We start from the raw sequence: 54,858 nt of genomic DNA on the forward strand, positions 1-54,858 counted from the left end.
CGCCTCACCGACGGCCTGCGGCGGGAAGCCGTCCGCGGTGGGCGGCATTCCGACGGCGGCCTGCGGCGGCCACGGCGCGGCCTCTGTGGGGCTCGGCGTCCCGACGGCGGCCTGCGGCGGCGTCGGCTGTTCAAACGGCGGGGGTACGACGGAGGCGCCGACCGCCGGTGGGACCGGCTGGACCGAAACGGGCTCCACCGGAACCGACAGTGGCGGCGCCGGCAGGACGGAGGCCGGTTCAGCGGGTCCGGGCCAGGCGGGCTGGGCCGACAGCGGAGAGACCGGCGAGACCGGCTGCACCGGGACCGGCTGGGTGGCCGGCGGCACCGGGGCGCTCTCCGCCGGACGGTGCGGCGGGTGCGCCCACGGGGAGTCGGCCACGGCCGGGACGACCGGATCCGGACCGGGCCACGGCGCCGCCTCGGCCGGCGGCCGCTGGCTGGGCAGATGCACCCCGGGTGGCAGGGACGTGTCCCCGGAGGGCCGGTAGACGCCCGGCTCGACCTGCGTCATCCCGACCGGTGGCGTCCGATCGGTCAGTGGCACGGCACGGCCGTGCACCGGCGTCTCGGGCTCGTCGGCCCAGAACGGCTCCACGTCCCGGGCCGGCGGAGCGGACTCGGCCCCCGGGGCGTGGACACGGTCGGCGTTCTCGTCCGCCACGGATGAGACCTCCGGTATCACGATCGGCTGAAGTGCCCGTCCAGAGTTGCACGGACCTCGGATCCTTGTCTCCTGCGGTAGCGGGCGGCAGCGGCCCGGCCCGCATGAAATCGTATGCGGGCATGCCGGGCGGCCGGTGTTACGCTCGCTGCGATGCCACCGTCCCCGCGTTCCGTGGTCACGATGCGGGACATCGCGGCCGCCTCCGGGGTTTCGCAGAGCACCGTGTCACGGGTGCTCAACAACGCGCCCACCCGGGTGCCGATCGCCCCGGAGACCCGGGAGCGGGTGATCCGGGCGGCACGGGAGCTGGGTTACCGGCCCAATCCGCTGGCCCGGGGGCTGCGCGGCGCGTCGACCAACCTGATCGGCGCGGTCGTCCGGGACTTCAGTGACGTCTTCTACGCCGGGGTCATCGAGGCGCTGGTCGTCGAGTCGATGGCGCACGGTTACCACGTGGTGCTGGGCCACGTCCACGGGCGGCTGGACGCCGGAACCCCGCTCACCACCGTGCTGGAGACCCGGCACACGGACGCGATCATCCTGCTCGGTGACATGCAGGCGTACCCGGAGTTCCTCGACGACCTGCGCGGATCGTCGGTGCCGGTGGTGGGGCTGTGGCAGGGCGTGAGCCCGCTCGAGTTCCCGGCCGTCAACCCGGACGACCGGGCGGGTGTGCGGGCGGGGCTGGAGCATCTCGCGTCGCTGGGGCACCGGCGGATCGGGTTCCTCAGCGCGGAGTTGCCCAACGAGTACCGCATCCGCGAGGAGGCGTACGCCGATTTCATGCGGGAGCGGTTCGGCGGTGTCCCCTCCGGCTATCTGCGGCGCTGTCCCGGCACCCTGGACGGCGGCGAGTCTGCGCTGACCGACCTGATGAGCCTGCCGGAGCCGCCGACCGCGGTGGCCGCCTCCACCGACCTGGTGGGAGTGGGCGCGCTGCATGCCGCGCACGGTCTCGGCATCCCGGTGCCCGGCCGGCTGTCGGTGGTCGGTTTCGACGACATCCTCATCGCGTCGCACACCGTGCCCGCGCTCACCACGCTGCGGATGCCGATCGCGGAGATCGTCGGCTTCGGCGTGGCCCGGGCGGTGTCGCTGGCCCGGGATCCGTCGGGTGGCCGCGAGCCGGACGTGACCGTCTTCCAGTTGCCGCTGGTCGTGCGGGACTCCACCGCGCCGCCGGAGCGGCCCTGATCATCGGGGGATCCAGACCCGCATGGCGCCCGGTTCGCGGTTGGCCCACGCGAAATAGGGGATGGCTCCGGCTGTCGCCGGCGCACCGGACCGGCGGCGGAGCACCGGGACGGTGACGCCGATCATCGCCTCGGCGACGTCGGGCCGCGGCTGCACGTCCGGCTCCCGGCTCGGATCCCAGATCAACTCCTCGATCTCGGTACGCCCGGGCGCGTCCGCGGTCTCGATGCAGTAGACGAGCGGGCCCCGTTCCACCGCCACGCACCCGCGTACCGCGTCGATCCGCGGGTCCGGCTCGGTGATCCGGGCCGGCAGGTCGAGGCTCAGTTCGACGACGTCACCGGGCTGCCACCGCCGGTGCCGCTTGACCATCCCGGCGCCGACCGCGAGGGTGCCGTCCGGCCCGGTCAGGGTCGCCGTCCGGCACCATCGGGGCACCCGCAGGGACAGGGTCCACGGCTCCGCCGGCGTCTCCAGCAGGGACAGGACGATGCGGCCGTCCCAGGGGTAGCCGGTGTCGATCCGCAGCCGGGCCGGGCCGGACGGCAGTTCGGTTCGCACCTCGGCCGCGGCGTACTGGTGCACCTGGATGCCGCTGTCGTCACCGGTCGCCAGGTACTGCTGCCACGTGCTGAGCAGGCGCATCAGGTTGGGCGGGCAGCAGGCGCACGGATACCAGGGCAGCCGTGGCCCGGCTCCGTCGAGCACGCGGTGGGTACGGCGTTGCAGCGGGTTGGTGTAGAAGAACCGGGTTCCGGTGAGCGAGATGCCGGGCAGGACACCGTTGTACATGGTCCGCTCGATCGCGTCGGCGTACCCGGCCTCGCCGGTGGCCAGCAGCAGGCGCCAGGCGAGCATGACGCTGGCGATGGCCGCGCAGGTCTCGGCGTACGCCCGGTCCGGTGGCAGCTCGTAAGGATCGCCGAAGGCCTCGTCGCGGTGCCGGCTGCCGAGTCCCCCGGTGAGGTACGTGCGGGTCCGGATCATGTCGTCCCATCGCCGCCGGACCGCGCCGAGCAGCCGGTCGTCGCCGAGTTCGACGGCCACGTCGACGGCGCCGCAGTCCAGGTAGAGCTGCCGGACGGCATGGCCGGCGACGGTGGCCGCGTCGCGTACCGGCTCATGGTCCTGCCAGTAACCGGCGCCGAACCGCGCGCCGGGCAGCGTGCCGTGACCACGCAGTTCGAGCATCCGGGCGGCCGTCGTCAGACGGCGCCGGTCCCCGGTCACCCGCGCGAGCTCCACCAGCGCCATCTCGATGTTGGGATGGCCGTCGACGAGCGGTCCGGGCAGGTGGTCGGCGGCCCGGATCGCGACGTCGAGCAGCCGGTCGTCGCCGAGCGCGCGATGCCAGGCCACCGCGGCCTGGATCAGGTGCCCGAGGCAGTAGAGCTCGTGGCCCCAGGACAGGTCACGGTACGGCTCGCCGTCGCCGGCCTGGACGTAGCTGTTCAGATAGCCGTCGGCCCGCTGTGTGGCGGTGACCAGGGCGATCACCTCGTCGGCGGACGCGGCCAGGCCCGGGTCGGGTCCGCGGGCGAGCTCCCACCCGACCGCTTCGAGCCACTTGTACACATCGGAGTCGAGGAACGGTAGGGTGGTCCCGGTCGAGTCGGCGGCGGCACGGTACCCGTCCGCGAGCCGCAGATTGTCCAGCGTCCCGGCGCGGCGGAGCTGGTCGAGACCGTGCGGGATGGTGTGTTCCCGGTTGATCCGGACCCGGTCGGCCCAGAAGCCGGTGCGCAGATCGACCTGCTCGGCGCCGAACGGACGGAGCCGGGACCAGGCGGTCCGGGACGGCTGCACCACTGACACGCTCATTTCACGGCTCCGCTCATCAGACCGGCCATGTAGTACCGCTGGAGCAACAGGTAGACGAGCACGCAGGGGATGATCGAGATGGTGACGCCGGCCTGGAGCATGCCCCAGTCGGTGCCGCCGAGACTGGTCTCGGTCCGGGCCGTCGCCAGGATCACGGGCAGGGTGAACTTCGCGCTCGAACTCATCATCACCAGCGCGCCGAGGAACTCGTTCCAGGACGTGATGAAGGCGAACAGGGTGACGGTGACGACGGCCGGCACCGTCGGCGGGAGGAAGACCCGCAGCAGGATCTGCAGCGAGCCGGCCCCGTCCATGACGGCGGCCTCCTCGATCTCCCGCGGCACCGCGGCGAACGTGTTGCGCAGGATGTAGAGGCTGAACGGCAACTGGATGCTGGTGTGCAGGACGGCCAGCCCGACCAGCGAGTTGGTCAGGCCGACCCGGGCGAACATCAGGAACATCGGGGTCAGCAGAGCCTGGTACGGAATGATCAGCGCGAGCAGGAGCACCACGAAGATCACCTCGCGGCCGGGCACCGGGAAGCGTGACAGCCCGTAACCGGCGGGCACCGTCAGCAGCAGCGTGAAGACGATCGTCAGGAGCGCCGTGCCGAAGCTGTTGCCCAGATAGGTGAGCAGACCCTCCTGGTAGTCCCAGAGCCGCCGGTAACTGTCCAGGCTCACCCCGTGCGGCAGGTAGGTCGGTGGGGTGGCGGCCGCCTCGGCGGTCGGCTTGATCGAGGCCAGCATCGAGTAGACCAGCGGCAGCAGCATGACCGTGCTGATCGCGGCGCAGGCGGCCGTCACCAGGTATCCGGTGCGCGCGGTCACGACTCGCTCCGGCGGGTGAGCACGAGCTGCACGATGGTGAACGCCAGGATGGTCACCGCGAGGATCAGCGACAGGGCGGCGCCGTAACCCAGCCTCAGGTACGGGAACGAGTTGAGATAGACGAAGAACACCGAGGTCGCCGTCTCGTTCTGCGGTTGGCCGGCGGTCATGATGTAGAACTGGTCGAACGCCAGCAGCGAGCCGATCACGCTGAGCAGGGTGACCAGCAGGACCGTACGCATGGTGAGCGGCAGGACCACGCGGGTGAGCCGCTGCCGGTAACCGGCGCCGTCCACCAGGCTCGACTCGGTGATCTCGGTGGGGATGGCCTGGATCGCGCCGACGAACAGGATCATCCCGAAGCCGATCACCTTCCAGACCACCGACGTGCTGATCGCGAAGTTCGACGTGCCGGCGTCCACCCCGAGCCAGAGCACCGGCCGGTCGATGACACCGAGGTCGAGCAGGATCCGGTTGATCACCCCGAAATTCGTGCTGAACAGCCAGTACCAGAGCAGGCTGGAAACCCCTAGACCGATGACGACAGGGACGAATATCACGGTACGGGTGACAGCGCGCACCCGCGACGGTGGCGCGGTCAGCAGGGCCAGCAGGTAGCCGCCCACGATGAGGACCGGGGTGATCAGGACCGTGTACTCCAGAGTGAACCGGAACGACGTCCAGAACTGCTCGTCGCCGAACGCCCGCCGGAAGTTGTCCAGGCCGATGAAGTGCGGCTCGGCGATCAGCGACCACTCGTGCAGTGACATCCAGATCATCCGGCCCAGCGGGTAGACCGTGAACACCAGCACGAACACCAGTGCCGGGGCCACGTACGCCAGGCCGGTCCATCTGTTCCGCCGCGTACCCTGCATGGTTTTCCCCTCCGTCAGGACTTCGCGGCGATCTCCTTCATTTCCTTCTTGGCGTCGGCGATGACCGTGTCGAGGTCGTCGTCGGAGTAGTAGGCGCGCTGGAGCATCTTGAGCCAGGGGCCCTGCGGCGAGTTGATCTGCTCGAAGAAGGTCAGCGTGTACGGCGTACGGCCGACGGTCAGCGCCTTCGCCACGTCCTGGACCAGCGGTTCGGCCTGGAAGTACTTGTTGTCGACCATGTCGCTGCGCGTGGTCAGGTTCAGCGCCTTCGCGTACACCTCGACCTGGACGTCGTCGGAGAGTAGGAACTTCATGAAGTTGACCGCGTCGTTGACCCGCTTGCTGCCCTTGGGCACCACGACGAGGTCGCCGCCGATGAACGAGGCGCTGGAGTTCGGCGCCACGCCGGGCAGCAGGGAGATGCCGAAGTCCATCCCGGGGTTCTGCTGGCGGGCGAGCGTGATGTTGAAGTTGCCGGTGCCCATCATGCCGACCTTGCCGGAGCCGAACTGGAGGTGGAACGTCTCGCCGTTCTCGGTCCGGTCGCCGTCGTGGACGTTGCCGGCCCTGACCATGTCCCGCTCGAACTGGAGCACCTGCTTCACGCCGTCGCCGACGAGCGGCTCGTCACCCGGGCCGGCCGCCTCGATCTTGGCGCCCGAGGCCCACATCAGCGGCCCGACCGTGAAGATGTTGCAGCCCGCGCAGTTGCCCGGCAGGTAGTAGCCCTTCACGTCCCCGCCCAGCGCGGTGATCCTGTCGGCGTAGGACCGCAGCTCGGACAGGCTGGCCGGTGGCTCGGCCGGGTCGAGGCCCGCTCGCTTGAAGAGGTCCTTGTTGTAGAAGAGCGCCGACACGTCGGCGTAGAGCGGGACGCCGTAGAGCCGCTGGTCGTACGTCGCGACCGTCATGTGCCCGCTGCTGGCGGTCGCCAGCTCGGGCCAGGCGCGGATCCGGTCGGTGAGGTCGACGAGCTGGCCGGCCTTCTCGAACTGGGGCGCGTAGATCAGATCCATCCCCATCAGGTCGGGAACCTGCCCGGAGGCGATGCCCTGGGCGATCTTGCCGACCATCTCGGTGTGCGGAATGTAGGTCAGTGCGATCTTGCAGTCGGGATTCTTCGTGTTCCACGCCGCGACCAGCATGTCCACCATGTCCTTGTTGCCACCCGAGCGCTCCCACATGGTGAGTTCGCCCTTACCGGCGCAGCTGGTCGTGGCGGCCACGTTCTGCCCGGCCGTGGATTCGGTCGGCTCAGTCCCCTGGGAGCAGCCGGTGACCCCGATCATGGCCGCGACGGTCAGGAGGGACAACCGCTGACGGGTCCTCATCCCACGTGCCTCCTGTCGAGTCAGCCCCGACCCGAGTGCCGGGTTGCCGGGACCGTACCGCGCACCGCATACGTTTGCGTACATACGTTTGCTCGGTCCGTCACGACTCGTGGAACCCGACATAGGCGAGAAACCGGAGAAACAGCGCGACCCCGGTTCCGCATCGGAACCGGGGTCGCCCAGAAGGATCGTGCTAGCTCGTGAACACCGCCCAGGCGCCCGCCTCGGTCCACCACGAACGCTTGCGGCTGGTGGAACCCGCCACCCCGTCGTCGAGGAACTGCAGGTCGCCCTCGCGGGGCAGCACGGACACCGCACGGCCGCGCGCCCGGCGCACCTCCACCCGGACCCTCGTGCCCTTGAAACGCTGTTTGACCACGACCGGGACCGCCACCGCGACCTCGACCCGCCCGTCGGTGGGGTCGCCCTCGGCGAGCAGCCGCAGGCCGTCGAACTCGGCGTAACCGGCCGCGTTGCCGACCACACAGGCCAGCACCGGCTCCTCACCGTCGGTGAGCAGCGCGTCGTCGACCTCGACCCGGCCACGCCACGGCACCGCCCGGCCCTCGTCGTCGGAACCGCCGAGCAGAGCGCCGTCCAGCGTCACCGAACCGCCGTCGTTGCGCAGCAGGTCGAGGCGGCGGACCGGCCCGTTCATCACGGCCGCGGCCACCTCGGCCGGGGTCCGGGGAAGGCCGAGCTGAGCGGCCAGATCGCTGGAGTTGCCCGGGTCGAGCGGCAGGATCGCGAGCGGCGGGAGATCCGGCACGGTGCGGCCGGCCGCCAGATCGGAGGGGCGCCTGCTGGGCGGCGGAGCGTACCGCCGGACCAGCCGGCGCACGACGGCGCGCAACTGGCCGTCGGTGGCGCTCGCCACCACCAGCCGCAGCTTGGTGTCCGGGTCCGGCCAGGCGAGACCGTCCGGCCGGGCGGGCCCGTCGAAACGGGCCAGCACCGCGTCGATCTCCTGATCCGAACCGGCCAGCACGGTCTCCACCCGGGCGCCGGCCTCACGAAGCGCGTCCGCGCAGGCCAGCACGGGGGTACGCGGAGTCGCGCAGGCGGACGCACAGCCGCCGCACCCGGAACCGCAGCCGTCGCCCGACCCCTCGGCCAGGCTGAGGAGCACCACGTCGTACACGGTCAGTTACCGCCGAGCACCGAGTGCCGCTCGATGACCGCCTCACGGCCGGGACCGACGCCGACGATCGAGATCCGCGCGCCGATCCGCTGCTCGACGAACTCGACGAAGTCCTGCGCCTCCTGGGGCAGGTCCTCGAACTTGCGGCAACCGGTGATGTCCTGCTTCCAGCCGGGCAGCGTCTCGAAGATCGGCTTCGCGTGGTGGAAGTCGGTCTGGTTGACCGGCATCTCGTCGTGCCGGACGCCGTTCACCTCGTACGCCACGCAGACCGGGATCTCGTCGAGCCCGTCGTAGTTGTCCAGCTTGGTCATCGCGAAGTCGGTGACCCCGTTGATGCGCTGCGCGTAGCGGCCGATCACCAGGTCCAGCCAGCCGATGCGGCGCGGGCGGCCGGTGGTGGTGCCGTACTCGTGACCGACCTCACGCAGGTAGTCGCCCCACTTGTCGTGCAGCTCGGTCGGGAACGGGCCCTCACCGACGCGGGAGGTGAACGCCTTGAGCACGGCAACCACCCGGTCGATCCGGGTCGGCGGGATGCCCGAGCCGGTGCAGGCGCCGCCGGACGTCGCGTTCGAGCTGGTCACGAACGGGTAGGTGCCGTGGTCCACGTCGAGCAGGGTGGCCTGGCCGGCCTCGCAGAGCACGACCTTGCCGCCGTCGATGGCCTGGGACAGCTCCAGGGCGGTGTCGGCCACATAGGGCCGCAGCCGGTCGACGTAGGAGAGCAGCTCCCGGACCACGTCGTCGACCTTCGCCCCGGTCCGGTTGTAGATCTTCGACAGCACCTGGTTCTTGAAGCCCAGCGCGGCCGTGACCTTCTGCCGCAGGATCGACTCGTCGAAGAGGTCCTGCACCCGGATGCCGATCCGGTTCATCTTGTCGGCGTAGGTGGGGCCGATGCCACGGCCCGTCGTGCCGATCCGGCGCGAGCCGAGGAACCGCTCGGTGACCTTGTCGAGAGTCCGGTTGTACGACGCGATGACATGCGCGTTCGCGCTGATCCGGAGCCGGGAGGTGTCGATGCCGCGGGCCTCCAGGCCGTCGATCTCCTGGAACAGCACGTTGAGATCGACGACGACACCGTTGCCGATCACCGGTACGACGTTCGGGGAGAGGATCCCGCTCGGAAGGAGGTGGAGCGCGTACTTCTCGCCGTCGATGACGACGGTGTGGCCCGCGTTGTTGCCACCGTTGAACTTGACCACGTAGTCCAGCCGGTCGCCCAGCAGGTCCGTGGCTTTGCCCTTGCCCTCGTCGCCCCACTGGGCGCCGACCAACACGATCACCGGCACTTTGAGTGTTGCCTTTCCCCAAGGTCGTACCTGGAGGAGCCCGGGTACTGCCGAAGTTTACTGGACGGTGACGCAGGTAGGATGGGCCGTCGTGCGCGTACTTCTGATCGGCTCCGGTGGGCGCGAGCACGCGCTTGCCGTCGGGCTCTCCGCCGACCCGTCCGTCGACTTCCTGGCCGCCGCGCCGGGCAACCCGGGCATCGCCCAGGTCGCCGAGCTGCATGAGGTCAAGGTCACTGATCCCGCCGCGGTCGCGGCGCTCGCCGTCGAGCTGAGCGCCGACCTGGTCGTGGTCGGCCCGGAGGCCCCGCTGGTGGCCGGTGTGGCCGACGCGGTGCGGGCCAAGGGCATCGCCTGCTTCGGTCCGTCGGCCGCGGCCGCGCGGCTCGAGGGCTCGAAGACGTTCGCCAAGGAGGTCATGACCGCGGCCGGGGTGCCGACCGCGCGTTCCTTCGCCTGCTCGGACATGGAGGCGGTCCGCGCCGCCCTCACCGAGCTGGGCGCTCCCTACGTGGTGAAGAACGACGGCCTGGCCGCGGGCAAGGGCGTCGTGGTGACCGACGATCTCGACGAGGCCCTGATCCACGCCGAGGCGTGCGGCACGGTCGTCATCGAGGAGTACCTGTCCGGTCCGGAGGTCTCGCTCTTCGTGGTCACCGACGGCACGGCGGCCGCCCCGCTGATGCCGGCGCAGGACTTCAAGCGGCTGGCCGACGGCGACGAGGGCCCGAACACCGGCGGCATGGGGGCGTACGCGCCGCTGGACTGGGCGCCGGCCGACCTCACCGAGCGGGTGCTGCGGGAGACCGTCGAGCCGACCCTGGCCGAGATGCGCAAGCGTGGCACCCCGTTCGCCGGCCTGCTCTACGTCGGACTCGCGCTCACCCCGGACGGCCCGAAGGTGATCGAGTTCAACGCCCGGTTCGGCGACCCGGAGACCCAGGTGGTGCTGGAGCTGCTGGGCACCCCGCTCGCCGGGCTGCTCAACGCCGCCGCCACCGGCACCCTGGCCGAACACGGCCCGCTGCGCTGGAAGGACGGCTCGGCGATCACGATCGTCGTGGCGAGTCACAACTACCCCGGCGTCCCGCGGACCGGCGACGTCATCGAGGGGGCCGAGCGCCCGGGCGTCATCCACGCCGGCACCGCCCGCAACGCCGACGGCGCGCTGGTCTCGGCCGGCGGCCGGGTGCTGAGCGTCACCGCGGCCGGCGCCGACCTGCCCGCCGCCCGCGCGGCCGCCTACGCCCTGGTCGAGGGCGTCCGGCTGGACGGCGCGCAGTACCGCACGGACATCGCCCTGCGCGCTGTCGAGGGCCGGATCACGCTGTGACGAGCGTTGTCCGGCCGGCGTCCCGCAGCAGGGCCACGGACAGCCACAGCACGCCCAGGCTGCCGGCGATCAGCCCGGAGAGGTAGAGCCACTCGGGTGCCGCGGCTCGCAGGGCCGCGGCGCTCAGCCCGAGCACGTACAGGGCGATGGCGGCCCGGGGCAGCACCCCGGCACGCCAGGAAGCGGCGCCGAAGAGCAGCACCCCGGCCAGGAAGGTCAGCGCCACCACCAGGAAGTACGGCCGTCCCGGCCCGGTGAGCACGGCCTCCCGGGTCGCGGCGTCCTGGTATTGCAGGACCGCGTGGGTGAGGAACTCGACCGCGAACAGCCCGCTCAGGCCGAGGTGGTTCAGCACGAAACCGGCCAGACCCAGCCGGCCCGACTCTCGCCGCTGGCACAGGTAGAGCGCGGTGAGGGTGAGCAGCAGCAGCGCGGAGGCCGGCGGGGCCAGGGCGTGGGTGAACCCGTTCTCCGGCAGCAGCCCGGCACGGCGGGCGACGGCGATCAGGGTGAGGACGCCGCCGGCCAGGCCGGTCAGGGCGGCGAGACGGTACAGATCCCGTTCGGACATTGTCGGACTCCTTCGGTATCGGACGTCGATACCGTGCCCGGCCGGCCCGGAGCGGGGACAGTGCCGCGCGGCCAGGAGCGGCGGGCGGTCGCCGGCCGGACGGCACATGACGAATGGCCAAACCTGAGCGCCGGGCATGGGCGTGGATGCTCCGGCCACCTAGCGTGACGGTATGGCTCTCGACGCACCGCCGCTGCGCTGGATGGCCTCGCTGCTCTACGGGGCGGTGATGCTGACCGGGCTCTACTACGTCGTCACCGGTCTGGCGCCGGACTGGTCCGGCGCCGAGCTGGCGGTCTTCGTGGGGGGCCTGGTCGCACTGCTGGCCGTCGAGCAGGTCGACTGGCGGCGGCCCCGGTCCCGGCGCTGGGCGGTGGCCCTGCTGGTGGTCCGGATCGTGCTGCTGGAGACCGTCAACTCCGCCGATCAGGCCGGCTTCTCCCGGGCCCTCTTCGTCCTGGTGCCGTTCTTCGCGTACCTCTGGCTGGGCCGTGCCGCCGGGATCGGCCTGGCGGTGTTCTACCTGTCCGCCGCGCTGGCCCGGGCCGGTACCGTGACCGGCGGCTGGACCGATCCCGAGGTGGTCTCCGATCTGTTCATGCTCTTCATCGGCCTGGTCCTGACGGTGGCCACCGCGGCCGTCGCGGCCGAGCAGCGGCGGAGCCGGTTGCGGGCCGAGCGGCTGGTGACCGAGCTGACCGCGACGCAGCAGCGGGTGGCCGAGCTGAGCGCGGCGAGCGAGCGCAACCGGCTGGCCCGGGACATCCACGACAGCGTCGGCCACCATCTGACCGCGATCAGCGTCCAGTTGGCGAAGGCGGAGGCGTTCCGGGACCGCGACCCGGAGGTGGCTGACCGGGCGGTCGCGGACGCCCACCGGGCCGCGGGCCGGGCGCTCCGGGAGGTACGGGAGTCGGTCGGCGCCCTCCGAACCGAGCCGTTCTCTCTGGCCACCGCTCTGTTCGCGCTGGTCGAAGGGCTGCACGACGCGGATTTCCGGGTGGTGCTCGACGTCGGCGACGCGGACCTCGACCAGGGGCGGGCCGGGTCGGAGGCGCTCTACCGGGTCGCCCAGGAGGCGCTCACCAACGCCCGTCGGCACGCCGGGGCCGACCTGGTCCGGGTGGCGGTCCGGCGCGGTGACGACGGCGCGGTCCTGGAGGTGGAGGACAACGGCCAGGGTTTCACCCCGGACACCGCGGTCGGTGGTGGGCTCAGCGGGATGCGCGAGCGCCTGGCCGTTCTCGGCGGCAGCGTACGGGTGGAGTCGAGGCCCGGACACGGCACCCGGATCGTGGCGAGTGTCCCGGCGGGGACCCGGTGACCGCCGACGCCCCGGTGCGGGTTCTCATCGCCGACGACCAGGCGCTGATCCGGGAGGGCATCGCCTCACTGCTGGGCATCGAGCCGGGTATCGAGGTGGTCGGCACCGCGGCGGACGGCCGTGCCGCGGTGGAACTCGCCCTGGCCACGGTTCCGGACGTGGTGCTCATGGACGTACGCATGCCGGTTCTTGATGGTCTTCGCGCCGCCGAACTGCTTCGGGAGCGCCTGCCGGCCTGCCGAGTGCTGATGCTGACGACCTTCGACGACGAGGAGTACGTGATCCGGGCGCTGCGGGCCGGGACGGGCGGCTACCTGCTCAAGGATCTGCCGCCGCGGGATCTCGCCCGGGCCGTGCGGCTGGCGCGGTCCGGCGTCGACCAGCACGACAGCGCGGTGGTGCGGCGCCTGGTGGCGGCCCTGGACCGCGGGGAGCCGATAGCGACCCCCCGCGCCGACCTGACCGACCGGGAGCACGCGGTGCTGCGGCTGATCGCCGGGGGCGCGACGAACCGGGAGATCGCCGTGCGGCTCTTCGTGAGCGAGGGGACGGTCAAGAACCACGTCTCGCACATCCTCGCGAGGCTGGGCCTGCGGGACCGGACGCAGGCCGCGATCTACGCCCGGGACCACGGCCTGCTGTGAGGGTCAGCCCTTCGGGATGTCGAAGAGCTTCGGGATGCTGGTGGCCAGGCTCAGGTCGCCCTTCGCCTTGATCTTGCCGGTCATGAACAGCATCATCGGGTTCCCGGCGCCGGTGATCGTCTTCAGGAACGTCAGCGCGTCCATGGTCATGGCCAGCCTGGGCTGGCGGACCGGCTCGCTGGTGACGGTGCAGGTCTTGTTCTCGATCACCGTCTCGTAGGTGTCCTGGCCGTTCGGCCCGCCCGTGATGATCCAGTGCATGACGGCGGCGGTGTCCCCGGACCGCTCCGCGCGGAAGAGCGTGGGCATCCGGTTGAACACCTCGTCCAGGATCTTGGTGCGGGTGTCGGACGCCATCACCTCGGCGATCTTCGAGTCCGGGGTGGACTTGACCAGCTGAGTGAACTCCTTCGGGCCGATCGCGGCGAGCGACTCGGGGCTGAAATCCGTCATCAGTAGTCCTTTCGGGTGATCGGCCAGGCTACCCACCGGTAGCCCTAGCGAGGATGCCGGTAGCCCGTGCAGTGTGCCACTCTCAAACAACTGTTGGACAGTTGCCCCTCCGAATACATAGACTCCCCAACATGTCTTTGGGAGATGCCGAGTCCGGCGGCACGGCCGCGCTCCGAGCGCTGGCCCATCCGGTCCGCCTACAGATCATGTCCCTGCTCACCGGGGCCGCGCTGACCGCCGCCGAAATCGCCAGGGAGCTCGGGATCACCCACGCCAACGCCAGCTACCACCTGCGCAACCTCCAGTCCGGCGGCCTGATCGCGGTGGCCGGCGAGGAGAAGATCCGCGGTGGGGTGGCGAAGCGGTACCGCTACGACGCCGGGCGCTTCGGAAAGCCGGGCCCGGAGGATCGCCGGGCGCTCTACCCGGCCGCCGCCAACGAGTTGATCCGCCGGTCGGCCCAGGGCGACTGGTCCGGTGCCGGCGTGCTCGGCGACGGCGAGTTCTGGGTCGATCCGGAGAAGTGGAAGGAGATCCGGGACCGGATCGCCGGCGCCCTGCTGGAGCTGCACGAGGTGGCTCAGCCGCCGCGTACCCCCGGCACGGTCCGCACCAGCACGACCGTGGCGATGTTCGAGATGCGGGTTCCGGAGTGAGCGCGCTGGCCCCCTTGCGGCACCGTAACTTCCGGCTCCTGCTGGCCGGGCGGACCGTCAACGCACTCGGTAACTCGATCGCGCCGATCGCCCTCTCCTTCGCCGTCCTCGACCTGACCGGCTCGGTCCGCGACCTCGGTCTCGTCGTGGGGGTCCGGACCCTGACCAATGTGTTGTTCCTGCTGTTCGGCGGGGTACTGGCGGACCGGCTGCCACGCGGCCTGGTGCTGGTCGGTGCCGGGCTCGCCGCAGCCGTCACCCAGGGTGTGGTGGCCGCCCTGGTGCTCACCGGCTCCGCGACCATCCCGCTGCTCGTCGGTGTTTCGGCGGTCAACGGCGTGGTGTCCGCCCTGGCTCTGCCGGCCACCGCGGCGGTGGTGCCGCAGACCGTTCCGGAGGACGTCCGGCAGCAGGCCAACGCGCTGAACCGGATGTGCTCCAACGGCGCGATGATCGTGGGCGCCCCGCTGGGCGGCGTACTGGTCGCGATCGTGGGGCCGGGCTGGGGCATCGCCGTGGACGCGGCCACCTTCGCGGTCTCGGCGCTCTGTTTCGCCTTCCTCCGCCTGGCCTCCCGGCCGGTTTCGGTGCGGCCCGGCGTCCTGACCGAGCTGCGTGGCGGCTGGACCGAGTTCCGCTCCCGCGAGTGGCTGTGGGTGGTGGTGGCCTGTGCCTGCATCGGCAACGTGGCGTGGTCCGGCTCGGCGAACGTGCTGGGCCCGGTGGTCGCCGACCAGACCTTCGGCCGGACGGCGTGGGGCCTGATCCTCGCCGCGCAGACCCTCGGCATGGTGGCCGGGGCGCTGCTGGCGATCCGGTTGCGGGTGCGGCGGCTGCTGCTCTTCGGGACGTTCGGGTGCGGCCTGCTCGCCCTGCCGATGCTGGCCCTCGGTGTCCGGCCGACCGTGCCGGTGCTGCTGGTCACCGGGTTCATCGCCGGGATCGGGCTGGAGCAGTTCGGCATCGCCTGGGACACCACGATGCAGGAGCACGTGCCGGCCGACAAGCTGGCGCGGGTGTACTCGTACGACATGCTCGGGTCGTTCCTGGCCATGCCGGTCGGCGAGGTCCTGGTCGGCCCGATCGCCGAGGCGGCCGGGCTGCGGCCCACCCTGATCGGGTGTGCGGTGCTGATGTTCCTGTCCGTCGCCGCGATGCTGCTCAGCCGTGATGTCCGTACCCTGCGTCACCGGCTGCCGGGAGACGCCGTCCAGCCCGTGAAAGAATCAGTGCCGTGACCATCCCGAACGTGCTCGCTGCCCGGTACGCCTCCGCCGACCTCGTCACCCTCTGGTCCCCGGAGGAGAAGATCCGGATGGAGCGCAAGCTGTGGCTCGCGGTCCTGAAGGCTCAGCGTGATCTCGGTGTCGACGTTCCGGAGGGCGCCGTCGAGGCGTACGAGGCGGTTCTCGACCGGGTCGACCTGGCGTCGATCGCGGCCCGTGAGCGGATCACCCGGCACGACGTGAAGGCCCGCATCGAGGAGTTCTCCGAGCTGGCCGGGTTCGAGCAGATCCACAAGGGGATGACCTCCCGCGACCTCACGGAGAACGTCGAACAGCTCCAGATCCGGGCGTCGCTCGAGCTGATCCGGGACCGGGTGGTGGCCACGCTGTCCCGGCTCGCGGCGCTCGCCGTCGAGCACTCCGATCTGGTGCTGACCGGTCGCTCGCACAACGTCGCGGCGCAGGCGACCACGCTGGGCAAGCGGTTCGCCTCGGCGGCGGAGGAGCTGCTGATCGCGTACGAGCGTCTCGACGACCTGATCAACCGTTACCCGCTGCGTGGCATCAAGGGCCCGGTCGGCACCGCGGCCGACCAGCTCGACCTTTTCGACGGTTCCTTCGACAAGGCCGCGGAGCTGGAGAAGAAGGTCGCCGAGCACCTCGGGTTCGCCCGGGTGCTGTCCAGCGTCGGCCAGGTCTACCCGCGCTCGCTGGACTTCGACGTGGTCTCGGCGCTGGCCCAGATCGTCGCCGGCCCGTCGTCGCTGGCCACCACCATCCGGCTGATGGTCGGCCAGGAGCTGGTGACGGAGGGCTTCAAGCCCGGCCAGGTCGGCTCCTCGGCGATGCCGCACAAGATGAACACCCGGTCCTCGGAGCGGGTAAACGGCCTCGCGGTGATCGTCCGCGGCTACCTGTCGATGACCGGCGAGCTGGCCGGCGACCAGTGGAACGAGGGCGACGTCTCCTGTTCCGTGGTGCGCCGGGTCGCGCTGCCGGACGCGTTCTTCGCCACCGACGGGCTGTTCCAGACGTTCCTCACGGTGCTCGACGAGTTCGGGGCGTACCCCGCGGTGATCGCCCGGGAGCTGGACCGCTTCCTGCCCTTCCTGGCCACCACGAAGGTGCTGGTCGCCGCGGTGCGCAAGGGCGTCGGCCGGGAGGTCGCGCACGAGGTGATCAAGGAGCACGCGGTCGCCGTGGCGCTGGCCATGCGGGAGAAGGGCGCCGCGGTCAACGACCTGTTCGACCGGCTGGCCGCCGACGAGCGCCTGCGGCTCTCGCGCGCCGAGATCGACACGCTGGTCGCGGACCGCGCCGCGTTCGTGGGCGCGGCGCCGGCGCAGGTCCAGGCGGTTGCCGCGCGGATCGGCGAGATCGTGGCGCAAAACCCCCAGGCGGCGGGGTACGCTCCCGCGCCCATCCTGTGACGAAGTCGTGGGGCGGGGGCCCCCCTGCGCCCCGCCCCCCCCTCATAAAAGACCCCGGCCCCCCCGGGGGGGGGGGACCGCCCCCGCGCCACTCGTGGGGCGGGGGGGGGGGGGGGGCGCCGGGGGGCCCCCGCACCACTCTTCTTCTAGACGCCGGCCACCGAGGTGATCCACGCCCGGTTGTAGGCGACGCTGCCGTAGTACTGCCGGCTCGTGCCGTCGGCGGTCGACGCGACACCCACCTGGGCGCCGTTGTAGACCTGCGGCCCACCCGAGTCGCCCCGCCAGGCGTTGCCGTTGACGCGGGTGCTGGCGATCGCCCGGCCGTTGTAGGCGTCGGTCGCGTTGGTCGACGTCACCGAGACCGTGGCGGTCTTCAGCGTGGTCGACGCGGAGCAGCCGGAGTAGCAGGTCATGCCCCAGCCGTAGATGCTGTTGGTGGAGCCGACCGGCGGGTACGCGCTGGACAGCGGCATGTAGCTGGTGCTCACCGAGCTGCTCAGGCGCAGCAGCGCGAGGTCGTACCGGGTGGAGCTGGACGAGACGGTCCGGGTGACGCCGCCGGAGGTGCGGTTCACGCTGCCGACGCGTACCGACATCGTCCCGCTGACGCAGTGCCGCGCGGTGAGCACGTAGTTGGCCGAGATGATCGTGCCGGAGCAGGTGAAGCTGCCGTTGCTGAAGACGGCCGCGGCCCAGGGCGCGGAGGAGACCGTGCTCCCGCCGATGATGTAGGGGGTGACCGGGTCGGCGGCCTGCGCGGCGGAGGGGGCGACCAGGGTCGCGATGACACCGGCGGCGGCGGCCAGAAGGCGAATGCGCACGTCGAGTTTCCTTTCTGGGGATCGGGTCGACGAGGTACGCGTATTGATCCAATCGAATTCGATGGATGAAACCTAGGTCGCCGGTGCCGCCGGCCTCTCAGCCCAATTGATACATATCACTGTGGGATGCCCCTGGGCCCGGCACGCCTTGCCTGCTCAATGACGCTCGGGTCGGCCTGCCGACACCGACCCGTGGGTCGTCGCAAGGCCTTACCAGGTAGGCTTCGGGCTGCTTACATCTATCAGTCAGGAGTGCCCGTGGCTCGCGTCGTGGTCGACGTCATGCTCAAGCCGGAGATCCTGGACCCGCAGGGTCAAGCGGTGGCCAATGCGCTGCCCCGGCTCGGCGTCACCGATGTCTCGTCTGTCCGCATCGGTCGTCGGATCGAGATCGATTTCACCGGGGAGGCCGACCTCGATCGGGCCCGGGAGATCGCCGACAAGCTGCTCGCCAACCCGGTGATCGAGGACTACGAGGTTCGCCTCGTCGAGGGCGCGGAGGTCGCCTGACCATGCGGATCGGTGTGGTCACCTTCCCTGGCTCACTGGACGACGGGGACGCCGCCCGCGCCGCCCGGATCGCCGGGGCCGAGGCCGTGCGTCTCTGGCACGGCGACCCGGATCTGCACGGGGTCGACGCGGTCGTCCTTCCCGGCGGGTTCTCGTACGGCGACTATCTGCGCTGCGGCGCCATCGCCCGGTTCGCGCCGGTGATGGAGTCCATCATCGATGCGGCACGTGGCGGTCTGCCCGTGCTCGGCATCTGCAACGGTTTCCAGGTCCTCTGCGAGGCGCACCTGCTGCCCGGCGCGCTGACCCGGAACCAGCACCTGCACTTCCGCAACCGCGACCAGTGGCTCAAGGTCGAGGCCACCGGCACCGCCTGGACCAACGGCTTCACCCCCGGTCAGGAGATCCTGATCCCGGTGAAGAACGGTGAAGGCTGCTTCGTCGCGGACACGCACACGCTCGACGCGCTCGAGGCCGAGGGCCGGGTCATCGCCCGCTACATCAAGGGCAACCCGAACGGCTCGCAGCGTGACATCGCCGGAATCACCAACGAGGCCGGCAACGTCGTCGGCATCATGCCGCACCCGGAACACGCCGTGGAGGCGCTGACCGGCCCGTCGCTCGACGGCCTCGGCTTCTTCACCTCCGTCCTGCGCAGCCTGGCGAAGGACGGTCAGCTCGCAGGGGGACAACAGTGACGACGCAGCAGAGTGGCTTCGCTGCGACCGACGTGCTCGCCACCGGCTCCGACGAGCCCGACACCGTCGAGCGGGCGGAGAAGTCCCCGGACGACCTCCAGCCCTATGGTGATCTGGGCCTGAAGGACGACGAGTACGCCAAGATCCGGGAGATCCTCGGCCGCCGGCCGACCGCTTCCGAACTGGCGATGTACTCGATCATGTGGAGTGAGCACTGCTCGTACAAGTCGAGCAAGGTGCACCTCAAGCAGTTCAGCGAGAAGGCCCCGAAGAACGTCCGGATGCTGGCCGGCATCGGTGAGAACGCCGGTGTGGTGCAGATCTCCGAGAAGATCGCGGTCACCTTCAAGGTCGAGTCGCACAACCACCCCAGCTACGTGGAGCCCTACCAGGGCGCGGCCACCGGTGTCGGCGGCATCGTCCGCGACATCCTGGCCATGGGCGCCCGGCCGGTCGCGGTGATGGACCCGCTGCGCTTCGGTGCGGCCGACCACCCCGACACCGCCCGGGTGCTGCCCGGCGTGGTGGCCGGCATCGGCGGCTACGGCAACTGCCTGGGCCTGCCCAACATCGGTGGCGAGATCGTCTTCGACCCCTGCTACCAGGGCAACCCGCTGGTCAACGCGCTGTCGATCGGTGTCCTGCCGGTCGAGCGGCTCCAGAAGAAGGAAGCCACCGGCACCGGCAACATCGTGGTGCTCCTCGGCGCGCGTACCGGCCGGGACGGCATCGGCGGTGTCTCCGTGCTGGCCTCGGCGACCTTCGACGAGGAGGCCGAGCAGCGCCGCCCGTCGGTGCAGGTCGGCGACCCGTTCATGGAGAAGCTCCTGATCGAGAGCTGCCTCGAGCTGTACGACGCCGGCCTGGTCAGCGGCATCCAGGACCTCGGCGGCGCGGGCCTCACCTGCGCCCTCACCGAGACCGCCGCGGCCGCCGGCACCGGCATGCGGGTCTGGCTGGAGCGGGTCCCGCTGCGCGAGGCGTCGATGTCGCCGACCGAGATCCTGGCCAGCGAGTCCCAGGAGCGCATGCTCCTGATCGTCACGCCGGAGAACCTGGACGCGGTGCTCAAGGTCGCCGAGAAGTGGGGCGTCTGGGCCACCGCCATCGGCGAGGTCACCGCGGCCGCCGAGGACGGCACCCCGGGCCGCCTGCACATCACCTGGAACGACCACGTCGTCGTGGACGTGCCGCCGGGTTCGCTCGCCGACGACGGCCCGGTCTACAACCGGCCGTTCCGCGAGCCGAACGACCTGATGCTGCTCCAGGCCGACCGTGCCGAGACGCTGCCCCGCCCGTCGACCGGCGACGAGCTGCGCGCCACCCTGCTGCGGATGGCCGGCTCGCCGAACCTGTGCGACAAGACCTGGGTCACCGAGCAGTACGACCGGTATGTGCTCGGCAACACGATCCTGGCCCAGCCGGAGGACTCCGGCGTGCTGCGGATCGACGAGGAGACCGGGCTCGGGATCGCGCTGTCCGTCGACGGGAACGGGCGGTTCGCCCGCCTCGACCCGTACGAGGGCGCCAGGCTCGCGCTCGCCGAGTCGTACCGGAACGTGGCCGTCACCGGCGCCGAGCCGGTCGCGATCACCGACTGCCTCAACTTCGGCTCCCCCGAGGATCCGACCGTGATGTGGCAGTTCTCCGAGGCCTGCCGTGGTCTCGCCGACGGCTGCCTGGAGCTGGGCACCCCGGTCACCGGTGGCAACGTCAGCTTCTACAACCAGACCGGCGCGGCTGCCATCCACCCGACCCCGGTGGTCGGCGTGCTCGGTGTCTTCGACGACGTGTCCCGCCGCATCCCGATGGGCTTCCCGCCGCCCACCAAGGCCGGCGGCGACCTGCTCTTCCTGCTCGGTGAGACCCGCGTGGAGCTGTCCGGCTCGGAGTGGGCCTGGGTGACCCACAGCCACCTCGGCGGCCGTCCGCCGAAGGTCGACCTCGCGGCTGAGCAGGCGCTCGCCAAGGTGATGGCCCAGGCCTCGCGGTCCGGGCTGGTCAGCGCGGCGCACGACCTCTCCGACGGTGGTCTGGCGCAGGTACTGGTGGAGAGCACGCTGCGGCGCGGCATCGGCGCCAAGGTGACCTTCCCGGAGGACGGCAACTCGCCGTTCGTCCACCTGTTCAGCGAGTCCGCGGGCCGCGTGCTCGTGGCCGTGCCGCGCGGGCACGACAAGGCGTTCCTCGCCCTCGTGGCGGAGCACGGCGTGCCGGTCACCCCGCTCGGTGTCACCTCCGAGGAGCCGGCGCTCCAGGTGGAGGGCCAGTTCAGCATCCCGCTGGACGAGCTGCGCGAGGTCTGGTCGTCGACGCTGCGGAACCTGTTCGGCGGCACCGCCGAGCTGGTCAACCGGCACGCCGACACCGAGCCCGCCGAGCAGCCCGAGCAGGCTGAGGCGCCCGCCCCGGTCCGCTCGGTCACGCTCGAGCTGAGCCCGCAGGTGCCGGGTGGGCCGATCAACCCGTCGGCCGACGCCTGAGCAAGCCATAGAAGAAGGGCCCCGCGCGATCCGCGCGGGGCCCTTCTTCTATGCGTCCGGTTTAGTTGCCGTCCCAGTCGCGGTTCGGGCGAGGATTCCCGTACGTGCCACGCTGCTGGTCGCCGTAGCCACCCTGCTGTTGGTCGTAGCCACCGTAGTTGCCGCCCTGCTGCTGGTCGTAGCCACCGTCGTCGTAGCCGCCCTGCTGCTGCTGCGGGTAGCCGCCCTGCTGCTGGGCGTACCCTCCGCCGTAGTTGCCGCCCTGCTGCTGGTCGTAGCCACCCTGCTGCTGGTCGTAACCGCCGGCTTCCTGACCGCCCCAGCCACCCTGGTCGCCGTAGCCACCCTGCTGGTCGTAACCGCCCTGGTCGTAGCCGCCGACACCGTAGTCGCCACCCTGCTGCTGCGGGTAGCCGCCCGGCTCGGGCTGGTACAGGTTGGTGTGCTCGTCGTAGCGCTGCGGCTGCTGCGGCTGCTCCGGCTGGTACAGGTTGGTGTGCTCGTCGTAGCGCTGCTGGCCCGGGTCGTTGTAGCCACCCTGGCCGGCCTCGATGTAGCCGCCCTGGTCGGCCGCGCCGTAACCGCCGCCCTGCTGCCCGTAGGTCTGCGTGGCGCCACCGTAGGCGCCGCCCTGGTCGGCACCCCACTGGTTACCGCCGCCGGCGAAGCCACCGCCGGCCGGCATCGGAGCGCCGTACGGGTCCGGGAACTCGTCCTCGACCGGCGGCCGGTGGATCATCGTGGGGGCGTCGGCCAGGCTGCCGCCGCGCTGAGCACCCATGCCGCCCGCCGGAGCGACCATCGTGGCGTCGCCGCCGCGGCCACCGCCGACCGGCGCGGCCACCCGGGTGGCGTCGAAGCCCCCGGCCGCCGCCGGGACGGCCTTGCCGAGGCCGGTGTCCGAGCCGAGCTCGTTCGCGTTCTTACGCCGCATCCAGACCAGCGCCATGGCGCCGATACCGGCGGCCACGAGCAGCACACCCATGATGATGAGCAGCCAGTTGCTGCCCTCTTCCTCGGTGTTGGAGGTGTTGTCCAGCCCTTGGTTGAGCAGCGGCGCCGTGGTCTCGCCGGGCTCCTCCTCGGTGATCTCCTCCTCCGGCGCGGCACTCGTCGAGGTGCTCGCGGCCGGGGTCGGGGAGGTGGTCTCCGCGGCGACCTTCTTGATGGTCAGCGGCACGTTGACGGTCCGGCCGGCGGTGCCCTCCACCCTCACCGTGGTGGACTCGTAGCCGTCCTTGGCCGCGCCCACCGTGATCGAGCCGGCCGCGATCGGCTTGGAGTCCGACGAGTTGAACGAGTATTCGCCGCCGCCGCCCGTGGTGGTGCTGTACGAGTGGCCCGCGCTGTCCTGGATCGCCACCTGCACACCGGAGACCCGGGCGCCGCCGTCGTCCTTGATGCGGCCGCTGACCTGGCGGACGGTGGTCGGCGCCGCGGGCCCGTTGACGGTGATCGTCTCGGAGGCGGTGCCGGTCTCGCCGTTGAGCGTCGCGGTCACGGTGACCGTGACGGACCGGTTCTGCCCGGCGCTCACGGTCGGCGCGGTGAGCGTGGCGTCGAAGTCAGCGGTGGCCTCGGGCTGAATCGGCTGGCCTGAGGGGCTGCACTCACCGGAGCAGCTCATGCCGCTGACCTTGATGGAGGCCCGGTTGTCACCCTGCTGGTCCTGGCCCCCGGGGTTACGCACGGTGTACTGCATGGTTACAGTACTTCCAGAGTCGACCTCGGTATTCGAGAGCTGGATCTGGATTTCTGGGGGGTCAGCCAGGGCAGGAGATTGCACACCGGCCACCAAGCCGGCGGCCAGCGCCAGGAACGCACCGGCCTGGGCCGTCCGGGCTCGTAGGTGCGTGGTCACGTCCACCGCCTTCCGGTCGCGCGGTTCCCGGTTTCGGGTGCCCGGTGAGATCCCGCGACGTGTACACCGTCGGCAACTATGCCTTGTCATACGTCACTCGCGCGACCCAGGGCGGTGTGCCGTTGTCGGCAGGCCGGGTCGTATTGTCCTGACATGTCACCTGCGCACAATAATTCCGACTCGGTGGCGGAGGCGTTGGACGCGCTGGACCGGGGTGTCGAACCCGGCCGCGTGGTGCTCCGTGACGCGGTGCGAGCACTGCTGACCGAGTTGTCCCGCCGAGCGCCTGGCCGTTCGGTGGAGGTGCGAATTCCACCTTTCGGCGCGATTCAGTGCGTTGCCGGTCCGCGGCACACCCGCGGCACACCGCCCAATGTGGTCGAAACGGATCCGATGACCTGGCTGCTCCTGGCTTCCGGGCGTCTCGACTGGCCGTCCGCGGTCGCCGACGGGCGCCTCCGGGCCAGTGGGGTACGGACCGATCTCACCGAGTACCTGCCGCTCATCGGTCGATGAGCCCGGGTCGCCTCCCCTCCGGCTCGCGTACACTGGGCGGTCGGACGGACCAGCGAGTTCGCGGTCCGTGCAGACCCTGACATGAGGGAGCGAGCAGGTGCCCCGAGGCGACGGCCGATTGACCGACGATCTCGACCCCCAGGAGCGCGGCCCCCAGGATGCCTGCGGCGTCTTCGGCGTCTGGGCCCCCGAGGAAGAGGTCGCGAAACTCACCTACTTCGGGCTCTACGCACTTCAGCACCGCGGCCAGGAGGCAGCCGGCATCGCGGTGAGTGACGGCTCCGGCGTGGTGGTGTACAAGGACATCGGCCTGGTCTCCCAGGTCTTCGACGAGCCGACCCTGGCCAGCCTGCGCGGCCACCTCGCGATCGGCCACGCGCGCTACTCCACGACCGGCGGCTCCAACTGGGAGAACGCGCAGCCCACCATCCGGGCGACCCCGGCCGGCACGACGATCGCGCTGGCCCACAACGGCAACCTGGTCAACACCGCCGAGCTGGCCAAGGAGGTCGCCGCCCGCGGCCTCGAGGTGGGCGACGCCACCTCCGACACCGCCCTGGTGACCACCCTCCTGGCCGGTCGCCCCGACCTTTCGGTCGAGGCCGCGGCGCTCGAACTGCTGCCGACTCTGCGGGGCGCCTTCAGCTTCGTCTTCATGGACGAGCACACGCTGTACGCGGCTCGCGATCCGCAGGGTGTCCGGCCCCTGGTGCTGGGCCGGATGGAGCGCGGCTGGGTGGTCGCGAGCGAGACCGCCGCGCTGGACATCACCGGCGCCAGCTTCGTCCGTGAGGTCGAGCCGGGCGAGATCATCGCGATAGACGAGCACGGTCTGCGGTCCAGCCGGTTCGCCGCCCCGGAGCCCAAGGGCTGCCTCTTCGAGTATGTGTATCTCGCCCGCCCGGACACCACGATCGCCGGCCGCAACATCTACTCGGCCCGCGTCGAGGTCGGCCGCAAGCTGGCCAAGGAGCACCCGGTCGAGGCGGACCTGGTGATCGGCGTGCCCGAGTCCGGCATTCCCGCCGCTATCGGATATGCGGAAGCCTCCGGCATCCCGTACAGCGCCGGCTTCATGAAGAACGCGTATGTCGGCCGCACCTTCATCCAGCCGTCGCAGACCATCCGGCAGCTCGGCATCCGGCTGAAGCTGAACCCGCTGCGCGAGGTGGTCCGCGGCAAGCGGATCGTCGTGGTCGACGACTCGATCGTCCGCGGGAACACCCAGCGCGCCCAGATCCGGATGCTGCGTGAGGCCGGCGCCCTCGAGGTGCACGTGCGGATCTCCTCGCCGCCGGTGAAGTGGCCGTGCTTCTACGGCATCGACTTCGCCACCCGGGCCGAGCTGATCGCCAACGGCCTGGAGATCGACGGGATCCGCCGCTCGATCGGCGCCGACAGCCTCGGCTACGTCTCGCTGGACGGGCTCGTCCAGGCGACCGAGCAGCCGAAGTCCCGGCTCTGCATGGCCTGCTTCGACGGGGAGTACCCGATCGAGCTGCCGGCCGGCGACCTGATCGGCAAGCACGTCCTGGAGGGTGTCGGCCGGCGTGCCAGCATGCCGGGCGCCACGAAGGAGGCGGCCACGGCCGCGGTCGCCGATCTCGAGTCCGATTATGAGACCCGCGAGTATGCGGGCGACGATCGGACGGCATCGGCGCCGCTGGTCGCCAGCCCCGGCGGCGCGAACGCGCTGCACCACCCGTGACTTTCAGTTTCACAGAACCGCTAAGGGGAGAACCGTGACGCACGTGTCCGAGCGCAGCAGTGCCGGATCCAACGGCGCCGAGGGAGGCGACCGTCAGCTGTGGACGGCCGGCTCCGGCCGGGGCGCGCGCAAGCGCCCGGCCACGTACGCGGAAGCGGGTGTCTCCATCCACGCCGGCGACCGGGCCGTCGAGCTGCTCAAGTCCAAGGTGAAGAAGACCTCCCGGCCCGAGGTGATCGGTGACCTGGGCGGCTTCTCCGGCCTGTTCCGGCTGAACACGGCTAAGTACAAGAGCCCGATCCTGGCCTCCTCCACCGACGGCGTGGGCACCAAGCTGGTCATCGCCCAGCAGCTCGACATCCACGACACGATCGGCATCGACCTGGTCGCCATGGTCGTGGACGACCTGGTGGCCTGCGGCGCGGAGCCGCTGTTCCTGCTGGACTACATCGCCTGCGGCGAGGTCGTCCCGGACAAGGTCGCCGAGATCGGTGCCGGCATCGCCGACGGCTGCCGGTACGCCGGCTGTGCCCTGCTGGGCGGCGAGACCGCCGAGCACCCGGGCGTGCTGCGCCCGGACGAGTACGACGTCTCCGCCACCGGCGTCGGTGTGGTCGAGGAGAGCGAGATCCTCGGCAAGGAGCGGGTCGAGCTGGGCGACGCGATCATCGCGATGCGCTCGTCCGGTCTGCACTCCAACGGCTACTCGCTGGTTCGGCACGTGCTGCTGGGCGCCGGCCGGATGCGGCTGGACACCGTGGTCGACGACTTCGGCACGCAGCGCACCCTGGGTGAGGAGCTGCTCACCCCCACCAAGATCTACGCCAAGGACTGCCTGGGCCTGATCGAGGAGACCGAGGTCCGGGCGTTCTCGCACGTCACCGGCGGCGGCATCCCCGGCAACCTGAACCGGGTCCTCCCCGACACCATGGACGCCGTGGTGGACCGTTCGACCTGGCGCCCGCAGCCGATCTTCGACCTGATCCAGGCCAAGGGCCGGATCGAGGACACGGAGATGGAGGCCACCTTCAACATGGGCGTCGGCATGTTCGCGGTCGTCTCCTCTGACGACGCGGACCGTGCGATGGCCTACCTGACCGGCCGCGGCGTCGAGGCGTGGCAGGTGGGCGAGGTCGTCGAGGGCACCGGTGAGGTGCAGATGATGAGCTCGTACACCCGCGGCTGACCGGCAGTTACTTCTGGTTGGTAACAGTCCGAGCGTGAAATGATCCGCCTGTGTCGATGTCCGGCACATGCGGATCTTTCGCGTTCTGGTGGACTGGGTGCCCTAACCTGACCGGGCGGCCAGCGCCGCACGGTCCGACCCGGGCGGCTGGCGCCGCACGGGTCACTGGCTCAAGGTTTTCCACCGGGGCGAGCTGAGTGCGTATGTCAGCGGTCACCGGTGGAGGCCGGACGGAGGTGCGTGACCATGGCGGTCGCGTGGAGCGGGATGCGGGGCGTCTCGGCGGAGCCTGGGTACGTTGTCATGCAGCCCACTACGCTCTGCAATCTGGCGTGCGACTACTGCTACCTGCCGTTCCGGCGGGAGAACCGGAAGATGCCGGTGGCGGTGGCCGAGGCGGTGGCGGCCGGAGTCGCCGGCTTCGCGCGTACCGGGAGGTTCTCGGTCGTGTGGCACGGGGGTGAGCCGCTCGCGGCGGGCCGGGACCACCTGGCCGCGCTGTTCGCGCCGTTCGGCGCGGGTGTCGAGCATCACGTGCAGACCAACGCCACCCTGATCGACGACGACTGGTGCGAGTTCTTCACCGAGCACGACGTCCGCGTCAGCGTCAGCGTGGACGGGCCGCGCCGGCGTAACGGTGACCGGGTGGACCGGGGCGGCAAACCCGCCTACGACCTGATCATCCGAGGCATCGACCGGCTGCGCGCCCACGGCATCCCGTTCTCCACCCTGTGCGTGGTCGGTGATCCCGGTCCCGGCGTCGCCACCGAGCTGTACGAGTACTTCCTCGGCCTGGGCTGCGAGGTGCTCGGCATCAACGTGGAGGAGCTGGAGGGCGTCAACACCCGGCTGAACCGGCACGATCCGGCCGCGGTGAGCGCCTTCTGGGCCGAGCTGGTCGGAGCATGGCGCCGTGATCCGCGGATCCACCTGCGGGAGGTCGAGTGGTCGCTGCGCTACGCCGCGGCGGTCCTCGACGGCAGCGCCGACGAGCTGCTCCCGCGCCGGCACGACCCGATCCCGACGATCGCCCACGACGGGTCGGTGGTCCTGCTCTCGCCCGAACTGGCCGGCTTCCACGACCCGCGGTACGGCGACTTCACCAGTGGCAACGTGCTGACCACCCCACTGCCGGAGATCCTGGCCGGCGCCACCGGGACGCCCTGGATCCAGGAGTTCCTCCGCGGTGTCGAGGCATGCCGCGGCGCCTGCCCCTACTTCGGCTTCTGCGGTGGTGCACACGCGGCCAACCGGTACTTCGAACACGGCAGGTTCGACGTCACCGAGACGGACCACTGCCGGAACAGCAAGATTCGCCTATTGGAGGGAGTGCTGGACCATGCCCGAGATCACGAGGCCACGGCTGTCTGACGGCGTGGAGACGGATCCGGTGACGGCACGGGTGCACGACACCCGGGCCGGACTGGCCGCGCTCATCGCGGAGGCGGAAGCGGCCCGCAGACAGCGCGCCGAGGAGACGCCGCAGGATGGCGGGTCGGCGGTCTGCGCCTGGAACCACTTCGAGAACATTCCTACGTTCTACAACTGGAACAACCGGCCACGCTGACGCGTGATTCGGTCGAAGCCCACGCGGAGAGAGCCCGCGTGGGCTTCGTTGTCAACCGTAGGAATCGTGACCACGTGACACACCGGAGCACGCGGTCAATCCGCGTGCTCTGTGCCAAACGGGGTCAGCGCCGCCTTGTCGGCGACCAAGGGTCCTGCTCCCAGGTGTCCTGGTCGTCGTCTGCAGCGTCGTCCTCGTCATCGTCGACGAACTCGTCGTTGTCGTCGTCGAAGTGACGGTCCGATTGGCGGGCACCCGCCAATTCGCGCTGCAAGGCGGTGAGGTCGGTGTTCGGGGAGTGATACTTCAACTCCCGGGCCACCTTCGTCTGCTTGGCCTTAGCACGGCCGCGCCCCATGGCTCGACCCCCTCGCACAGAATTCGGGGCAGCCCGAAGGCGGTCCCCGATGACGTCAGGCATCTCTCGTGGGTCTTACGGTACATGGACGATGGCGCGTTCGGCACCTCGGGTTGCGTGTGACACTGCCGCGCGTCGCGGATGAGCTTCTCCAGCGGCGCGCGGCAGGCCCTCGAAGCCCTCAGCCGAGGTAGATCGAGCGGAGGCGGCCGACCTCCGCCATCCGCCGCTCAGCGAGCCGGTCGGCGGCGATCGCGGGCGGCACACCCTCGTCGCCGGCGAGCTGGAGGATGCGCCCGGTGGTCTCGAAGATCCCGGTGGCCCGCAGCTTGGCCCGCTCGAAGTTGAAGCCCTGGATCTCGTCGGCCACCTGGATGACGCCGCCGGCGTTCACCAGATAGTCCGGGGTGTAGAGGATGCCGCGGTCCTCCAGCAGCTTGCTGACGCCGGGGTGGGCCAGCTGGTTGTTGGCCGCGCCGGTCACCACCCGGGCACGCAGCACCGGGACCGTGTCGTCGTTCAGCGCGCCGCCGAGGGCGCACGGGGCGTAGACGTCGATGTCCGAGGTGATCAGGGCGGTCGTGTCCGGCACCAGCGTGATCTGCGGGTGGGTGGTGCGGGCCCAGGTACGGGCGGCCTCGCTGACATCGGTGGCGACCACCGTGGCGCCGTCGTCGAGCAGGTGCCCGCACAGGTACCGGCCGACCTTGCCGAGCCCGGCGACACCGACCGTGCGGCCCCGCAGCGACGGGGTGCCCCAGGTGTGCTCGGCGGCGGCGCGCATGCCCTGGAAGACGCCCCAGGCGGTGAGCACCGAGGAGTCGCCAGCGCCGCCGTGCTCCACGCTGCGGCCGGTCGCGTACCGGGTCTCGCGGGCGACCACGTCCATGTCCTGCACGTAGGTGCCGACGTCGCAGGCGGTGTAGTAGCGGCCGTTCAGGGACTCGACGAACCGCCCGTACGCCCGGAGCAGCGCCTCACTCTTCAGCCGGGCCGGGTCGCCCCAGATGACCGCCTTGCCACCGCCGAGGTCCAGTCCGGCCAGGGCGTTCTTGTAGGCCATGCCGCGGGAGAGCTTGAGCACGTCGGCGAGGGCGTCCGACTCGCTCTCGTACGGGTAGAAGCGGGTGCCGCCGAGCGCGGGACCGAGCGCCGTGGAATAGATGCCGATGATCGCCTTCAGGCCGGTCTCCCGGTCCTGACAGAAGACGACCTGTTCGTGCCCACTGGCGTCAAACACGTCCATGGTTGGACTCCTGATCTCTTGCGAGGCCTTCGTGGGGCCATGTTCCCGGCGGGGTTGAGCCGGTCACCAGGAGCGTAGTCGTGCGAATGGCGCGGCGATTACGTCCGTGCGGGAAGTTCCAGCCGGCCGATTTCGTGAAAGGATCGCGCCGTGCCGTCACTGTTCGCGTCGTACCTACGGGTTTACGAGCCACTGACCGCCTTCGACCGGGAGCGGCAGGTCTTCTGGCGTGAGTACGCGCGGGAGGGCCGCGACCTGGGCCTCGTGGAGGGCCCGGCCCGCCAGCGCACCGCCGTACTCGAGGCGCTCGGCGCCGGCTGGACCCGGCTGCCCGACCTGCCCGACGAGGCCTATGTCCTGGAGTGGGACGGCGCCGTGCTGGTCTGTCCGTGGAACCTGCGTCTGCGGGTGGCCGAGGCCGCGCTGAACGCGCGTGACGGTGTGCCGGCCGTGCTGGCCGACGCCTTCGTGCCGCCGGTGCTGGCCGGCCAGGCGAAGGCGGTGGTGGAGGACTGGCGCAGCGGCGCCAAGGTCCTCGAGCAGGGCGTGCCCCGGGTGCACGAGCAGATCTCCACGTGGGGTGTGCCGTTGCGCTGGTTCGCCTTCGTCGACCTGGAGGAGCGGGAGATCTCGCTGGCCAGCCGGCGGCGGGTGCTGCGCTACCGGACCGAGATCTCGAAGGCGCGGCGCCGTGCCCACCGGGCGGTCTCGGTGCTGCGCAAGTCGCTGGGCGACGCGCCGATCACCGAGGCGGTCGAGGAGGGCACCCGCTGGCTGGAGGAGTTCCATCCACGGTCGGTGGTGGAGCTCGACTACGGCGGCCTCGTCAACCTCCTACCGGAGGACAGCCTGACAGCGGACGATTCCCCCGGACTGGTGGCAGCCGGACTTTCGGCACTTTCTCGCGGTGACACTGAGTCAGCAACCGAGGCATATGAGGAGCTGGTGGCGCGCTGGCGTGTCGTCCAACTTCTTGAACGGTGCAATTGACCTGCGGAAATGGGACAGACGGGCACGTAACTCTGCCCATGGAAGCGCTCCCGAAGCGAGCACTCTTCGTAATCACTGCCGGGCGAAGCGTGATAATCGGACTAAACGAGACACTATCTGGCGTAGAAAACACGCAAAAATCGGGCATGCTTCATCCGTCTATCTGGGGACGTTCGTCCGTTCGGCCCATGTCGGACATCGGGGACTAGCCGGACCATGAGAGACGCACCGGCCGGCGGGACCCCGGCCGATGTTTTTAGGCACCTGTGGAGGAGTGACCGATGGCATCGCGTACGCACGATCCTGAGCCGCTACTAACGCCGGCCGAGGTGGCGTCGATGTTCCGTGTCGACCCGAAGACCGTGACTCGGTGGGCGAAGGCGGGCAAGCTCAGCGCAATTCGCACGTTGGGTGGCCACCGTCGCTATCGGGAGTCGGAGGTTCGTGCCCTGCTGCAGGGGCAGATTCCCACGCAGCGCCAGGGCGACTGACCCAGTCGACCGAAAATCGTTGCAAGGGGCGAACGCTGGGGAAGGCGATCGCCCCTTCTTCGTTTGAGGGCTTTGTTTGAAGGCGCCGGCATTCGTCGGCGCCTTCTTCCTTTTCCGGGGTACGGGTGAGTCAGTCGACCAATACGGCGACAGTGCCGTCGATGCCGCGTCGCAGTCGGCTGCCGAGCATGGTGAGCCGTCCGACGATTCCGTACTTCTTCTTGATGCCCTCGCCGACGCGCAGCCGGTCGTCGTGGTCGCCGATCCGCGCGGTCGCCTCGATCGCCTCGCCCGTGGGGTTGCCCCGCATGTCGCAGGCGGCCACCGTGACCCGGCCGCTGTTGCGGATCCGCTTCAGTTTTCCGCTGCCCGCCACGGTCCAGAAGCCCAGACCGGAGCCGTCGGGTATCACCCACAGCGGGGTCGGCACCGCCCGCCCGTCCCGGCGGAACGTGGTGAGCAGGACGTACTTCTCCGAGCCTAGTTGCTCCAGTGCGGCCATGCGTCAAGAGTAGTGACCATGACAGAGCCGACGACCGGTGACGCCTTCGGCGAGATGATCCGGGACGCGTACGCGGTGCACATCGGGGCCGGGCGGCGTCCCCTGGCCGGCGGGCGGTACCCGCGACCGGTGATCGAGGTGATCGAGCGCGACGACGGGCTGATCAACGGGGCGCTCGCGGCCCACTACCTGAGTGAGCCGGCGGACTGGCGGCCCTTCGACCACCGGGCCATGACGTTCTGCCGGGGCCGGGTGCTCGACGTCGGGGTGGGCGCCGGCCGGTCGGCCGTCGAGTTGCAGCGCCGGGGGATCGCGGTCACCGGGCTGGACACCTCGGCCGGCGCGATCGAGGTGGCCCGGAAGCGGGGGCTGCGCGACACCGTGTTGAACACGGTGGACGAGTTCTCCCGCGCCAGCGTCCGGTACGACACGTTCCTGCTGCTCGGCAACAACCTGGGGCTGATCGAGGGCCGGGAGCGGGCGCCGGCGTTCCTGGCCGCGCTGGCCCGGCTGGCGGCGCCCGGCGCGCGGATCGTGGCGCAGGGCACCGACCCGTACGGGACGACCGATCCGGTGCAGGTGGCCTATCACGAGGAGAACCGGGCCCGCGGGCGGTTCGGCGGGCAGCTGCGGATCCGGCTGCGCTACCGGGAGGTGGCCAGCGACTGGTTCGACTACCTGAACTGCTCGGTCGACGAGCTGGAGGAGCTGCTCAAGGGCACCGCGTGGCGCCTGAAATCCATCGACGACCACGACCACCCGTACTACCTTGCGGTCATGGAGTTGATGGAATGACAGTTCTCAACCGTGACCAGGTGCGCCTCAGCAAGCGGATGTCCCTGGTTCTGCGGCACCGGCCGGAGACGGCCGGCCTGACCCTCGACGCGAACGGCTGGGTGCCGGTCGCCGAGCTGCTGGCCGCCCTCGGCGTCACCCGGGCCGAGCTCGACCAGGTGGTCGCGCACAACGACAAGGCACGCTTCGCGGTGTCCACCGGCCCGGACGGGGTCGACCGGATCCGGGCCAGCCAGGGGCACTCCCGGCGGGTCGCCGTGGATCTCGATCTGCCGCCCGCGGTTCCGCCCGCCGAGCTGTTCCACGGCACCCCGCGGGCGAATCTGGAGGCGATCCTCCGGGAGGGGTTGCGCCCGCGGAGCCGTCATCACGTACACCTGTCGGTCGACGTGCCGACGGCCGTGACCGTCGGTCGCCGGCGCTCGCCGGACGTGGTCGTCCTCCGCGTCGCGGCGGGGGTGATGGCGGAGCAGGGGCACGTGTTCCACCGCAGTGACAACGGGGTATGGCTTACCGCGATCGTGCCGTCACAGCACTTATCGGAAAAACGGACAAATCCGTAATCTGCCAGGTTGATCGACCATCCACTGTGTCCGGACTCCGGTTCTCCGGACAGCGGCGGGTCGCCGCCGTTAGCTTGGACGGATGGGGAGGGTCACTCGGCGTCAGCTCACCGACCTGCCCGGCATCCTGAGTCTGCTCATCGCACTCGCGCTGGCATCGATTCTGGCCGTTCTCGCCTTCGGTCTCCCCGCCCTGGACCGGGCCGTTCCGGCCGAACGACCGGTCGCCGCCGGTGAGCCCTACCGGGTCGCCGCGGGCGTGACGATCGTGCCGCCGGACGGGGCGAGCCTCGACGCCACCGGCACCAGGCCGGGCGCCGAGCGCGGGACCGCACTGTTCCGGCTCGGCCGCGTGCAGTACGCGATCGGCGTCGAACCCTTCGAAGGCGACCTCACCGCCGCGGCCGTCCGGCTGCGACAGCGCATCACCGGCACCTCCGGGAACCAGGTCACCGGCACCCACCTCACGGTCTCCACGGCCGGTGGGCTCGCCGGGGTCGAGGGCGGGTACACCGCCGGTGACCGGGACGGGCGGTACGCGGTCTTCGTCGCCGACGGGCTCATCATCGAGGTCATGGTCAGCGGGAACGACGCCGACCTGGAGAGGGCGCTCCCGCGGATCGACGCCAGCACCCGCACCCTGCGCTACGAGACGGAGAAATGAGCGACGCCGTCCGGCCCGGGACCACCCGGTCGGCAGCGTTCCTCCGGCAGCCCGCGTTCTGGGTGGTCATCACGATCCTGGCGGCCGGCGCCGTACGGATCTCCCAGATCGCCGTGCTGTTCTTCACCGCCTACCCGGTGGCCACGACCACCGCGATCCTGCTTTTCGCCCTGCTCGCCGTACCGTTCTGGCTGTTCGTCTCGGAATTGGACTTCCTGGAACGCGAGCCACCGAGCCTGCGCGTGCTCGCCTTCGCCTGGGGCGGCCTGGTCGCCACCAGCGTGTCGATCCCGGGCAGCATCGCGCTGGACAACCTGATCGCCAAGCTCGGCTCGCCCGACCTCGCCGCCGAGTGGGGCGCCGCTCTGGCCGGGCCGACGGTCGAGGAGATCGCCAAGACGCTCGGTGTGGTCGCGATCGTGCTGATCGCCCGGGCACAGGTCAACAGCGTGCTCGACGGCATCGTCTACGGGGCGCTGGTCGGCCTGGGTTTCCAGATCGTCGAGGACGTGGTCTTCGCGATCGGGGCGGTACAGCAGGCCGGCGAGGGCGACCAGGTGCAGCCGGTGATCACCACGTTCCTGGTTCGTGGGTTCCTGGCCGGGGTCTGGAGCCACACCCTGTTCGGCGCCCTGGCCGGGGCCGGCATCGGCTATCTGGTGGTGAACCGGCACCGGTCCCGCGGTCGCCGGATCGCGGTCGCCGCCCTGGCCCTGTTCGCGGCCTGGGCCTCGCACTCGCTGTGGAACTCGCCGCTGTTCCGGGAGAGCCTCGGTGACGGCGCGCCGGCCCTGCTCGCGGTGCTCGTCTTCAAAGGGTTACCGCCATTACTGCTGGTCCTCTACCTGGTGCGGCGGGCGCACGACCGGGAGGCGGCCTACTACGTGGGAGTCCTGGCCACGGTCCGCGACCCGGCACTGATCACCGAGGGTGAGCTGCGGGTGCTCGGGTCCGGCTCCCGGCGGGGCGCGGCCCGGCGGCACGCCGCGGTGCACGCGGGCCGAAAAGCCAGATCAGCGGTACGCCGTCTGCAGCGCGCCCAGGCCGCCCTCGCCGTCGCGCTGAGCCGTGACCCGGACGGGCCGGCCGAAGCGGAGGCCACCGCGGTACGCGAGCACCGCGCCACCCTCGCCGCTCTCGGGCATCCGGAGGCGGTCGAGGGGGCACGATCCTGGCGGCACACCGCCTCGACGGTGGGCACCGCCGCGGTGGCCATCGCCGTGCTGTGGGTGGCGCTGTCAGCTCTGGGGAGTTGACGGCGTCAGGCCGGGGGAAGGCCGCCGTCCCCGTCGACGATCACGTCCGGGGTGCCGTCCTCGTCCAGGTCGACCATGGTCAGGTCGACCTTCCCGTCCCCGTCGGTGTCGAACTGGTAGAGGTCGGGCTTGCCGTTGCCGTCGGTGTCCGACACCCAGACGTCCGGCCGGCCGTCGCCACTCGTGTCCTTGGCGAGCAGGTCGACGCGATCGTCGCCGCGGGTCTCCACGGTCTCCTGCGGATCGGTCATGGTGCTCCTCTCGTCGGCCGAGGGGCCGGCCGTCACGGCCGCTCAGTACCCATCGGTTCAATCGGTCAGTCCCCGGTCCTGTGATGGTTGTCGCTGGTCCGGCCCGGCGACGGGCGTAACGTACGCCGACGTGGATATTGCTGAAGACGGCAAGCAACACCTGTTCACCAGCGGTGGCGGCGGTGCGCTCGCGGAACGGATGGGCATCGAGATCACCGAGGCCACCGCGGAACGGGTCGTAGGCATCATGCCCGTCGAGGGCAACACCCAGCCGTACGGTCTGCTGCACGGCGGTGCGTCCTGCGTGCTCGCCGAGACGCTCGGCTCGGTCGGTGCGGTGCTGCACGGGCGGACCGTGGACCGGCCGTTCGCCGTCGGCGTCGACATCAACGCCACCCACCACAAGGCGGCCCGCTCCGGGCTGGTCACCGGCGTGGCCGTTCCGGTCCACCGGGGCCGGGCGGTGGCGACCTACGAGGTGGTCATCACCGACGAGGGCGGCGACCGTGTCTGCACCGCCCGGATCACCTGTCTTCTCCGTGGTGCCTGAATTCCCTCGTCGCCGTGCGTTCCTTGACGGTCCGACGTACCTTTTCTGACGTGACCGAAGTACCACAGCACGCATTCGACGACGCCGCGCAGGTTCTGCAGTGTGCGCTCAGCGGCGACAGCGCGGCTGTGGCCGACACCTTCGACGCGGTCGTCGACCGGGACGGTGTCGTCGGTGCCTGGGACGTCGCCTGGTGCCTCGCGGCGACCATGGTCGGGCAGGTTCCCGGCGGTGGCGCCTGGACCCTCGAGTTCCCCGGGATCGACGACGCGCGCTACGACAAGCGGTGGGTGGCCCGGTTCGTCAGTGCGTATGTGAACGGTGACTTCCCGACCGGTGAGGCGCTGTTCGGTGCGGCGATCGCCGACGGGACCCTGCCGGACTGCCTGCTCGCGCTGGCCGGGTCGACGGTCGCGACACTGCGCCATCGGGCCGCGTGACCTGCTTCACGCGTACCTCTGATGTCTGACGCCCTGCTGGCCCGGGTGCGCAAGCTGCTCGCCATGGCCGAGGATCCGGCCTGTACGCCCGGCGAAGCCGAGGCGTTCACCGCGAAGGCCGCCGAGCTGATCGCCAAATACGGTGTCGACCAGGCGATGGTCGCCGCCGAGGATCCCACGGCCGACCCGGTGGGCGACCGGGTCGTCACCGTCGATCCGCCCTACGCGCGGGACAAGGCCGGACTGCTCGCCGCCGTAGCCGCCCCGATGCGCTGCCGGGTGGTCCATCTCGAGCGGCGCGGGCTGGCCCGCAGCCACCTCTTCGGGCACACGGCCGATCTGGAGCGGGTCGAGTTGCTCTTCACCTCTCTTCTGGTGCAGGCCGCGCACGGCCTCGCCGCCAGCCCGGTGCCGGAGGGCGAGCACGCGGCGGCCTACCGCCGATCGTGGATGGCCGGTTACACCCAGGCGATCAGCGGGCGGCTCTGGGCGGCCGAACGATCCGCGGCAGCCGCGACGCCGGGCGCGGAGATCGTGCTCGTCGACCGGACCGACCTGGTCGAGCGCCGGCGGGACGAGGCCTACCCCCAACTGGCCCGGATGCGGCCGCGACGGTTGCGGGGCAGCGGGATCCTCCGCGGCTTCCAGGCCGGGCAGGTCGCCCACCTGGGCGGCACCGAGGTCACTTCGATTTGAGGTAGAGCGCCTTCGCGTACTGAGCGGCGGCGGCGTTGTTGTACATCGACGCCTGTGACATGAAGAAGCTGTTGTCGGCGATCGCGCGAGCCGCCTGTGACGTGCCGGACCAGCGGATGTCCGCCTCCGCCTCGGAGAGGCCGCGAGCCTTGAACTGGCGGCGCATCGCCATCTTCCCGGCGCGGAACGCCTCGGCCGCCTCCTCCGCGTGCTTCATGCACGACAGCGCCTTCTCGCTGAGCGCCTCAGCGAGCGTGTAGGCCGCCTGCTCCGCATCGTTCGTGAAAGTCTGCACGACGACGCCTCCTCGCGTCCGGGTTGACCGATCCCGATAACACACTCTGGAGGAACGGGCGGGACCGTACAAGGCCCGTTCGCGGACCTGTGGACAACCGTGTGCGGACGCGCTGAGATAACTTCTCGCTTCATGACCGACGGGGAAGTGTTCGATGTGGAGCGGAATCGGCGCTGGCTCCTGCTTCTGGCGGTGGCCGCGGTCACGCTGATCCTCGGAGCGGCCTCGGCCACCGGGGTCATGTACTACGCCGGCTGGCGGCACACGCCCGAGCGCGAGTTCACCGTCGCGGTGTACATGGTGCCGGACGCGAGCGTGGAGGAGCGCTCGGCGGTGCGGGAGGCGCTCGGCGGGTTGCCGGCCGTCGACGGGGTGCGGGTGGAGGACGAGGCTCTTCGTCTGACCGCGCTGGGGCGTGACTTCGACTGCTCGCCGATTCCGGTGCTCCGTGCGTCGGCGGGGGTGGACCGGGTGCGGGTCACGATGCGCCCGCTCGGCCGCCGGGTGGGGGCTGTACTCGGCTGCTGACACACGTACGAAATGATTTAGTGACATGCGTCACTGCAAACGGGCGAGCGGGCCGAAACGGTAACGTTCTACGATCCTTCTTCGTGGACGGCTTCCGCCCGCTCTCGAACGGGGAGTTTTTTCGATGTCTCTGATCAACCGCAAGACTCTTGCCGCTGTTGGCGCCACCGCCATCGCGATCGCCACCACCGCTCTCTTCGCGACCCCGGCCCAGGCGGCGGCTTCGGCCGGCCTCGCCAAGGTCGTCGGCACCAAGACGGTCCAGTTCCAGGCCCTTCTCGGTAAGTCGAACTCGGTGAAGCTGACCATCTCCGGTCGCACCGTGACGATCACCGACAAGGTCGCCATCAAGGCCGGCAAGGGCTGCAAGTCGGTCAACTCGAAGAAGGTTCGCTGCACCACCAAGGTGAAGACCGCGAAGCTGAACGTCGCGCTGGGCGACAAGAACGACTACGTGCGCAACTACACCAACGTCTACATGCTCGCCGACGCCGGCTCCGGCAACGACACCGTGATCGGTGGCAACGCCAGCGAGGAGCTGCAGGGCGACAGCGGCAACGACAAGCTCTACGGCAACGGCGGCAACGACAAGCTGTTCGGCGAGACCGGCAACGACTACATCGTGGGCGGCGCCGGGAACGACCGGGCCTCGGGCTGGACGGGCGCCGACAAGCTCTACGGCAACGCCGGTCTCGACAACCTCCACGGTGGAAGCGGGAACGACCTCCTCAACGGCGGCACCGAGGTGGACGTCCTCAGCGGTGCCGACGGCAACGACTACCTCTTCGGTGGCACCGGCGAGTACGTCTCCGGCGGCGACATCTACGGTGACACCTTCTACGGTGACGCGGGCAACGACGTGATCTACGGCGAGGGTGACACCGACATCATCGAGGGTGGCACCGGCAACGACCGGATCTCGGCCGGTGCCGACCTGGACGTCGTCAAGGGCAACGACGGCAACGACTCCATCTGGGGTGACGACGGCGACGACCTGCTCGCCGGCGACGACTACACCTTCTACGGCGACACCTTCCTCGCGGTCGGCAGCGCCTCCGCGGCCGACCGGGTCAACGGTGGCAACAACTCGGACCTGTGCCTGGTGACGGGCTCTTCCACGACCAGCCTCTGCGAAGGGGTCGTGACCGACTCGGCGGGCCTCTCGGTGGCCGGCAAGGCCGGCGACTTCTCCCGCTTCGCCAAGATCCGCGCGGCGAAGTAGGTAACACCTACCTTTCGAACGGCCCGGCTGCTTCTCCGGCCGGGCCGTTCCTTCTCTTCTGTGGATCATCTGTTCGGCCGAGGCGCGTCGAAACGGTAGCGTTCTACGATCCTTGCCGATGTGTCAGCGGCACCGACCCTGACCAGTGCTCACGGGGGATCACATGTTCCTGATCAATCGCAGGATGCTGGCCGTCATCGGCGCCGGCGCCGCCGCGGTCGCTTCCACCGCCTTCCTCGGCGCGCCCGCGCAGGCGGCCGCCGGCGGTGCGGCCAAGGTCGTCGGTAGCAAGACCGTCCAGTTCCGGGCCGTCACCGGCAAGGCCAACGGCCTCACCATCACCATTTCCGGCCGGACCGTCACGCTCGACGACAAGGTCGCCATCACCCCCGGCAAGGGCTGCAAGGCCGTCTCCGGGGACCGGACCAAGGTCCGCTGCACCACCTCGGCCAAGACCGCGACCCTCGACGTCAACCTCGGCGACAAGAACGACTGGGTGCGCAACAAGACCTCGGTCCACCTGGTGGCCACCGGCAGCCTGGGCAACGACACCCTGATCGGCGGCGCGGCGGGCGAGGAGCTGCGCGGTGGCGGCGGCAACGACACGCTGTACGGCAACGGCGGCATCGACAAGCTGTACGGCGAGGGCGGCAACGACACCCTGCGCGGCGGGACCGGCTACGACCAGATCTATGCGGGCACCGGCAACGACCGGGCGTACGGCGAGGCCGGCGACGACATCATCGAGGGCGCGAGCGGAAGCGACGTCGTGCTCGGCGGTGCGGGGGGCGACCTCGTCAGGGGCGGCTCCGGCAACGACAGCATCTACGGCGAGGCCGGCGAGGACTTCCTGATCGGTGAGGACGGCGACGACCGGATCCTCGGTGGCGCCGACGCCGATTCGGTCCTGGCCGGTGCGGGCCGGGACGTCGTCTACGCGGGCGCCGGTGAGGTGACCTACGTCGACGAGGAGGGCGAGTTCGTCTTCGGCGACTACGTCGACGGCGGTGCGGGCGACGACCGGCTCTTCGGTGAGGGCGACGTCGACGTCCTGTTCGGATCCGAGGGCGACGACCTGATCGATGCCGGCACCGGTGACGACGTCGCGTTCGGCGAGGGCGGTAACGACGCGATCTACGGCAGCGACGGCGACGACATCCTGGTGAACGAGGACGTCGACGAGAACGACGCGCCGATCGGCAGCGCCACCGCGACCGACCTGGTCAACGGCGGCGCCCACGCGACCATCGGCGACATCTGCCTGGTGACCCCGGGCGCCCGGACCGCCGGCTGCGAGCTCTTCGAGTTCCCCGAAAAGACGGGCACCCTCTCGGTTGCCCCGTCGGCGGAGGTCGCCACGATCCTCGACCGGGTCGCGAAGATCCGGGCCTCGTACACCTGACGTCAGTCCAGTGATGTGAGTCACTAAATATAGGCATGACGTCGAAACGGTACCGTTCTATTATCATCGGCATCACTGGCTGGGGTTCCGGCCGGGTTCATCACGGGGGTTCCTACATGTACCTGCCCAACCGCAAGCTCCTCGCCATGATCGGCGCGACCGCCGCGGCCGTCGGCTCCACCGCTCTGCTCGCCGCCCCGGCTCAGGCCGCCGCGGTCGGCTCGGCGAAGGTCGACGCGTACGGCGTGGTCAGCTTCGCTGCCTCGACGGGCAAGACCAACGGGCTCACCATCACCGTCTCCGGCCAGACCGTCACCCTCGACGACCTGGTCACCATCAAGGCCGGCGCCGGATGTGCCGCGGTCGCCGGTGACAAGACCAAGGTCACCTGCACCGCCACGAAGATCAGCTCCCTCTCCGTCAACCTCGGCGACAAGAACGACTGGGTCAAGAACAAGACCGCGTTGGGGATCTCCATCGACGGCGGCGCCGGCAACGACACCCTCGTCGGCGGCTCGGCGAACGACCGCATCGTCGGCGGCAGCGGCAACGACAAGATCTACGGCGGCGCCGGCGGCGAGGTCATCTACGGCAACTCCGGCAACGACATCGTCTACGGCGGCGCGGGCACGGACAACGTCTCCGGCGGCACCGGCAACGACAAGATCTACGGCCAGGACGGCGACGACCGGCTCTACGGCGGCGCGGGTGCCGACCTGCTGAACGGTGCGGCGGGCCTGGACAAGATCTACGCGGGCGCGGGCAACGACAAGGTGTACGCGGGCGCCGGTGTCGCTGTCCCGGGCGACCCGTACCGTCTCGGCGACGAGGTCTTCGGCAACTCGGGCAACGACACGATCTACGGCGAGAGTGGCGAAGACCTGATCGAGGCCGGTTCCGGCAACGACATCGTCGACTCCGGCTCCGGTGATGACGCCGTGCTCGGCCAGTCCGGCAACGACACCATCAAGGGCGGCTCCGGCGACGACATTCTCGTCGGCGAGAACATCAACAGCCAGTTCCAGGCGATCGGCAGCGCCAGCGCCAAGGACAAGGTGACCGGTGGCTCCGGCGTCGACATCTGCCTCGTTCTCAAGAGCGGCAAGGCATCCTGCGAGTACCGGTCGGTGCCCGACTCGCCCTACGGTGTGACCGCCTCGTCTGCGGGCATCCTCGGCCGTCTCTCCTGATCAGCGTTTCTCACCGGGACGGCCCGGCCGCGTTCAGCGGCCGGGCCGTTTCCCTTTCCAAGAGCAGAACCGGGATCAGTACGACGACGACGGGTCGTATCCGAGGGTATTGATGATCGTCGTAACGAGGAGCGCGATGCCCATCCCGATGGCGACGAAGACGGCTATCCCGATCAGCGCCATCACCACGCTCTTCCCGGCGCCGAGCAGATCCCCGCGCATGATCTTGCCGTAGTCGGTGCGCTGCCACACGATCGGCGGCAACTTGCCGCCGCCGGACGAGGCCGTCCCCGTAGGTATCGGGGCATCATGACTCGACCCGATCCGGTAGCCGTTCTCCCCGGAACCCTTAGCTGACGAAGTCGCCTGCACCATGATGCCGCCTCCTTTGGCCACAACCAGCGCGATAGTTGTCCCTCACATCGGCAGGGAACAGGCACGCCGACAGGGGCCGTTCGACCCGTCTTCGCCGCCGGGCCCAGCCCGCGGCAATAGCCGTCCCGATGTGCAGAGCCCGGAGAAAGGCGAAGCCCGCAACCGCCTGATCGCGGGTGAGGGCTTGCATACCGAGTTTCGGTGATGGTGTCCCGGGGCGGGGTCGACCCGCCGGCCTTACGATTTCAGCCAGGGACATAAGGACAGGTCAGCACGGGTGAAAGACCGGGGCGACGATCCTGCCGTGGTGAACGCGCCGCCTGGATGGCCCGCCGCCACACCGAATCGGTGAGGAGTTGGCCCTGGGCCTGGTCCGCAACGCCACCACACCATCCCGGAATACATCGCAGCGTTGGCCCGAACCAGCTTCGCCCGACTGCGTGCGTGGATGAAGATCGCCGAGGCAGCGCGCGTTCAAGTGCATCCTGACTGTCGGATTCCCGGTAAGCGATGTTCCGAAGCCGCGGTGAACCAACCCGTCCACGAGGGCGTGTACGACTGTGGATAGGTCGGCTTCCATCTCTAGGGATCTGTGCGACCAGTTGACTACGCAAGTAGCCACTCGCGCACATAGCTGACCCGAACACCCTGTCGGACAGCTCGTGGACGAGGAGTAGGCGCCATGGCCGGGCGAACGAGTCGCGGGGAACGCTTCGGTGGCTTCACCCTGCTGATGCTGTGCAGCACGGCTTCGATATTGCTGCTGACCGTGGCGCTCCTGGTGACATCCTCCGATGATGTCGCAGACGCGACGCTCTTCGGTCGGCTCGGGACCCTGATTGTGACCGTCGGGGCCGCCATTGTGGTTTGCGCATCGGCCGTCATTGCTCGGCACACCACCGGATCCGCGACGCGTGCGATCGCCGTGGCAATGTCGATCGTCGCTGCTGCTCTTGTGGCGGTGATGGCGTTCCTCTTCCTGTTCGCCGACAGTGCTCAGTTCGCCGTGGGCCTACTGCTGACTTGCGCGGCTGTGCTGGTTGCTCTGGGAGGCCGTGCGGTCGTGCAGGCGTCCGGAACGAGAGAGGCGCGCTGAGGTGGATTCGGATCTGACGCAACGCTTGCAGAGGCTTCAGCAGCGTGCCGCCGAACTGGGCCAACTGGCAAGCGAGTTGGCGTCTGCCGCACCCGAACGGTCGGAAGGCTATGACGCGAGCGGACGCGTGTCGGTGGTACTCGGGCGAGATGGGCTGCCGACTGATATTCAGGTGCGGGATCGGTGGCAGGACCGGATGGAGCCGGAACAGCTAGGACAGGCGGTTCTCGACGCCACCCACGACGCCGGACAGGCAGCAACCCAGGCATTTACTGGAAGCCTGGATGAACGCCGTTGGTGGAGGCGCCGGCAGGAAGCGGACGCAGGGCCTCAGGAGGGTCCGTTCCGAAGCAACGGGCCGGTGCCCAGGTCGCCCGTGGGACGTCGGCAGCTGGACGGTGAGTTCAACGAGAAGATCATGAGGACCCTGCGCGCAACTGCGAGCCAAGCGAACGAGCCGTCTCCGGTTGTCGAGGTCGAGGGAACGGATGACGGACATCATGTCATGTTGACGCTGAACTCCGGTGGTCTCAGTGAGTGCTTCATCGAGCCGGACTGGGCGCGTAATCGCACGGCCAGCCTGATCACCGATGGCCTCTTGACCGCACTACGTCGTGCCAGGCGCAAGTTGCCGCCGTCCGATGGAGTGAAAGCCGACCTCGATGCCTTGATCGGTGATGCTCTGGCCACGTTGAACGCCTTCGCCCGGCAGCCGACGAGTGGGGACTCGTGATGGGCCTGCCCAGTTCGGAAGACGTGTCGCTGGCAACTGAGGCTTTGCGCTCCGAGGCATCGGTATGGGCTGCGCAGGGCGGGAGGCTCGCCGAACTCGGCGCACAGGTCGAGGCCATGGAGTTCGGCCGGGTCGAGGCCGGCCTGTTTCAGATCATGGTGAGCCCGTACAACGAAGTCGTTCGAGCCATGGCTGCACGCTGCATGGAGGGCCGGGATGCGATGACGGATATGGCCGGCACGCTACGCCGTGCGGCGGATGTTTACGAGTCCGAAGACCGGGCGGGCGCGCACCGGATCAAGGATGTCTACTGAATCGGGGAAACGATGTTCAGCCTGGCACAGTACGAGGCAGTAATCGGCGAGATCGAGCGCGGAACGAAGACCTTTGAGGCCAGACTCGCCGAGGTGATCCCCGCGGCCGACAGCGCCTCCAGCCAGTGGTACGTGGCCGAGGTCCTGGGGGAACTGCTCCAGTGGATCGCCCGGGAGACTGTCGAACTGGGGACCGAGATCCTCAACTTCATCCTGGATGTGTTCAAGGGCACCACCGCGCCGATCTTCATGTTCATGGATGCGTACAAGTGGATGGACCTCAAGGCTGCCGCGAACGGGGTTTCAGCCGACATCACCACCCAAAATCTGGTGATCGACAACTCCGATTGGTCCGGCAAGGGGCGCGAGGCCTACCTCGGTGCAGCAGCAGCCCAATCCGCCGCCGCCGGCCGCATCGGATCCATTGCCAAGACCACGTCCGACAACCTCATGCTGTGCGCCGGTGCTGGTCTGGCCTTCTACATCGTGGTCGCAGGCGTGATCGCAAAGCTCATCGCCGAGGTGGTCGCCGCCACCACAGCCATCAGCACGGCTGTCTTCTCCGCCGTCGGCGCGATGATCTTCCTGGAGTCTGGAGCCGTCAACACGATGGCCATCGCGACGGCTGTCGGCGTACTCGCTGCCTTCCTCGGAACACAGGTCAACGCCCTGATCACCCTTCATGGCGAGGCAGTCGATCCCATCAGCTTCCCGAATGGGGTATGGCCGAATTCCAACAGCGCGCAGTACAACGACGGGACAGTCAAGGACGGCGACGCTGACTGGTCGCTCAAGGACTAGCGAACACGCAGCACCAGCACCGTACTGCTGAATTGATCTCTGGCTACCGCGGTGTGCGGGTCACAGCGGCGGTCGGGGCAGAGGCGGATCGGTGTGCGGCGAAGGTCCGACCTGGGACGGCGATCATGGGGAATCGGCGGTCACCAGAGGTCGACTTCGCGATGGCGAAACAGCCCCGGAAAGCAAAACGTCCACCGCGCGAAAACGCTGGTGGACGGTGCTCAGTGCCCGGCGAAGAGCCTGGTGGCCAGGGGCGGGGTCGAACCGCCGACCTTCCGATTTTCAGTCGGACGCTCGTACCAACTGAGCTACCTGGCCGTTAACTTGCCTTGCGGTCCTGACGGGACTTGAACCCGCGACCTCCGCCTTGACAGGGCGGCGAGCACTCCAACTGCTCCACAGGACCTTGCTATGTAACTGTCTTGCCGTTTGGCTTGTCAGCAACTCGCGCTGCTAACTTACCAGTACCCCCAACGGGATTCGAACCCGTGCTACCGCCTTGAAAGGGCGGCGTCCTAGGCCACTAGACGATGAGGGCAACTCCGCCATCATTGCACATCGCGCTGGCTGCGCGACTGGCAACGTTTGGTGGTTTTGGCCCCAACCGCGCCCCCCGCTTGAGGCATGCAAAGCATATGCGATACCCGTGCTGATCTTCAAACCGGGACCCCCCCTTCTTGCTCTCACGGCTCTGAGCAGGGTAAACGTCAGGCGCAGGCGGCCGTGACGACGTGGACGGCGCCGGTGAGGCCGGTCAGCCGGGTCACCGGCGGGGGCAGCGAGGCGGTCGGCCAGCCGGGTCCGGCGGCCCCGATCACGAGTGGCGGGCGGGGCAAGGCCAGCAGGCGGTCCAGCTGGATGACGTCTCCGGTGGCGGGCACCTGGGACCAGAGCACCACAACGGTGGGGCCGGTACGGTCCACCGCGTCCAGCAGCGCTCTTGGTGGGACCCGCGCCCCCAGCAGACGGCTCGGCACCCCGCCTTCGGCCAGCGCGGCCGCCAGCGCCTCCAGGGGAAGGGTGTGCTGTTCCTCGTCGGCCGCGGCGAGCAGAACCCGTGGGGCGAGTTCGCGCGACGGGCGGGGCACGATGCTGAGGGCCTCGGTGATCGAGCGGGAGAGCAGGTGTTCGACCTCGACGAACCGTTCGGTTGCCTCGTACCGTTCGCCGATGCCGATCAGCACCGGCATCATCACGTGTTCCCAGGCGAAGGTGACCCCGCGGCCGGTGACCGCCGATTCCAGGATGTGGCGCATCGCCGGCCCGTCCAGCCGCATGGCGGCCCGGGCCAGTCCACGGGCGGCCGGGTCGGCCCGCCCGCCGAGCGCGATGGTCTGCCCGCCCCCGGCCGGCCCGTTGACGGTCACCAGGTCGCCTACGGAAGACGAGGCAACCGGGTCTCCTACGGAAGGCGAGGCAACCGGGTCGCCGAGGGAAGGCGAGGCAACCGGGTCTCCTACGGAAGGCGAGCGGCACGCCCAGGCGGCCGCCTCGGCGGGCGCCACACCCTGTGCGGTCAGCCGCTGCATGACCTGTAGGCGGACCATGTCCTCGACGGTGTACCGCCGGTGATGGCCGGGCTCGTGCGCGCTGGGCCCGAGCCCGTACCGCTGATGCCAGGTGCGCAGCGTGGTCACCGCGACGCCGAGACGGCGAGCGGCCGCGCCGGCGCTCAGGCCCTCATCGCCCACCCGGCCCCTCCGGTGCGGCGAGCAGGTGTGACGCCAGGCGTTCGGTCACCCCGCCGAGCCAGGGCGCGTACGCCTCCGGGGCCGCCTGGACATCCCGGAGCAGGTCGTCGACCGTGATCCAGCGCAGGCGCGCGACCTCGGCCGGATCGGGCCGGAACTCCAGTCCGGCGGGTACGTCACCGAGCAGCACGTGGTCGTACTCCCGCTCGACGCGCCCGGTGACCGGGTCCTCGGCGAAGTACACGTAGACGCCGACCTCGGTGAACGGCACCGGCTCGACACCGAGCTCCTCGGCCAGGCGCTTGCCGGCGGCGGTGGTGAGTTCCTCGCCCGGCCGGGGGTGCCCACAGCAGGTGTTGCCCCAGCGCAGCGGGAACCGGGTCTTGGCGGCGGCCCGCTGTTGCAGCAGCACCCGTCCGGACGGGTCGCGCAGGAACACCGAGAACGCCCGGTGCAGGAGGCCGGGCGACTCGTGCGCGTCGAGGACGGTGGCCGAGCCGGTGACCGTGCCGTGGTCGTCGACGAGTTCCACCAGGTCGGCTTCGCGGGACAGCATCAGGAGACCTCCGTGATCCGGGCGGCGGCCAGTTTGCCGGAGATCAACACCATCGGTACGCCGACGCCCGGCTGTGTTCCGGAGCCGGTGAAGACCACGTTCGGCAGGCTCGGGTGCAGGTTGGACGGGCGGAACGGGCCGGTCTGGCCGAACGTGTGCGCGGCCGCGAACGGGGTGCCGGCGGCCATGCCGGCGTCGGCCCAGTCCGCGGGAGTGATGATCCGCTGAACCTCGACACCGTCCCGGAAGCCGACGTAGCCGCGCCGCTCCAGGACGCGCAGCAGTTCGTCGGCATACCGCCGGTCCATGCCGCCGCGCCAGTCGATCGGCCCGGCCTCGAGGTTGGGGGTGGGCGCGAGCACGTAGTACGTCTGCCGGCCGTCGGGCGCCGCAGACGCGTCGGTGTGCGTCGGGTTGGTGACCAGCAGGGACGGGTCGCTCATCAGCAGACCCCGGCGGATCACCTCGTCGAAGGTGCCCTTCCACGCCGTACCGAAATGGATGTTGTGGTGGGCGATCCGCGAATAGGCCTGGCGGGAACCGATGTGCAGGACCACGCACGAGGGTGAGAAGCGCAGCCGCCGCAGGCCGCGGCGCGGCGGCAGCAGGTCGCGGTAGGCGACCGGAAGGTCCGGATTGAGCACCACCACGTCGGCCGGTATGTGTTCGCCGTCGGCCGTGACCACTCCGGTGGCCCGGCCGTGCGCGGTGGTCACCCGCTCGACCGTGGTGTCGTAGCGGAACGTCACGCCGTGTTTCTCGGCGGCGCCGGCCAGCGCCTTCGGCACGGCGTGCATGCCGCCCTTGGGGAAGTAGACCCCGGCGACCGAGTCCAGGTACGCGATGACGGCGTAGATGGCCAGCGCGTCGTGCGGGGCGAGGCCCGCGTACATCGCCTGGAACGAGAAGATCCGCTGGGTACGGGGATCGCGGAAGTACTCCCCGATCTTCGGCTGCAACCGCCGGAACGCGCCCATGCCGAGGAGTTTCAGCAGGTTGAGGTTGAGCAGGTCGACCGGGGTGTCCAGGTTCCGGCCGATGAAGTGGTCGCGTTCGAGATGCCAGAGCCGCCGGGTGAAGTCGACGAACCGCAGGTAGCCGTCGGCCTCGCGGGCGCCGCAGACCCGTGCGATCTCGGCCGCCATCCGGGTGGTGTCGGTACGCACGTCGAGCGTGGAGCCGTCCGGGTAGTACGCCCGGTACGCCGGGTCCAGCGGGGTCAGCTCCAGCCAGTCGCTCAGCTTCTCGCCGACGGCGGCCAGCGGCTCGGCGATCAGGTCGGGCATGGTCAGCACGGTGGGGCCGGTGTCGAACTCGTACCCCTCCACGGCCAGCCGCCCGGCCCGCCCGCCCGGGACCGGCTCCCGCTCGACCACGGTGACCTGGCGCCCGGCCGCGGCCAGGTGCAGCGCGCAGGCCAGCCCGCCGAGGCCGGCGCCGACCACGATGACGCGGTCGGTGGGTCCGGTCACGGTTCGCACGTCACGACTCCCAACAGAACCAGAGGGGCCAACAAACCAGAGGGGAAGGAGAACATCATGCCGGGCGATGGCTCGCGGCCGCCGCCAGTTCGATCAGAGCGGTACGCGCGTCGGCTCGAACGGGCGCATCGGTGATCGCCGCCACACCCTCCCGGACCCGCTCCCGGATCATCTCCTCGACCCGGGCCGGCGCACCGGTCGCCGCGATGATCTCGGCCTGCCGGGCGACGCCGGCCACCGCCAGCTCGTCGAGCTGTGCCTCGGTGGCCATTCGGCGGGCCATCATGAGCAGGGTCGTCGGCTTCCCGGTGCGCAGGTCGTCGCCGGCCGGTTTCCCGGTCACCGCCGGGTCCCCGTACACCCCGAGGAGGTCGTCGCGGAGCTGGAAGGCCTCGCCGACGGCCAGCCCGTACACCTGGTAGGCCTCGTCGAGATCGGTGCGCCCCGCGCAGGCGAGGGCCAGCCCGAACGCGAGCGGCCACTGCACGGTGTAGCTGGCCGTCTTGTGCCGGGCCACGAGCAGCGCCCGCTCCACCGACCAGGAGGCCGGGTCGGTCTCGCCGAGGACGTCGAGGTACTGCCCGGCGATCGCCTCGATCCGCATCCGGTCGTAGCGGGCCCGGACCTCGACCAGCACCGCCGGGGGCGCCGCGGTGCGGGCCAGCAGCTGATCGGCCCAGACCAGGCAGAGGTCGCCGACCAGGACGGCGGCCGAGTCACCGAACTGGTCGCCGTGCTTGGCGGCGAAGAGCCGGTGCGCGGTGGGCCGGCCCCGGCGGGTCGCCGAGCGGTCCATCACGTCGTCGTGCACCAGGGCGAAGGTGTGCATGAGTTCGAGAGCGGCGAGAGCGGGTAAGACGGCCTCGACCGGCTCGGTGGTGCCGACGACGCCGCGCCAGCCCCAGTACGCGAACGTCGGCCGGATCCGCTTGCCGCCGGCCATGACCAGATCACGGGCGGTGCGGGTGAATCCGCCCAGGGCGGGGTCGACGGCGTCGAGCGCGGCGATCTGGGCGGCGAGGAAGTCGGCCAGCGTGCCCTCGACGGCGCCGATCAGCGCTCGGTGCGAGACCGGTTGGCGGGGGATCGCTTCGAGGCGATTTCCCTCGAGGGTGTGATTGGCCACGCTCAGTACCGTACCCTAACTTTGTGAAGTTGCGTCGATTCGTGCGTCGATTCTGAATCTATAGAGCTTTTGACCGGAGGACCCGGCATGGAAACCGATCTGGCAGCGGCCTACGAGCGCTGCCGTGAACTGCATCGCGAGCACGGACGGACGTATTACCTGGCGACCCGGTTGCTACCGGCGTGGAAGCGCCGGCATGTGCATGCCCTCTATGGATTCACCCGATATGCGGACGAAATAGTCGACCGGACCGAGTCCCGGCCCTCTGCCGAGCGAGCCGCCCTGCTGGCCGCGTGGTCGAACAAGTTCCTCGCCGGCCTCCGCGGCGAACCCACCGACGACGAACTGCTGCCGGCCGTGCTGCACACCATCGCGATCTTCGACCTGGACCTCGAGGACTTCGAGAAGTTCCTGCGCAGCATGACGATGGACATAACGGTCACGTCGTACCGGACCTATGACGACCTGCTCGACTACATGGAGGGCTCGGCCGCGGTCATCGGCACCATGATGCTGCCGATCCTCGGCTCCTCCGACCCGGTCGCCGCCCGCGAACCCGCCCGGCAACTCGGCTTCGCCTTCCAGCTCACCAACTTCATCCGGGACGTCGCCGAGGACCTCGACCGCGGCCGCGTCTACCTGCCCGAGGAACACCTCGACGAGTTCGGCGTCACCCACCGCACCCTGCGCGCCGGCGTCGCCACCCCGGCGGTCAAGGCGCTGATCAAGGCCGAGGTGGCCCGGGCCCGCGAGCACTACGCCCTGGCCGCCCCCGGCATCCCGCTGCTCGAACCGGCGTCCCAGGCCTGCATGCGTACCGCTTTCCAGCTCTACGGCGGCATCCTCGACGAGATCGAGGCGATCGGCTACGACGTCTTCGGCCGCCGGGCCACCGTGCCCCACCACCGCCGGGCCGCCGTCGCGGTCCGCAGCCTGCTCACCCGCCCCGGGACACCCGTCCAGCTGGCGGCCTGATGTCCACCGCCGTCGTCCTGCTCACCCGGGACCTGCGCCTGGACGACAACCCGGCCCTCGCCGCCGCCTGCGCCGCCGCCGACCGGGTCGTCCCCCTCTACGTCCTCGACCCCACGCTCGCCGGCCTCTCCCCGAACCGCACCCGCTTCCTCCACCAGAGCCTCGCCGACCTGCGCGACCGACTCCGGAAGCTGGGCGGCGACCTGGTCGTGCGCGAGGGCGACCCGGTCGCCGAGACCATCCGGACGGCCCGCGACACCTGCGCCACGACGATCACCCTGGCCGCCGACGTGAGCGGCTACGCCCGCCGCCGGGAACGCCGCCTCGCACACGAGTGCGACCGCCACCGCATCGCCCTCGAACTCCACGCCGGACTCACCGTCGCCGAACCCGGAACGCTCCGGCCGGGCGGCGGCGGAGACTGCTACAAGGTCTTCACGCCCTACTACCGCTCCTGGTCGGCGGCACGATGGCGACCCGCGGCGACCGCACCGGACCGGCTCACCCTGCCGGACGGCGTCACACCCGGAGACCTGCCGGCCCTCCCGGCCGGAGAATCACCCCACGCCTGCGAGGGTGGCGAGACCGCGGCCCGGCGCCGGCTCACCGCGTGGCTGAGGCACGACATCGAGGGGTACGACGACGCGCACGACGATCTCCCCGGTGATGCCACGAGCAGGCTCAGCCCGTACCTCCGCTGGGGTTGTCTCTCCCCGCTCAGCCTGGCCCGGACGGCGCGCTCGCGAGACGCCGAAGCCTTCGTCCGTCAGCTCTGCTGGCGGGACTTCTACTACCAGGTCGCCCGCGTCCACCCGAAACTGTCGACCGAGGCGCTGCGCCCGGCCGCCGACCGGGACTGGCGCTACGACACCGACGCCCTGGAACACTGGCAGGACGGGCTCACCGGCGTCCCGATCGTCGACGCCGGGATGCGCCAGCTGCGCGACGAGGGCTGGATGCACAACCGGGCCCGCCTGATCACCGCGGCGTTCCTCACCAAACACCTCGGCATCGACTGGCGGTCCGGGGTGGCCTGGTTCTTCCGATGGCTGCTCGACGGCGACGTGCCGAACAACTCGGGCAACTGGCAGTGGACCGCGGGCACCGGCAACGACACCCGCCCCTACCGCAGGTTCAACCCGATCCGTCAGGCGCTCCGGTTCGACCCCGAAGGCGTGTACGTTCGTCGCTACGTACCGGAGTTGAAGGGGATCGACGGCGCCGCCGTGCACCAGCCGTGGCGCCTCCCCGAACCGGAACGCCGCGGCCTCGACTACCCCGGACCGTTGGAATCGCACCGGGACGAGGCGGTCTGGCTGCGGGACTGATTCACCGTCCGGTCCTGCCGGACGGGAGCGGGGCCCGCCGGCGGTTGCGTCCGTCAACGTCTCTCCGGCGGGACCCGCGACTCTCACCGCTTCCGATGGTTAGCTGGATCCCATGGGTGACGTGCGCAACGTGGACGTGGTGGTCATCGGGCTCGGTGTGGGCGGCGAGGAGGCCGCCGGACGGCTCGCCTCGGCCGGCCTCGACGTGGTCGGGGTGGAACACAACCTGGTCGGGGGCGAATGCCCGTACTGGGGATGCATTCCCACCAAGATGATGGTCCGCGCCGGGAGCGCCCTCGCCGAGGCACGGCGCATCCCCGGCCTGGCCGGCGCCTCCACCGTGGAACCCGACTGGACACCGGTCGCCGTGCGCGTCCGCGACCAGGCCACCGACGACTGGAACGACAAGGCCGCCGTCGACCGCCTCACGGGTAGAGGCGGGACCTTCGTGCGTGGCCGGGCCACGATCACCGGTCCCGGCCGCGTCCGGGTCGGAGAGCAGGAGTACGCCGCAGCGCGCGGCCTGGTCCTCGCCACCGGAACCGTGGCCGTCATCCCACCGATCGACGGTCTCGCCGGCACCCCGTACTGGACCAACCGGGACGCGGTCGAAGCCGCCACCCTGCCCGCCTCCCTGATCATCCTCGGCGGCGGCGCGATCGGCTGCGAGTTCGCCCAGGTGTTCGCCCGCTTCGGCGTCGCGGTGACGATCATCGAGGGCTCCGGCCGGATCCTGGCCATGGAGGAACCCGAATCCTCCGAGGTCGCGACCGGAGTCCTGACCGCCGACGGGGTGACCGTGAAGACCGGCGTCCGAGCCACCCACGTGACCCACGACGGCGCCTTCACCGTGGCCCTCACCGACGGGAGCACCGTCACCGGCGACCGGCTGCTCGTCGCCACCGGCCGCGCCGCCCGCCTCGGCGACCTCGGCCTGGAGACCATCGGCCTCGACCCGGGCGCCCGCTTCCTCACCACCGACGACCGGATGCGCGCCGCCGACCGGGTCTGGGCCGTCGGCGACGTCACCGGCAACGGCAACTTCACCCACATGGCCATGTACGAGGCCGACATCGCGGTCCGCGACATCCTCGGCCAGGGCGGGCCCGGCGCCGACTACCGCGCCCGGCCCCGGGTCACCTTCCTCGACCCCGAGATCGGCGCGGTCGGCCTCACCGAACAGCAGGCCCGCGACACGCTCACCGACGTACGGGTGGGCCACGTCCCGCTCTCCGCCACCTCCCGCGGCTTCGTGCACGGCCCCGGCAACGAGGGCTTCATCAAGGTCGTCGCCGATCACCAGCGCGGTGTGCTGGTCGGCGCCACCACCGCGGGCCCGGCCGGCGGCGAGATGATCGGCGCGCTCGCCGTCGCCGTCCACGCCGAGGTGCCGATCAGCACCCTGCACAGCCAGATCTGGGCGTACCCCACGTTCCACCGCGGCATCGGCGACGCACTGAAAGCACTCGCCTGACGTTTCGACCGCGACCGGGTGGGAACCGCCAAGACATGTTGCGGCAGGTTCTCACCCGGCTCGAACAGGCGGACGCCCTCGACGGCGCCAGCGACAAGCTCCAGGCCGCGGTCACGGCCACGGTCCGCCCACGCACACTGCGTGACCTCCTGCACGGCACCTGGATCGGGCATCCCCTGCACCCGGTGCTGGTCCAGGTCCCGGTCGGCGCCTTCCTCTCCGCGGCGGTTCTCGACCTCGGCAGCTCCCGTTCCACCGGTAGGGCGGCCACCGCGCTCATCGGGGCCGGACTCGCCGGAGTCGCCCCCGCCGTGGTCGCCGGCCTCGTCGACTGGTCCGAGATGACCAGGGACCGGCGCCGGGTCGGTCTCGTCCACGCCGCCGCCAACGCGCTCGCCGCCGGTCTCTACGCGACGTCCCTGGTGGCCCGGCTCACCGGGCGGGTCACCCAGGGAAAAGCCCTGGCCTACGCGGGACTGTCGGTCGCGGGAGCGGGGGCATTTCTGGGCGGACATCTCTCGTACGCCCAGGGCGCCGGAATCAGCCACGCCGCTCCCGAGGTGACGCGCCTCCCCGACGAGTGGACCGTCGCGGGGTCGCTCGCCTCACTGCCCGACGGCAAGCCGGCCGCTCGCCGGGTGGGTGACACGGCTGTCCTCTTCTTCCGTCAGGGCGACCGGGTCACCGCGATGATCGAGCGCTGCTCCCATGAGGGAGGGCCGCTCAGCGAGGGCGAGGTCGCCGACGGGTGCGTGGTGTGCCCGTGGCACGGCAGCGCCTTCCGCCTCACCGACGGAGCCGTGATGCACGGGCCCGCCGGCAACGACCAGCCTGTCCTCCCGGTCCGGGTCCGCGACGGCATGGTCGAGGTACGCCACCCCTGAACCGCGTCTGGCCTGCGAAAACTGCTGAGGGTGACCCCCGATTTGGAGGCCCTGAGGCCAGCGGGTAGTGTTTTGCGAGCCGGCAGGGAAACGGGCGAGGTAAACCGGGTCACTCAGCACTGAGAGATTCGCACACCGGCCGTCCTGCCAAATCCTCTGAACCGAGATCGCAGCATAGCTGCGCGCTTGGCGCGGTGGACTTACTAGGGCAGATCGGAGCCAACCGGGAGAAACCGGTTGACAACACCGAAAAGGCCTAGTAAAGTAGAGCGAGTGCCCCGGGGGCCGAGACGCGAAAGCGGAGCGGTTCGAAGGTGTGCGGTTGTTCTTTGAGAACTCAACAGGGTGCTTGATAAGCCAGTGCCAATTATGGCAATACCCCGGCTCATCGTTTAGGCGATGGGTGGGAGATTCCTTTGGCAACATTTATGTTGCCGGGACG

The 54,858-nt window shown here is 70.1% G+C and carries 57 protein-coding genes and 3 tRNA genes (1 of these 60 running past the window's edge); 36 read left to right on the top strand and 24 right to left on the bottom strand.

Translation table 11 applies throughout. From position 1 onward, the window contains the following. Nucleotides 1-663: the beginning of a chromosome partitioning protein gene (locus KZ829_RS31015; protein ID WP_220147405.1), read on the bottom strand. Its footprint begins 1,023 nt before the window's first position; the window shows 663 of its 1,686 coding nt (coding positions 1-663); its start codon is at nucleotides 661-663; the stop codon falls past the left edge of the window. Between the two features lie 153 nt (nucleotides 664-816). Here KZ829_RS31015 and KZ829_RS31020 point away from each other — a divergent pair, with 153 nt between their 5' ends. Next, on the top strand, nucleotides 817-1,860 hold the full coding sequence (locus KZ829_RS31020; protein ID WP_220147406.1) for a LacI family DNA-binding transcriptional regulator: 1,044 nt from the start codon (nucleotides 817-819) through the stop codon (nucleotides 1,858-1,860). On the opposite strand, the gene KZ829_RS31025 is transcribed toward KZ829_RS31020, so the two are convergent. The 6 genes from KZ829_RS31025 to KZ829_RS31050 all read right to left on the bottom strand — a co-directional run bounded on the left by KZ829_RS31025 (nucleotide 1,861) and on the right by KZ829_RS31050 (nucleotide 9,153). Continuing rightward, complete coding sequence (locus tag KZ829_RS31025) at nucleotides 1,861-3,681, bottom strand: glycoside hydrolase family 127 protein (RefSeq protein ID WP_220147407.1); 1,821 nt, start codon at nucleotides 3,679-3,681, stop codon at nucleotides 1,861-1,863. Then, entirely contained in the window at nucleotides 3,678-4,511 is an 834-nt protein-coding gene (locus KZ829_RS31030) for a carbohydrate ABC transporter permease (RefSeq protein WP_308285733.1), read from the bottom strand. The genes KZ829_RS31025 and KZ829_RS31030 overlap by 4 nt, the downstream gene beginning before the upstream one ends. Beyond that, a complete protein-coding gene (locus tag KZ829_RS31035) occupies nucleotides 4,508-5,386 on the bottom strand; it encodes a carbohydrate ABC transporter permease (protein WP_220147408.1) in 879 nt (292 codons plus the stop codon). Before KZ829_RS31035 ends, KZ829_RS31030 begins: the two co-directional genes overlap by 4 nt. A gap of 14 nt (nucleotides 5,387-5,400) precedes the next feature. After that, nucleotides 5,401-6,717: an ABC transporter substrate-binding protein gene (locus KZ829_RS31040; RefSeq protein WP_246636539.1), complete on the bottom strand. Its 1,317-nt coding sequence runs from the start codon at nucleotides 6,715-6,717 to the stop codon at nucleotides 5,401-5,403. 193 nt (nucleotides 6,718-6,910) lie between these two features. Beyond that, on the bottom strand, nucleotides 6,911-7,858 hold the full coding sequence (locus KZ829_RS31045; RefSeq protein ID WP_220147409.1) for a diacylglycerol kinase family protein: 948 nt from the start codon (nucleotides 7,856-7,858) through the stop codon (nucleotides 6,911-6,913). 2 nt (nucleotides 7,859-7,860) lie between these two features. Then, nucleotides 7,861-9,153 carry an adenylosuccinate synthase gene (locus KZ829_RS31050; protein WP_204296663.1) on the bottom strand — a complete coding sequence of 431 codons (1,293 nt, stop codon included), beginning with the start codon at nucleotides 9,151-9,153 and terminating at the stop codon, nucleotides 7,861-7,863. Nucleotides 9,154-9,244: 91 nt separating this feature from the next. Here KZ829_RS31050 and purD point away from each other — a divergent pair, with 91 nt between their 5' ends. Next, nucleotides 9,245-10,486, top strand: a complete 1,242-nt coding sequence (gene purD / locus KZ829_RS31055) for a phosphoribosylamine--glycine ligase (RefSeq protein WP_220147410.1) — start codon at nucleotides 9,245-9,247, stop codon at nucleotides 10,484-10,486. Here purD and KZ829_RS31060 read toward each other — a convergent pair. Further along, nucleotides 10,476-11,057, bottom strand: coding sequence for a hypothetical protein (locus KZ829_RS31060; RefSeq protein ID WP_220147411.1), 582 nt, complete (start codon nucleotides 11,055-11,057; stop codon nucleotides 10,476-10,478). The genes purD and KZ829_RS31060 overlap by 11 nt on opposite strands. A gap of 172 nt (nucleotides 11,058-11,229) precedes the next feature. On the opposite strand from KZ829_RS31060, the gene KZ829_RS31065 reads away from it, so the two are divergent. Continuing rightward, a complete protein-coding gene (locus KZ829_RS31065) occupies nucleotides 11,230-12,381 on the top strand; it encodes a sensor histidine kinase (RefSeq protein ID WP_220147412.1) in 1,152 nt (383 codons plus the stop codon). Then, a complete protein-coding gene (locus tag KZ829_RS31070) occupies nucleotides 12,378-13,025 on the top strand; it encodes a response regulator (RefSeq protein WP_220147413.1) in 648 nt (215 codons plus the stop codon). The genes KZ829_RS31065 and KZ829_RS31070 overlap by 4 nt, the downstream gene beginning before the upstream one ends. Before the next feature lie 3 nt (nucleotides 13,026-13,028). Here KZ829_RS31070 and KZ829_RS31075 read toward each other — a convergent pair whose 3' ends face one another. Beyond that, nucleotides 13,029-13,478 carry an SCP2 sterol-binding domain-containing protein gene (locus tag KZ829_RS31075; protein WP_220147414.1) on the bottom strand — a complete coding sequence of 150 codons (450 nt, stop codon included), beginning with the start codon at nucleotides 13,476-13,478 and terminating at the stop codon, nucleotides 13,029-13,031. 131 nt (nucleotides 13,479-13,609) lie between these two features. Between KZ829_RS31075 and KZ829_RS31080 the strand changes: the two genes are divergently transcribed. From KZ829_RS31080 to purB, 3 genes are read left to right on the top strand one after another with little or no spacing between them, the layout of a single operon-like run. Beyond that, on the top strand, nucleotides 13,610-14,134 hold the full coding sequence (locus KZ829_RS31080) for an ArsR/SmtB family transcription factor (RefSeq protein WP_220147415.1): 525 nt from the start codon (nucleotides 13,610-13,612) through the stop codon (nucleotides 14,132-14,134). Then, on the top strand, nucleotides 14,131-15,372 hold the full coding sequence (locus KZ829_RS31085) for an MFS transporter (protein WP_220147416.1): 1,242 nt from the start codon (nucleotides 14,131-14,133) through the stop codon (nucleotides 15,370-15,372). The genes KZ829_RS31080 and KZ829_RS31085 overlap by 4 nt, the downstream gene beginning before the upstream one ends. Further along, the gene (purB, locus tag KZ829_RS31090) at nucleotides 15,369-16,790 is read left to right on the top strand and encodes an adenylosuccinate lyase (protein WP_372453920.1); all 1,422 of its coding nucleotides are present in this window, start codon (nucleotides 15,369-15,371) and stop codon (nucleotides 16,788-16,790) included. Before KZ829_RS31085 ends, purB begins: the two co-directional genes overlap by 4 nt. A 146-nt stretch (nucleotides 16,791-16,936) precedes the next feature. Here the strand turns inward: purB and KZ829_RS31095 are convergent, their stop codons facing one another. Next, nucleotides 16,937-17,614, bottom strand: a complete 678-nt coding sequence (locus tag KZ829_RS31095; RefSeq protein WP_220147417.1) for a S1 family peptidase — start codon at nucleotides 17,612-17,614, stop codon at nucleotides 16,937-16,939. A gap of 258 nt (nucleotides 17,615-17,872) precedes the next feature. Between KZ829_RS31095 and purS the strand changes: the two genes are divergently transcribed. The 3 genes from purS to purL are packed head-to-tail and all read left to right on the top strand — an operon-like array spanning nucleotide 17,873 to nucleotide 21,305. Then, entirely contained in the window at nucleotides 17,873-18,124 is a 252-nt protein-coding gene (gene purS, locus KZ829_RS31100; RefSeq protein ID WP_183225724.1) for a phosphoribosylformylglycinamidine synthase subunit PurS, read from the top strand. Then, entirely contained in the window at nucleotides 18,121-18,822 is a 702-nt protein-coding gene (gene purQ, locus KZ829_RS31105) for a phosphoribosylformylglycinamidine synthase subunit PurQ (protein ID WP_183225843.1), read from the top strand. The genes purS and purQ overlap by 4 nt, the downstream gene beginning before the upstream one ends. Before the next feature lie 32 nt (nucleotides 18,823-18,854). Next, nucleotides 18,855-21,305: a phosphoribosylformylglycinamidine synthase subunit PurL gene (purL, locus tag KZ829_RS31110; protein ID WP_308285735.1), complete on the top strand. Its 2,451-nt coding sequence runs from the start codon at nucleotides 18,855-18,857 to the stop codon at nucleotides 21,303-21,305. Between the two features lie 61 nt (nucleotides 21,306-21,366). Here the strand turns inward: purL and KZ829_RS31115 are convergent, their stop codons facing one another. After that, complete coding sequence (locus tag KZ829_RS31115; RefSeq protein ID WP_220147419.1) at nucleotides 21,367-23,007, bottom strand: carboxypeptidase-like regulatory domain-containing protein; 1,641 nt, start codon at nucleotides 23,005-23,007, stop codon at nucleotides 21,367-21,369. A 312-nt stretch (nucleotides 23,008-23,319) separates the two neighbouring features. Here KZ829_RS31115 and KZ829_RS31120 point away from each other — a divergent pair, with 312 nt between their 5' ends. The 5 genes from KZ829_RS31120 to amcA all read left to right on the top strand — a co-directional run bounded on the left by KZ829_RS31120 (nucleotide 23,320) and on the right by amcA (nucleotide 28,143). After that, on the top strand, nucleotides 23,320-23,682 hold the full coding sequence (locus KZ829_RS31120) for a sterol carrier family protein (protein ID WP_220147420.1): 363 nt from the start codon (nucleotides 23,320-23,322) through the stop codon (nucleotides 23,680-23,682). Between the two features lie 97 nt (nucleotides 23,683-23,779). After that, complete coding sequence (gene purF / locus KZ829_RS31125) at nucleotides 23,780-25,390, top strand: amidophosphoribosyltransferase (RefSeq protein WP_220147421.1); 1,611 nt, start codon at nucleotides 23,780-23,782, stop codon at nucleotides 25,388-25,390. Nucleotides 25,391-25,424: 34 nt separating this feature from the next. Beyond that, the gene (gene purM / locus KZ829_RS31130; RefSeq protein ID WP_183225719.1) at nucleotides 25,425-26,576 is read left to right on the top strand and encodes a phosphoribosylformylglycinamidine cyclo-ligase; all 1,152 of its coding nucleotides are present in this window, start codon (nucleotides 25,425-25,427) and stop codon (nucleotides 26,574-26,576) included. 267 nt (nucleotides 26,577-26,843) lie between these two features. After that, nucleotides 26,844-27,947, top strand: coding sequence for a cyclophane-forming radical SAM peptide maturase AmcB (gene amcB / locus KZ829_RS31135; protein ID WP_308285736.1), 1,104 nt, complete (start codon nucleotides 26,844-26,846; stop codon nucleotides 27,945-27,947). Next, nucleotides 27,916-28,143 carry a multiple cyclophane-containing RiPP AmcA gene (amcA, locus tag KZ829_RS31140; RefSeq protein ID WP_220147423.1) on the top strand — a complete coding sequence of 76 codons (228 nt, stop codon included), beginning with the start codon at nucleotides 27,916-27,918 and terminating at the stop codon, nucleotides 28,141-28,143. The genes amcB and amcA overlap by 32 nt, the downstream gene beginning before the upstream one ends. A 124-nt stretch (nucleotides 28,144-28,267) precedes the next feature. Here amcA and KZ829_RS31145 read toward each other — a convergent pair whose 3' ends face one another. Both KZ829_RS31145 and KZ829_RS31150 read right to left on the bottom strand, forming a co-directional pair. After that, a complete protein-coding gene (locus KZ829_RS31145; protein ID WP_220147424.1) occupies nucleotides 28,268-28,501 on the bottom strand; it encodes a DUF3073 domain-containing protein in 234 nt (77 codons plus the stop codon). A gap of 181 nt (nucleotides 28,502-28,682) precedes the next feature. Further along, nucleotides 28,683-29,747 (bottom strand): Glu/Leu/Phe/Val family dehydrogenase, encoded by a 1,065-nt coding sequence (locus KZ829_RS31150; RefSeq protein WP_220147425.1) that lies wholly within the window; start codon nucleotides 29,745-29,747, stop codon nucleotides 28,683-28,685. A 150-nt stretch (nucleotides 29,748-29,897) separates the two neighbouring features. Between KZ829_RS31150 and KZ829_RS31155 the strand changes: the two genes are divergently transcribed. Both KZ829_RS31155 and KZ829_RS31160 read left to right on the top strand, forming a co-directional pair. Beyond that, nucleotides 29,898-30,737, top strand: a complete 840-nt coding sequence (locus KZ829_RS31155) for a DUF8083 family protein (RefSeq protein WP_220147426.1) — start codon at nucleotides 29,898-29,900, stop codon at nucleotides 30,735-30,737. A gap of 281 nt (nucleotides 30,738-31,018) precedes the next feature. Then, nucleotides 31,019-31,228: a BldC family transcriptional regulator gene (locus KZ829_RS31160; RefSeq protein WP_014687221.1), complete on the top strand. Its 210-nt coding sequence runs from the start codon at nucleotides 31,019-31,021 to the stop codon at nucleotides 31,226-31,228. Between the two features lie 130 nt (nucleotides 31,229-31,358). On the opposite strand, the gene KZ829_RS31165 is transcribed toward KZ829_RS31160, so the two are convergent. Then, nucleotides 31,359-31,730 carry a PPOX class F420-dependent oxidoreductase gene (locus KZ829_RS31165; RefSeq protein WP_204296677.1) on the bottom strand — a complete coding sequence of 124 codons (372 nt, stop codon included), beginning with the start codon at nucleotides 31,728-31,730 and terminating at the stop codon, nucleotides 31,359-31,361. An 18-nt stretch (nucleotides 31,731-31,748) separates the two neighbouring features. On the opposite strand from KZ829_RS31165, the gene KZ829_RS31170 reads away from it, so the two are divergent. From KZ829_RS31170 to KZ829_RS31185, 4 genes are all read left to right on the top strand, one after another. Beyond that, a complete protein-coding gene (locus KZ829_RS31170) occupies nucleotides 31,749-32,525 on the top strand; it encodes a class I SAM-dependent methyltransferase (RefSeq protein WP_220147427.1) in 777 nt (258 codons plus the stop codon). Beyond that, nucleotides 32,522-33,088 (top strand): RNA 2'-phosphotransferase, encoded by a 567-nt coding sequence (locus KZ829_RS31175; RefSeq protein ID WP_183225711.1) that lies wholly within the window; start codon nucleotides 32,522-32,524, stop codon nucleotides 33,086-33,088. The genes KZ829_RS31170 and KZ829_RS31175 overlap by 4 nt, the downstream gene beginning before the upstream one ends. An 82-nt stretch (nucleotides 33,089-33,170) precedes the next feature. Next, nucleotides 33,171-33,752, top strand: a complete 582-nt coding sequence (locus KZ829_RS31180) for a hypothetical protein (protein WP_220147428.1) — start codon at nucleotides 33,171-33,173, stop codon at nucleotides 33,750-33,752. Then, on the top strand, nucleotides 33,749-35,008 hold the full coding sequence (locus KZ829_RS31185) for a PrsW family intramembrane metalloprotease (protein ID WP_220147429.1): 1,260 nt from the start codon (nucleotides 33,749-33,751) through the stop codon (nucleotides 35,006-35,008). The genes KZ829_RS31180 and KZ829_RS31185 overlap by 4 nt, the downstream gene beginning before the upstream one ends. Nucleotides 35,009-35,013: 5 nt before the next feature. Here KZ829_RS31185 and KZ829_RS31190 read toward each other — a convergent pair whose 3' ends face one another. After that, nucleotides 35,014-35,259: a hypothetical protein gene (locus KZ829_RS31190; RefSeq protein WP_183225708.1), complete on the bottom strand. Its 246-nt coding sequence runs from the start codon at nucleotides 35,257-35,259 to the stop codon at nucleotides 35,014-35,016. A gap of 199 nt (nucleotides 35,260-35,458) precedes the next feature. On the opposite strand from KZ829_RS31190, the gene KZ829_RS31195 reads away from it, so the two are divergent. The 3 genes from KZ829_RS31195 to KZ829_RS31205 are packed head-to-tail and all read left to right on the top strand — an operon-like array spanning nucleotide 35,459 to nucleotide 36,945. After that, complete coding sequence (locus tag KZ829_RS31195; RefSeq protein WP_183225842.1) at nucleotides 35,459-35,809, top strand: hotdog fold thioesterase; 351 nt, start codon at nucleotides 35,459-35,461, stop codon at nucleotides 35,807-35,809. Nucleotides 35,810-35,859: 50 nt separating this feature from the next. Beyond that, nucleotides 35,860-36,249 carry a hypothetical protein gene (locus KZ829_RS31200; protein ID WP_220147430.1) on the top strand — a complete coding sequence of 130 codons (390 nt, stop codon included), beginning with the start codon at nucleotides 35,860-35,862 and terminating at the stop codon, nucleotides 36,247-36,249. 21 nt (nucleotides 36,250-36,270) lie between these two features. Beyond that, the gene (locus KZ829_RS31205) at nucleotides 36,271-36,945 is read left to right on the top strand and encodes a DUF2786 domain-containing protein (protein WP_220147431.1); all 675 of its coding nucleotides are present in this window, start codon (nucleotides 36,271-36,273) and stop codon (nucleotides 36,943-36,945) included. On the opposite strand, the gene KZ829_RS31210 is transcribed toward KZ829_RS31205, so the two are convergent. Beyond that, nucleotides 36,932-37,240, bottom strand: a complete 309-nt coding sequence (locus KZ829_RS31210; RefSeq protein ID WP_220147432.1) for a hypothetical protein — start codon at nucleotides 37,238-37,240, stop codon at nucleotides 36,932-36,934. The two genes, KZ829_RS31205 and KZ829_RS31210, sit on opposite strands and share 14 nt — an antisense overlap. A gap of 132 nt (nucleotides 37,241-37,372) precedes the next feature. Here KZ829_RS31210 and KZ829_RS31215 point away from each other — a divergent pair, with 132 nt between their 5' ends. From KZ829_RS31215 to KZ829_RS31230, 4 genes are all read left to right on the top strand, one after another. Then, a complete protein-coding gene (locus KZ829_RS31215; RefSeq protein WP_220147433.1) occupies nucleotides 37,373-37,768 on the top strand; it encodes a hypothetical protein in 396 nt (131 codons plus the stop codon). Between the two features lie 124 nt (nucleotides 37,769-37,892). Further along, entirely contained in the window at nucleotides 37,893-38,990 is a 1,098-nt protein-coding gene (locus KZ829_RS31220; protein WP_220147434.1) for a calcium-binding protein, read from the top strand. 163 nt (nucleotides 38,991-39,153) lie between these two features. Next, nucleotides 39,154-40,392 (top strand): calcium-binding protein, encoded by a 1,239-nt coding sequence (locus KZ829_RS31225; RefSeq protein ID WP_220147435.1) that lies wholly within the window; start codon nucleotides 39,154-39,156, stop codon nucleotides 40,390-40,392. Between the two features lie 116 nt (nucleotides 40,393-40,508). Beyond that, nucleotides 40,509-41,582: a calcium-binding protein gene (locus tag KZ829_RS31230; protein ID WP_220147436.1), complete on the top strand. Its 1,074-nt coding sequence runs from the start codon at nucleotides 40,509-40,511 to the stop codon at nucleotides 41,580-41,582. Nucleotides 41,583-41,657: 75 nt separating this feature from the next. On the opposite strand, the gene KZ829_RS31235 is transcribed toward KZ829_RS31230, so the two are convergent. Then, nucleotides 41,658-41,957 carry a hypothetical protein gene (locus tag KZ829_RS31235; RefSeq protein WP_220147437.1) on the bottom strand — a complete coding sequence of 100 codons (300 nt, stop codon included), beginning with the start codon at nucleotides 41,955-41,957 and terminating at the stop codon, nucleotides 41,658-41,660. Nucleotides 41,958-42,639: 682 nt separating this feature from the next. On the opposite strand from KZ829_RS31235, the gene KZ829_RS31240 reads away from it, so the two are divergent. From KZ829_RS31240 to KZ829_RS31255, 4 genes are read left to right on the top strand one after another with little or no spacing between them, the layout of a single operon-like run. Continuing rightward, entirely contained in the window at nucleotides 42,640-43,053 is a 414-nt protein-coding gene (locus tag KZ829_RS31240; protein WP_220147438.1) for a hypothetical protein, read from the top strand. Nucleotide 43,054: 1 nt separating this feature from the next. Beyond that, a complete protein-coding gene (locus KZ829_RS31245) occupies nucleotides 43,055-43,786 on the top strand; it encodes a YbaB/EbfC family nucleoid-associated protein (protein WP_220147439.1) in 732 nt (243 codons plus the stop codon). After that, a complete protein-coding gene (locus KZ829_RS31250) occupies nucleotides 43,786-44,100 on the top strand; it encodes a type VII secretion target (protein WP_220147440.1) in 315 nt (104 codons plus the stop codon). The genes KZ829_RS31245 and KZ829_RS31250 overlap by 1 nt, the downstream gene beginning before the upstream one ends. 12 nt (nucleotides 44,101-44,112) lie before the next feature. Continuing rightward, nucleotides 44,113-44,901: a hypothetical protein gene (locus KZ829_RS31255; RefSeq protein ID WP_220147441.1), complete on the top strand. Its 789-nt coding sequence runs from the start codon at nucleotides 44,113-44,115 to the stop codon at nucleotides 44,899-44,901. Nucleotides 44,902-45,142: 241 nt separating this feature from the next. Here the strand turns inward: KZ829_RS31255 and KZ829_RS31260 are convergent. From KZ829_RS31260 to KZ829_RS31290, 7 genes are all read right to left on the bottom strand, one after another. Next, nucleotides 45,143-45,219, bottom strand: a tRNA-Phe gene (locus KZ829_RS31260). A 14-nt stretch (nucleotides 45,220-45,233) separates the two neighbouring features. Then, nucleotides 45,234-45,307 (bottom strand) — tRNA-Asp (locus KZ829_RS31265). A gap of 59 nt (nucleotides 45,308-45,366) precedes the next feature. Then, nucleotides 45,367-45,439, bottom strand: a tRNA-Glu gene (locus KZ829_RS31270). Between the two features lie 169 nt (nucleotides 45,440-45,608). Further along, a complete protein-coding gene (locus tag KZ829_RS31275; RefSeq protein ID WP_220147442.1) occupies nucleotides 45,609-46,592 on the bottom strand; it encodes a MerR family transcriptional regulator in 984 nt (327 codons plus the stop codon). Beyond that, on the bottom strand, nucleotides 46,582-47,148 hold the full coding sequence (gene idi / locus KZ829_RS31280; RefSeq protein WP_220147443.1) for an isopentenyl-diphosphate Delta-isomerase: 567 nt from the start codon (nucleotides 47,146-47,148) through the stop codon (nucleotides 46,582-46,584). The genes KZ829_RS31275 and idi overlap by 11 nt, the downstream gene beginning before the upstream one ends. After that, on the bottom strand, nucleotides 47,148-48,629 hold the full coding sequence (gene crtI, locus KZ829_RS31285) for a phytoene desaturase family protein (RefSeq protein WP_220147444.1): 1,482 nt from the start codon (nucleotides 48,627-48,629) through the stop codon (nucleotides 47,148-47,150). Before crtI ends, idi begins: the two co-directional genes overlap by 1 nt. A 55-nt stretch (nucleotides 48,630-48,684) precedes the next feature. Continuing rightward, nucleotides 48,685-49,716: a polyprenyl synthetase family protein gene (locus KZ829_RS31290; protein ID WP_308285737.1), complete on the bottom strand. Its 1,032-nt coding sequence runs from the start codon at nucleotides 49,714-49,716 to the stop codon at nucleotides 48,685-48,687. A gap of 126 nt (nucleotides 49,717-49,842) precedes the next feature. On the opposite strand from KZ829_RS31290, the gene KZ829_RS31295 reads away from it, so the two are divergent. The 4 genes from KZ829_RS31295 to KZ829_RS31310 all read left to right on the top strand — a co-directional run bounded on the left by KZ829_RS31295 (nucleotide 49,843) and on the right by KZ829_RS31310 (nucleotide 54,416). Continuing rightward, nucleotides 49,843-50,730 (top strand): phytoene/squalene synthase family protein, encoded by an 888-nt coding sequence (locus KZ829_RS31295; RefSeq protein ID WP_220147446.1) that lies wholly within the window; start codon nucleotides 49,843-49,845, stop codon nucleotides 50,728-50,730. Continuing rightward, nucleotides 50,730-52,058 carry a cryptochrome/photolyase family protein gene (locus KZ829_RS31300; RefSeq protein ID WP_220147447.1) on the top strand — a complete coding sequence of 443 codons (1,329 nt, stop codon included), beginning with the start codon at nucleotides 50,730-50,732 and terminating at the stop codon, nucleotides 52,056-52,058. Before KZ829_RS31295 ends, KZ829_RS31300 begins: the two co-directional genes overlap by 1 nt. Before the next feature lie 112 nt (nucleotides 52,059-52,170). Continuing rightward, nucleotides 52,171-53,532 carry a dihydrolipoyl dehydrogenase family protein gene (locus KZ829_RS31305; RefSeq protein ID WP_220147448.1) on the top strand — a complete coding sequence of 454 codons (1,362 nt, stop codon included), beginning with the start codon at nucleotides 52,171-52,173 and terminating at the stop codon, nucleotides 53,530-53,532. A gap of 35 nt (nucleotides 53,533-53,567) precedes the next feature. Then, the gene (locus KZ829_RS31310; protein WP_220147449.1) at nucleotides 53,568-54,416 is read left to right on the top strand and encodes a Rieske (2Fe-2S) protein; all 849 of its coding nucleotides are present in this window, start codon (nucleotides 53,568-53,570) and stop codon (nucleotides 54,414-54,416) included. The last annotated feature ends 442 nt before the right edge of the window (nucleotides 54,417-54,858 follow it).

Source organism: Actinoplanes hulinensis (genome assembly GCF_019429605.1).
Lineage (GTDB): Bacteria > Actinomycetota > Actinomycetes > Mycobacteriales > Micromonosporaceae > Actinoplanes > Actinoplanes campanulatus.

Excerpts from the sequence above, each read along its gene's own strand:
- KZ829_RS31300 (WP_220147447.1), top strand. The coding sequence starts at position 50,730 with ATGTCCACCGCCGTCGTCCTGCTCACCCGGGACCTGCGCCTGGACGAC.
- KZ829_RS31190 (WP_183225708.1), bottom strand. The coding sequence starts at position 35,259 with ATGACCGATCCGCAGGAGACCGTGGAGACCCGCGGCGACGATCGCGTC.
- idi (WP_220147443.1), bottom strand. The coding sequence starts at position 47,148 with ATGCTGTCCCGCGAAGCCGACCTGGTGGAACTCGTCGACGACCACGGC.
- KZ829_RS31310 (WP_220147449.1), top strand. The coding sequence starts at position 53,568 with ATGTTGCGGCAGGTTCTCACCCGGCTCGAACAGGCGGACGCCCTCGAC.
- KZ829_RS31250 (WP_220147440.1), top strand. The coding sequence starts at position 43,786 with ATGGGCCTGCCCAGTTCGGAAGACGTGTCGCTGGCAACTGAGGCTTTG.
- KZ829_RS31205 (WP_220147431.1), top strand. The coding sequence starts at position 36,271 with ATGTCTGACGCCCTGCTGGCCCGGGTGCGCAAGCTGCTCGCCATGGCC.
- KZ829_RS31040 (WP_246636539.1), bottom strand. The coding sequence starts at position 6,717 with ATGAGGACCCGTCAGCGGTTGTCCCTCCTGACCGTCGCGGCCATGATC.
- KZ829_RS31120 (WP_220147420.1), top strand. The coding sequence starts at position 23,320 with ATGTCACCTGCGCACAATAATTCCGACTCGGTGGCGGAGGCGTTGGAC.
- KZ829_RS31255 (WP_220147441.1), top strand. The coding sequence starts at position 44,113 with ATGTTCAGCCTGGCACAGTACGAGGCAGTAATCGGCGAGATCGAGCGC.
- KZ829_RS31305 (WP_220147448.1), top strand. The coding sequence starts at position 52,171 with ATGGGTGACGTGCGCAACGTGGACGTGGTGGTCATCGGGCTCGGTGTG.
- KZ829_RS31225 (WP_220147435.1), top strand. The coding sequence starts at position 39,154 with ATGTTCCTGATCAATCGCAGGATGCTGGCCGTCATCGGCGCCGGCGCC.
- KZ829_RS31215 (WP_220147433.1), top strand. The coding sequence starts at position 37,373 with ATGACCGACGGGGAAGTGTTCGATGTGGAGCGGAATCGGCGCTGGCTC.
- KZ829_RS31035 (WP_220147408.1), bottom strand. The coding sequence starts at position 5,386 with ATGCAGGGTACGCGGCGGAACAGATGGACCGGCCTGGCGTACGTGGCC.
- KZ829_RS31180 (WP_220147428.1), top strand. The coding sequence starts at position 33,171 with ATGGGGAGGGTCACTCGGCGTCAGCTCACCGACCTGCCCGGCATCCTG.
- KZ829_RS31060 (WP_220147411.1), bottom strand. The coding sequence starts at position 11,057 with ATGTCCGAACGGGATCTGTACCGTCTCGCCGCCCTGACCGGCCTGGCC.
- KZ829_RS31185 (WP_220147429.1), top strand. The coding sequence starts at position 33,749 with ATGAGCGACGCCGTCCGGCCCGGGACCACCCGGTCGGCAGCGTTCCTC.
- KZ829_RS31025 (WP_220147407.1), bottom strand. The coding sequence starts at position 3,681 with ATGAGCGTGTCAGTGGTGCAGCCGTCCCGGACCGCCTGGTCCCGGCTC.
- KZ829_RS31170 (WP_220147427.1), top strand. The coding sequence starts at position 31,749 with ATGACAGAGCCGACGACCGGTGACGCCTTCGGCGAGATGATCCGGGAC.
- KZ829_RS31160 (WP_014687221.1), top strand. The coding sequence starts at position 31,019 with ATGGCATCGCGTACGCACGATCCTGAGCCGCTACTAACGCCGGCCGAG.
- KZ829_RS31175 (WP_183225711.1), top strand. The coding sequence starts at position 32,522 with ATGACAGTTCTCAACCGTGACCAGGTGCGCCTCAGCAAGCGGATGTCC.
- amcB (WP_308285736.1), top strand. The coding sequence starts at position 26,844 with ATGCGGGGCGTCTCGGCGGAGCCTGGGTACGTTGTCATGCAGCCCACT.
- KZ829_RS31195 (WP_183225842.1), top strand. The coding sequence starts at position 35,459 with ATGGGCATCGAGATCACCGAGGCCACCGCGGAACGGGTCGTAGGCATC.
- KZ829_RS31240 (WP_220147438.1), top strand. The coding sequence starts at position 42,640 with ATGGCCGGGCGAACGAGTCGCGGGGAACGCTTCGGTGGCTTCACCCTG.
- amcA (WP_220147423.1), top strand. The coding sequence starts at position 27,916 with ATGCCCGAGATCACGAGGCCACGGCTGTCTGACGGCGTGGAGACGGAT.
- KZ829_RS31075 (WP_220147414.1), bottom strand. The coding sequence starts at position 13,478 with ATGACGGATTTCAGCCCCGAGTCGCTCGCCGCGATCGGCCCGAAGGAG.
- KZ829_RS31065 (WP_220147412.1), top strand. The coding sequence starts at position 11,230 with ATGGCTCTCGACGCACCGCCGCTGCGCTGGATGGCCTCGCTGCTCTAC.
- KZ829_RS31150 (WP_220147425.1), bottom strand. The coding sequence starts at position 29,747 with ATGGACGTGTTTGACGCCAGTGGGCACGAACAGGTCGTCTTCTGTCAG.
- KZ829_RS31115 (WP_220147419.1), bottom strand. The coding sequence starts at position 23,007 with ATGCAGTACACCGTGCGTAACCCCGGGGGCCAGGACCAGCAGGGTGAC.
- KZ829_RS31220 (WP_220147434.1), top strand. The coding sequence starts at position 37,893 with ATGTCTCTGATCAACCGCAAGACTCTTGCCGCTGTTGGCGCCACCGCC.
- KZ829_RS31230 (WP_220147436.1), top strand. The coding sequence starts at position 40,509 with ATGTACCTGCCCAACCGCAAGCTCCTCGCCATGATCGGCGCGACCGCC.
- KZ829_RS31165 (WP_204296677.1), bottom strand. The coding sequence starts at position 31,730 with ATGGCCGCACTGGAGCAACTAGGCTCGGAGAAGTACGTCCTGCTCACC.
- KZ829_RS31145 (WP_220147424.1), bottom strand. The coding sequence starts at position 28,501 with ATGGGGCGCGGCCGTGCTAAGGCCAAGCAGACGAAGGTGGCCCGGGAG.
- KZ829_RS31080 (WP_220147415.1), top strand. The coding sequence starts at position 13,610 with ATGTCTTTGGGAGATGCCGAGTCCGGCGGCACGGCCGCGCTCCGAGCG.
- KZ829_RS31235 (WP_220147437.1), bottom strand. The coding sequence starts at position 41,957 with ATGGTGCAGGCGACTTCGTCAGCTAAGGGTTCCGGGGAGAACGGCTAC.
- KZ829_RS31020 (WP_220147406.1), top strand. The coding sequence starts at position 817 with ATGCCACCGTCCCCGCGTTCCGTGGTCACGATGCGGGACATCGCGGCC.
- KZ829_RS31295 (WP_220147446.1), top strand. The coding sequence starts at position 49,843 with ATGGAAACCGATCTGGCAGCGGCCTACGAGCGCTGCCGTGAACTGCAT.